Consider the following 57,671-nt stretch of genomic DNA (forward strand, 5'->3'; position numbering starts at 1 on the left):
TCTTATTCTTGCCGTAGGGCGCGGCTCCATTCTTGCGGCTGCGCAGGCTCTCCATCATCAGGTTCTGGGCCATCACAATATATCCATCCAGCCGCTGGCTAAGCTCCAGCACTGCATGGTCGCTCAGACTCCGTTCCTGGGCTACCTCCAGCAGCTCGCTTCTTAAATTCTCTATAGTAAGGAACAGCTCATCTTCTCTGTAATCCCGGCCATTGGCATCAGGAGAATTCTGGTAAAGGTTCACAGTTACTCACCTTCTCTCTATCAACTTCTCCCCTATCATAAATCATGATGCCAAAAAACAAAATTTGCAAAAAAAGAAAAAAATGTCGGCGGAAGTATAAATAAGCTCTGCTATTTATATACCCTCCGGAGGCTCCGGCGGCGAATAACGTTCCCCAAGTACATTCATCGCAAAGGTAATCCACTCCCTGGCGGCAAAGGACAGATAGCGGTCCTTGCGCCAGATCATGCCCAGCTGCCAGGGAATCACCGGCTCGGTCAGGGGAATAACTGCAATCCGCGAACGGTCGATATCCCGGCAGATGGTCTCCGGCAGCAGCGCAATGCCCATCCCGGCGGCGACCATGCGGCTGATCAAATCCCACTGGGAGCTTTCGTAGACCACCTTGGGCTGAAAGCCAGCTTTGACACATTCTGAGATGATCCGGTCATGCAGGGCGAAGTCCTCCCGGAACAGGACGAACTCCTCTTCCGCCAGCTCTTTCAGCGGCACCTGCTGCGCTCCGTCCAGACGATGGCCTGCGGGAACCAGCAATTCCAGCCGCTCCTCCACAAAGGTGAAGCTATGGAACCGTGCCTGGTCCACCGGCAGCACAATCGCTCCTATGTCGAGCAGGCCGGACTCTACGTCATCCTCCACTTTTTTCGCCCCGTCCTCATGCAGCCGGATCGTCACCTCGGGATACTTGCGGTGAAACTCCCCTATGACCGCCGGGAAGAAGCTCGCCCCCACCATGGGCGGCAGTCCGATTCGGATATGCCCATGCTTCAGATTGCGCAGGCTGTCCAGCTCGGAGGAGAGGCTGGCAAAGGACTCTACAATGTTCTGCGCCTTGATGAGCAGCAGCTCTCCGGCATCCGTCAGGCGGATGCTTTTGCCCTCGCGGTAGAACAGATCTGCCCCCAGCTCCGTCTCCAGATTACGGATCATCTTGCTGATGGTCGGCTGGGTGATATACAGCGATTCTGCGGCTCTGGAGAAGCTGTTCAGCCTTGCGGCCTGCACGAAATACTCCAGTTGTCTGATATCCATTAGGCACCCTCCATGTATAGACAATTAGAATGTGAGATATTCAATCTATTCATTGTACCTATGAAAGAATTAGATGTAAAATTTCAGTAAGAGATGAAAGGAAGTAATCATGATGAAAAAGATTGCCTTAGGCTTACTGCAGGTGGCCGGACTAACCGTGTTCTCCCTGCTGGTTAACGGATTAACCTCACTGCTGCATATTCCGCTTCCCGGAAGCATTATCGGGATGATTCTATTATTCCTGCTGCTCGAATCCGGCGTGATCCGTCTGAACTGGGTGGAGGCAGGAGCTTCGTGGCTGCTGGCTGAGCTGCTGCTGTTCTTCATTCCATCGGCTATCGGGGTGATGAACTATTCGAAGCTGCTCGAATCCTTCGGCCTGCAGGTACTGGCTGTTGTGCTCGTGGGCACCTTTGCTGTCATGGCCAGCTCAGGTCTGCTGACAGGTATGATCTATAAAGTAAAGGAGCGTAGAAGCTCATGATGACTGGACTCTTATTCCTTGGACTTACCATCACGGTATATGTTATAACCAAACGGATCTATGCGGCCAGCGGCAAAATGTATACCTCTCCGCTGATCATCACCCCGCTGGTAATCATCGGCTTCCTGTTAATCACAGGCAGCTCTTATGATTCCTACAATGCAGGCGGCAAATGGCTGTCTGACCTGCTTCAGCCGGCGACCATCGCCTTCGCGATTCCGCTGCACAAGAACTTCAAGCTGCTCAAAAAGCACGCCGCCGAAATTGCGGCAGGCGTGCTGTCAGGAACGGTAATGGCTGTGCTGTCTTCCATGCTGCTGGCCAAATTAATGCACCTGAGCGGAGATCTCGCCACCAGCCTGGTCCCGCGTTCGGTAACTACGCCGATTGCCATGAGCATCTCTCAGAGCATAGGCGGAGTTCCCAGCATCACCGCAGTCTTCGTCATTCTCACAGGTGTGCTTGGAACGATGATGGGGCCTTCGGTACTGCGCCTCTTCCACATTGAGAATGAAGTGGCGCGCGGGGTCTCGCTTGGCACCGCAGCGCATGGCACCGGCACCTCCAAGGCCTTCGAGCTCAGCTCGCTGACCGGCACCATCTCCAGTATCTCAATGATTCTGGCAGCGCTGTTCTCCATCGGGCTGGCACCTGCAATGATCGCCGTGTTCATTCATTAAGCAGCCCCCTGGTCCTAAGACAGAGTCCTACAGCTTCACAGGCAATCCGCTCTGGGCAGATTCATACGCGGCGCAGGTTACCTTCAGCGTCTTGTACCCGTCCTCATAATCGCTGAGAATACGGGAGCGGTCTCCAGTGCGGACAGCGTACAGGAAGGCCTCGCTCTCTACCGCGTAGGGGTTGCCCGTATTCCTGTATTCCTTGCTGTCCCCGCTGCGGACCTCTAGAAGACGCTCCGGGTTCCAGTCCAGCATGCCGTTGTCATTATAGAAGCTGATTCCGGCCTTGTTCACCTCACCGGGCAGCACACAGGTATTGGAGATGCTGGCGATAATGCCGCTTGCAAGCTTCAGCGACACGGTGCCCACATCGGCTACAGTCACCCCTTCATGCTTCTCATGCATAATCCGGTTGCCGAACATGCCGTAGACCTCCGTCACCTCACCGGCCAGATAACGCAGCAGGTCAACAATATGCGTCGTCTGCTCCGTGAATTGCCCGCCGGACTGCTCCTGATTGCGCCACCACGCCACGCCGGGCATTCCGCCCATCCATTCTCCGGTAATCATCCCTACCTTGTCTCCGGCAAGCGTCTGCTTCAGCCGCTGGATATTCTCCTGGTAGCGGAAGTGATAACCTACCGAGGTCAGCAGCTGATGCTGTTTGATATCCTCAAGCAGACTTGCCGGAATGGCCGTACTTGAACCTAACGGCTTCTCGATAAAAAAGGGGATATCTCTACGGATCAGCGCCCGTTCAATCGCCCCGTGCGATTGTGGCGGCACACAGATGTAGACGGCATCCAGCTTGTGGCTGTCCAGCATCTCGGTAATCTCCCCGTAGCCTTCGGCCCCGTAAGGGCGGGCCATCTCTTCTCCCTTAAGCTTGCTGCTGCCGCAAACGGCCTTCAGCGACACATCCTCCATGCCCGCCAGCAAATCCGCATGTACCTTGGAGAACCAGCCTGTTCCAACAAGTCCGATATTAAGCGTCATGTCATTACCTCCTGAGTTGTCTGGTGAATGCCTTGTCAAAGATTATACCTGCTTAGGTCATCACAGAGTAGTCCTGCCACTCCTCTGGAAGCAGTTGCCTGTAGGATTGCTGCATGAAGCGGTCGTCAGCGAGCACAATGACCCCGCTGTCGCTCTCACTGCGGATCAGCCGTCCTCCGGCCTGTTGCACCTTGCACATCCCCGGGTAGATATAAGCATAATCGAAGCCGTTCTTGCCCTGTGACTGGAAATAGCTCCGCAGCAGATTGCGTTCCAGCCCCACCTGCGGGAGTCCGACACCTACGACCATCACCCCGTTCAACCGGTCGCCGGGCAGATCCACCCCTTCCGAGAAAATACCGCCCAGCACGGCAAAGCCAAGCAGCGGCTCCGGGTTATCCGGGCGGAAGGCCGCCAGGAAGCTCTCCCGCTCCGGCTCGCTCATCCCGCTGCCCTGCAGCAGCGTGGGGACTTCAGGGTACTTCTCAGTGAACACCTCATAGACATGCTTCAAGTAGAGATAGGAGGGGAAGAAGACCAGGTAGTTGCCCTTCTTAGAGACCAGGCCTTTGAGCGCATCACTAAGCGGCTGTATAGAAGCCTCACGGTCATGAAACCGGGTGGATACCGGCAGCACAGATACCTGCCACTGCTCTTTGTGAAAAGGTGAGGCCAGGCTCAGACTGTAGTCCTCCTCGCCCGCACCGATCATATCCCTGTAATACGAGAGCGGCGAGAGAGTCGCAGAGAACAGAATCTGGCTGCGGAAGCTCTTGCCCATTTGCTGCAGCAGATGCGACGGATCGAGATTGAACAGCTTCAGATACACATCTCCGCTGCGCACCTCGGCATAGGTGATGTAGCGTTCATCGTAGGTTTTGAAGGTGCGGAGCATCGCCTGTACCGCGTAATAGGTATCCAGCAGGCTGTTCTCCCCTTCCTCCTCTGCCTGCGCAGAGCCTACAGGAGAAGAGGGATTCAGCAGCTCCAGCTCGGCTTCGGCTGCGAAGTTCTCCAGCAGCTCCGGCAGCTCCTCGGGATAGGCCGCCCACTCTCCCGCCCCCTTGTCACTACAGCTCTTGCGCAGCGCAATGAAGAATGCGTTCACTGCTTTGGCGGCAGTGCCGAGCCGGGGATTCGCGGTTTTGTAGGCACGGCTAAGCGCCAGGAAGGGGGCCTTGGTAAGCGAGGCAGAATACATCTCCCGGCCCCGGTCTACCAGATTGTGCGCTTCATCCACCAGCAGCACTGTGTTCTTCTTACGTTCCTCGGACATACGTTTCAGACTGATGCGCGGGTCGTAGATATAATTGTAGTCGCAGATCACAACATCGCAGGCATAGGCGGCATCCAGCGAGAATTCAAACGGGCAGACCTGATGCTTATGGGCATAGCCGGCAATCGTCTCCCGGGTCATCAGCGTCTCATGCTCCAGCATGTCAATCAGCGCGCCGTTGATCCGGTCATAGTACCCCTCTGCATAAGCGCAGGAATCCGTGCCGCAGATCCCCTCCTCCCGGAAGCAGGCCTTCTCCTTCGCCGTCAGCGCAATGACATGCAGATGCAGCCCGCGGCGGTTCAGCATCGCGGCCGCCTCCTGCGCCGCGATCCGCGTAACCGTCTTGGCGGTCAGATAGAAGATACCGGCCGCCTTGCCTTCGCCCAGTGCTTTGACCGCCGGGAACAGGGTGGACATGGTTTTGCCGATGCCTGTCGGTGCCTGGGCAAAGAGGTTCGCCCCCTCAGCAATGGAGGTGTAGACTGCGGCAGCGAAATGGCGCTGGCCGGGCCGGTAGGCCGAGAACGGAAAGGACAGGGCCGCGATGCTCTCCCCTCTCTTCGCCTTGTAATGGACCATCATCTCGGCATACGGCGCATACCTGCTTACGGTCTCTAGTGCAAAAGCCGTCAGCGCTTCGCGGGACATCTCCCGGTAGAGACTGTACTGCGCCTCGCTCCCCCGCTGCACATAGGTGAGCTTCACCTGGATATAGGGAAGCTCAAGATCCGTTGCCAGCATGTAAGCGTACATGTAAGCCTGGGCCCAGTGTACCTCCTTCCCTTCAAATGCAGGGTCCGGAATTCCGGCCATGGACTTAATCTCCTCTACCGTCAGGCTCCCATCCTCTGCCGTAAGCAGGCCGTCGCAGCGTCCGTCAATCTGGAACAGCAGATCCCCGTAAGGAATTCCGGTCTTCAAATAGACCTCCTTGCGGTCCCCTTCCTTGTATTGCTTCTGGATCAGCTGATGGCTGCGCGTCCCCTCCGCCATGGCAGCCCCGCTGCGGAAGCCCGGCTCCAGACTGCCGCTGCTGTAGGCAAATTCCACAAGCGCCCTCACGGACAGTGTGATTTCTGTATGCTCCATCCGTCCCCACCTCCAATAATTTCCGCCAGCTTCCGCTGCGTATGGCTCATATTCTTCGTTTAACGCCGATATTAACCCGCCTGAGGGAATGGTCAGCGCCGGGTTCGTTCTAGCCGTAGTTTACGCGCGCTTCAGGGAGTATACGGCAGCTTCTGATTTTTGACATTCCTTCCCTGGCACTTCATAATAAGTTTTATTGATAATGGTATTCTTCTGTCCTCATGCTGCTGTTTCCTTTTCAGCCGGGAAACATGTTCATTTTATAGAAAGAAGGCGAAGCTGTGTCATCCCAAACTGTAAAACGATGGCTCCTTAAGCCATTTGTGTTCTTTTCCATTCTTTTTCTGTTCAAAAGCCTGCTGGCCTGGGGTGTAATCTTTGATGATTTAAAGTTCTGGCAATCCGTATTGACGGAGCTGCCCTTTGTCTGGGCCCTGTTTTTCCTGATTGAGCGCTTTGCTTCCAGACGGAAGCTCGGGTATTACATGACGGTCAATCTGCTGGTTACCGCGATCTTTTTTGCCGCCATTATGTACTTCAAATATTACGGGGTCATTGTCACTTACCATGCCGCCGAGCAAGTGAACCAGGTCACTGCCGTCAAGAACAGCGTATTCTCCTTAATGGACCCTTATTATCTGCTGATCTTCACGGACATCATTGTGCTGGGCTTCTACTTCTTCATTAACAAGAACGGCCGCAATTATAAAAAAGATCAAATCAACCGGCGCAGTGGCCGGACGGTGCATGTCGTACTGTTCGCGGTCTCGCTCGGACTCTGCCTGTTCAATATTCTTCCGAATAAGGCGAGCATGAATGAGATCAAAAAGGCCCAGGAGATGGGCATCCTTAATTATGAAGCATACACGATCTTTGCCAAAGATAAAACCGAGCTGGTCCAGGCCAGTGAAATCACACAGAGCACGATTAACCAGCTCAAGGGCATCGACCCTTCAGCAGTCTCGGCTTATGCCGGTGCCGCCAAGGGCAAGAATCTGATTGTGATCCAATTGGAGTCCTTTCAGAACTTCCTGATGGGTCTTAAGGTAGACGGCCAGGAGATTACCCCTAACCTGAACCGTCTGATGGAACAGAGCCTGTACTTCACGAACTTCTATCAGATGGTCGGCCAGGGCAACACCTCCGATGCGGAATTCGTGGTCAATTCGTCCTTCTATATTCCTCCGCAGGGTGCGGCTACCATGTCTTATATTGACAAGCAGCTTCCGAGCCTGCCCCGTCTGCTGGGAGACAACGGCTATCAGACAGCCACGTTCCACACCAATGTAGTGGAATTCTGGAACCGGGGCGAGCTATACAAGGCCCTCGGCTGGCAAAAGTATTACGATCACCAGTTCTTCGGTGACGAGGATGCCTTCTTCTTCGGCGCTTCCGATGAGGTGCTCTACCGCAAATCCTCGGAGAAGCTGAAGGAAATGAGCGATGCGGGCCAGCCATTCTATGCTCAGGTCATCTCCATGTCGGCGCATCACCCGTTCACTATTCCTGAAGAGAAGCACAAGATGAAGCTTCCTGAGCGGTATGAAGGAACCTTTGTCGGCGATTATGTGCGGTCGCAGAACTATGCGGACTATGCCTTCGGACAGTTTGTAGATGAACTGAAGGCGAGCGGATTATGGGAGAACAGTCTGGTTATGGTCTACGGCGACCATATGGGACTGCCGATCTATTCGCTGGATCATGACGACAAGCAGCTAATGAAGGAAATCTACGGATATGATTACAGCTACGCCAATATGCTCAATATTCCGCTGCTCATCCATGGTGAGGGAATTGCTCCGCAGAAGCTTGCGCAGGTAGGCGGAGAAGTCGATATTATGCCTACGGCCGCCAGCCTGCTGGGGGTATCGATGGATAACAACATCCATTTCGGCCAGGATCTGCTCAGCCAGTCCTACAATCTGCTGCCGCAGCGGTATTACCTGCCTACCGGCTCCTTCATTTCCAGCTCTGCCCTGCTGATTCCGGGCAACAGCTTCGAGGATAATACCCAATATCCGCTGGCGACCGGAGGTACTGCCCCGGCCGGCAACGAGGATGAATACAACCGCGCTCTGCGGCTGCGCCAGCTGTCTGACAGCTATGTTACACAATTGCCGGACAAAGAGCCTGCCGCAGAATAGCCAGACTAGACAAGACAAGAAGCAGCGCCTCTCCTTGAAGGGAGAAGCGCTGCTTCTTTGTGATCCTTATGTTAACGCTCCTGATTCTCCAGCATGAGATAATAATCCGCGAAGTTCTCCAGCTCTGCCGGCTCCAGAATGGCCAGATGCTCTTCCAGCAGCAGCAATGACCGGCGCTGTGCTTCTTCCAGCACTTCTTGTCCCTTGCCCGTGATCGTGACGATTACCGCTCTGCGGTCATTCTCGTCCGTCACGCGGGCGATCAGCTCCAGCAGCTCCAGCCGGTCCAGCATGACGGTGACTGCACTGGATTTCACTTCCATCTTGTCCGCCAGCTGAATCACCCGTGCCTGCTGCTCCTGAAAGATCATATGCAACAGCCCGAATTGCGGCACAGTCAGCCCCAATTCCTTATGCATTGACATCTGCGACATGATTCTGCGCTGAACCTTCCACATGGATAATCCCACACGTTCGATCAAAGGATTGACTTCTTGTGACATCCCTTCAGCTCCCAGTCCGTTTGTTCTGCTTCAAGCGTACCATTATACCGGTCCGACATACAATATTTTTTGAATACGCGCCTACTTTTCAATGATTTTTTATACATAATCCATCATTTTCCGACACAAAAATTCTTTTTTTTTGACTTATGCTCAAACCGCAGCGTATGCGCTATAATCGTAGCAGTGAACCCCATAATTCACTTAATCTTTTAGAGTCAGGGCTGGTGATATTTGTTATGAAATTGGCAACAAAATTAACATGGATGATGCTGATTGTATTGCTGTTGGTTGGTTCATCCATAGGCTTCTTCGGTTATCATGCGGCTTACAAGCAGATCGATGAAGCTGCAGGCATTGAATTGGTAGGCTGCGCCAATATAACTACCGGCTTAATTGATCCTGCAGACATAACCGCTCTGGCTGCCGGGGATACCAGCAAGCTGACTGCGATTGAAGACCGCATCGGATGGATCAGTGATCACAAGCCTATTTTCAAAGAAGCCTTCATTCTTTCGCTGGACGGCAAGGTACTGGCCGCTGACAAAAACTTCAAACAACGGGGATACAAAGCAGGAGACCCCTTCTACTTCTCTGATGAAGATAAAGAAATGATTACCACCATGAAGCATTCCGCCTACTCGAAGGTGTATACATATCAGGGCACCTCCCTCAAAACCGGCTTCGGCCCCATCTATCAGGACCATGACCCTACCAAACCCATCATTGCATTAATGGCGATTAACTTCGACGGCCCCTTAATTCAATCCCGGACCATGGATATCATCACCCAGCCCTTCCTGATCGGCAGCTCCATTCTGATTATTGCGATTCTCGCCGCCTATCTGCTGATCCGCCGGATGGTCAGCCCGCTTACCAAGCTGTCCGCATCCGTTAACACAGTAGCCAAAGGAGATCTGACCCGGGAACCGCTGCTCTTCAAGGCCAAGGACGAGATCGGCGAGCTTGCCCGCGACTTCAATGCGATGACCCTGAGTCTGCGTGACCTGATTACACAGGTCAACGATACGTCCATGCTGGTTGCCTCCTCCTCCCAGGAGCTGTCCGCCAGCGCCCAGGAGACTAACCGGGCCGGAGAGCACAGCGTTAATGTCACGCTGGAACTGGCCGACGGGGCACATACCCAGCTGCAGAATCTGGAGGGCAGCTTCAAGGCCGTGCAGGATATGTCGCATTTCATTACCGAAATTGCAGGCAATGCCGACAGCGCAATGAACCAGGCAGCCATCAACTCCCAGAAGGCCCGGACAGGCCGGGAATCTATGGACTCGACTACTTCACAGATGGCTATTGTGGGTGCAAGCATCTCGGATCTTTCCGGCATTATCGAGACGCTCGGCAGCCATTCCAAAGAGATTGAGAATATTGTCGGCACCATAGCCAGTATTGCCGAGGAGACGAACCTGTTATCCCTCAATGCGGCGATTGAAGCTGCACGGGCCGGAGAAGAGGGCCGTGGCTTCGCCGTTGTCGCAGGCTCTGTACGCAAGCTGGCTGAACGTTCAGCCGGATCTGCCCGCCAGATCGGCGAGCTGGTCAGTCTGATTGTCCAGCAGATGGACAAGGCCGGAGAGACCATGAAGCACTCCACGGAAGAGATGCATCACGGCAAAGAAATGATTATAGCGGCCGGGCATTCCTTCTCCGAGATTGAGTCGTCCGTCTCCGATATGTCTTCCCACAGCCAGCAGATTTCAGCCACTGTCCGTGAGCTGGCCCTGCTCTCTGAGGGACTTGTCACTTCGATCCAGAAGATCGTGGCGGTCTCCAATCAGACAGCTGAGGGCGCGGAGACCTTGTCCGCCTCGTCCCAGGAACAGCTTGCGGCCATGCAGGAGGTTGAATCCTCCGCTACATTCCTCTCCTCCCTGGCAGAGAAGCTGCAGGTATTGGTCGAGAATTTCAAAATTTAGGCCGGAGTATCATACATTCTTCAAGACAAAATCACCCTGCGGGTGAAGGATGCTCGCGCCTTCTCTCACCGACCGCTTGTAAGGGGCAGCATTGTTGCACATTTTGCAGGATTTCTCTATAAATGTTACCGGCTATGGAGGATTGTTGCATCATTTGCAGGATTTTTGGTATTTAGAGTAAGTTAGCGCTGGATTTGTTGCAATTCGTGCAGGATTTCAGCATAGACCGCTCCTATGGGGCAACAATCTTGCACTTCTTGCAAGATTTCTCTATAAATGTTACTGGCTTTAGAGCATGGGGCCCTTCCCCCGGCATAGCAGCACCCATTGTATTCGCTTTTTCGCATACAATTCTTAAGTAACTAAAAAGGCTGCCCTGATGCGGAACAACCCTCCACATCCAGGACAGCCTTTCGTATTATTAGGTCAACCAGAGATTACTGGTTGGCCTTTTTTAATAACCGTTTTACGATGGAGGCAGCCGGGAGAACGTGACAGCCTCTGGGGATAAACCCCGTACTAAAAACAGTTCTCCCACCGCCCCCTTCTACCATGTTTGAGCTGGTTGAGGCCCTGACCTCGTATCACAAGCGAAGCTGTGGAGTAGGAACCATTGTGGGAATACCGGCGAATTCGAATGAGGAGGAGAAGATGAAACCTGTTATTGGCATGGATGTAGCCAAAGGAAAATCTGTTGCCCAAGCATTTGTTAAGCGGAACTATCCTTTTGGACGAGTCCAAGAAATTCTTCATACCCCTAAAGGGTTTGAAAAGCTAAAACAACTCTTGGAGGAATTAGAGCAGAAGACGACCCACAAGCCAGCCGTTATTTTAGAACCCACCGGACATTATCATCGTATCCTGGTGTTCTATTTGCAACAGGCTGGATATGAAGTCATTCTCGTCAATCCGTTGCAGGCACAGAGAGCAAGAAGAACTGGTTTGCGTAAAGTCAAAACGGACGCATCAGATGCCTGGCATTTAGGGGAGCTGTACTATCAGGAAGAAAACTGGTCTACCTATCCTGGACGGAAAGAAGCGTTGGTGGACTTACAGTTCTTAACCCGAGAGCATGAGTTTATCACAAGCTTGTACGTTCAAGCCAAACTGAACATGCGTACACTTGTAGATCAGATCTTTCCGAGTTACGAGGGTGTGTTTAAAGACTTATATTCCAAAACCTCCTTGAACTTGCTAGAAGCTTGTCTCACTTCAGAAGGGGTGAAGGCTCAGACTCCAGAAGCTTGGATGGGCATGGTGAAAGCGGCTACCCAGGCTTCACGCTCTGAAACTTGGATGAACCGCAAGGTAGAAGCACTACAGAACGCAATCGCGGATAATCCCGTGCAGCGCGTTCCTTATGGTCTGGAGATGGCGCTGCGAAGCCTGCTGGCTCTTGTTCGTGAATTTCAAAAGCAACTTACAGAACTCGAAAAAGTGATCCTTGAACTGTCACAAACTCTGAACGAAGTTCAGCTTCTGGAATCCATCCCTGGGGTCGGAACAAAGTTAGCCACGGCCATTGTTTCGGAAATCGGGGATGCTTCACAGTTTCGCCATCCCAAACAACTGGTGGCCTACGCCGGAATCGATCCAAGCGTCTTCAGTTCAGGGAAGTTTGTGGCTACGCAGAACAAGATCACGAAACGGGGTTCCAAGCGACTACGACGAGCGATGTATTTGGCGGTAACATGCGGATTACGACGAGGAATAAACCCTGGTCTCAGGGAGTATTACGACAGAAAAAAGAGTGAAGGAAAGCCCCACAAAGTAGCCGTGATCGCTTGCGCCAACAAGTTACTCCATCACGTGTACGCTATGCTTAAGAAAGGGCAACCCTACACTCTTTAATTGATTTCATCCATAAACTTCCATTTCGTGGAGGTTTATTTGATATGCTTTTTTACAGTATATCAAATGTACACGTTCTTCAAAAGCTCGACTTGACATACCATTAGCTGGTTTTTGTGCAACAGCACCCAGGAACATTATGCCGTATTCTCAATAAACCATTGTCCTAATTCATTAACCGGCATCGGACGCCCGTAGTAGAAGCCCTGCATTACCCGGCAGCCCAGTGATTGCAGCAGCTCAATCTGCTCCGTAGTCTCCACGCCCTCGGCCACAACCTCCATGTTCAGATTGCTGGCAATGGCAATGATGTTGCTGATGATCGCTTTCTTGGAATGCATCTTGCTCTTCCGGATGAAGACCTGATCGATCTTCAGGGTGTTCACTGGAATCTCATCCAGATTGCCGAGGGAAGAGAAACCGGTTCCGAAATCATCCAGGGATACCCGCACACCGAGATCCCGCAGCTTGGAGAGCTGGGCAACCGTCTCTTCCATATTGTTCATTGCAATCGACTCAGTAATCTCAAGTTCAAGGAAATGCGGCGCAAGGCCTGAACGCGACAAAGCCTCTTCCACTACCTCATACAGGCATCCGCCTTCAAACATCCGCGCCGACATATTAATCGAGACTGCTACACTGGCGACCTTCGCCTGATGCCAGAGCATATTCTGTCCGCACACCTCATGCAGCATCCAGTATGTAATAGGAACAATCAGGCCGGTCTCCTCGGCGATCGGAATGAACTCTCCCGGAGAGATGACGCCATGCTCCGGATGTCTCCAGCGCAGCAGCGCTTCAAGCCCCACGGTGACATTCAGCAGCGAATCCCATTTGGGCTGGTAGACCACCATGAATTCCGAGCGGGCCAGCGCCTTGCGCAGATCCTTCTCAAGTAGCATCCGCCGGACCTGATGACGGTTCATCTCCAGATCGAACACACTGAATTTATTCTTGCCCGAATCCTTGGAGGTATAGAGCGCCGTATCAGCTGCCTTCATTAACGCCGAACGGTCGGTGCCGTGCGCCGGAGTCATGCTGATTCCCACACTCGCAGTTACGTACAATTCGTTACCTTCAATACTGTAAGCCTTCTTGAGCTCCTGGAGGATATGCTGTGCCACTTCCTCCGCTGCCGCGGCGGTGCAATCCGGCATAGCAATCAGGAATTCATCCCCGCCAAGCCGGAACACCTTCCCCTTCCCGCCCACACAGCAGGTCAGCCTGGCAGATACCTCACACAGCAGCAAGTCTCCAATATCGTGCCCAAGCGTATCATTAATCGATTTGAAGCGGTCCAGATCAACAAAAAACACGGCGCCGGAGACCCCGCCGAAGAAATCATCCTTGAAGTAGCGCTCCAGACCATGCCGGTTCGGCAGCTCGGTGAGCGGGTCATGATAGGCCATGCGCTCCAGTACATCTCTGTCCAGAAACACAGTCCCGCCGGAGATCGCCAGCACGAACAGGGTAACCAGTGAAATCCCTGTCAGCAGAACCACATCGGTCTCCATCAGTATCGGGGCAGATGCCTGCCAGCTGTAATTATGCAGGTCGCTTGCTCTCAGACTCGTATAATGCATACCGGTAACCGCCAGAGCGATGAATAATGCCGAATACAGCTTCCAGCGGCTGAAGCCCGTATGATCCTTGAATCTGCGGAACATTAGAATGCCGATGTAGGAAGCGGCAAGGGCGATCAGTACCGATACAGCCTGGTCCATTGCCCTGTAATGAATCTTGTCCTCCATCTCCATGGAGGACATTCCGGCATAATGCATGAACGATATGCCGCTGCCGAGTATGCCGCCGCCCGCAAGAAGCCGCCAGCTTCTCTGGCGGGGAGCCGTAACCATCTGCAGAGTTGCATAACAGGAGGACATAATAATGAGGAGAGATACTGCAGCCATCACCGGATGGTAGCTGACCTTGAACGGCAGCCGGCTGGCCATAATGCCGATAAAATGCATGGCCCAGATCCCGCCGCCAAGCACACCGGCACCCGAGAGCAGCCAGAGACGTCTGACCCGGCCCGCGGAATGGGAAACCTGCGAAATCAGATTAAGCGCGGAATACGCTGCAACGGCAGCAAGCGCATAGGATAGTAAAACAATCCAGATATTATAGTGGATTCCCATTTGATCCATAGTTGACCTCTTCACTGGTTATAGTATCAGCGTCGTTTCAGCGTCTATCTTAAGTTAAAAATCAATATACGAATAGCGGATAAATGGAAGAGTATATAATGATTACAGGTATTCTCTGAAAACTAACTTTAGCTGTATTTTACCTTGTATTTACCGGGCTGTCTAAGTAAATAATGGAACTTGGAGCCTTTTTCGAACGCCGGCAAAAATTGTCCATATTTGTCCTCAGCCGCCTGCGCGGAGGGTTGGAAATCCGTTGTCCCGGGAGGTGTCTGGCAGGAAGGCCCTGCGCCAAATCCAGGCATTTGCAGCTACCAGAATTACCATGTAGATGTAGATTCCTGCAGGAATCAGGGTGAAGACATAGTGCACTCCGGCAAGCCCCCCCAGAATGAACAACTGCACAAAGGCACTGCCGGTGAATTCCTTCCGCTGCGCCGCCTCATACTTCTCTGAGAACGGAAGCGCCTTCGGGAACGTAAGGAAACAAATCACGGCATACAGCAATAGAGCCAGCAGGACAACTGCCATATCTGCAATAATCCAGGAGCCTAAGAGAGCAATGAACACCGCCGCCTCCAGCAAAAAGAGCGGCACCAGCAGCTTCACGACCGCTGCCTTCAGCATTCCCCGGTAGACCAGCCCCTTGCCCGGCAAAGGAATTACCTGATAGATCCATGCCCCCTTATAGCTGGCCGAGTAACGGACCATCTGCACGACTGTCATCAGCAGCAGCGCGCTGTAATAGATAAACAGAAAGGACTTGGAGCTTCTGATCCCGGCCAGATCGCCGCTCCACACCTGATTGAAGATGAAGATAAAGGGAAAGATCAGCGAGAAGCCGATGGTCGGATATACCCGGAGCTTGAACTCGCGTTCATTCTTCATCATCGACCAGGTGAAACGGAAGAACATGGCCTCCGCTTTGTTCCGGCACACGCTCTCCGACAGCACCCGGGCAAGCCGCCCGCTATCCCGGCCCTCTGCGCCATGCTCAGCCAGCTTCTGAAGGCTGCGTTCAAATACCGGCATTAGCCGGATGTAAGCCGCGAACATTACGGCAGGCACCACCACAGAGAGCGCTGTCAGAATAATCACTGGGCGGCTGCCTGTTCCGCCGCCCAGCAGTTCGAACGGCGCTCCGAACCAGACTGGCGCCAGCAGGAAATGCCACCAAGCGGGAATGAAATCTAGGCCCAGCTCCGATAGATTGAATATCCGGCTTACCAGCTGGGCACCGACAGTTACCGCCACAGACAGGACAATCTGTACGTAGTTGATAATGTCCTTGAGCTTTTCCCCGTCAAAGAACCTCAGAATCAGCAGATAGATTAGCGCAGTGAATACCAGAATGAATCCGTCCATCAGCAGAATCTCAGCCGCGTACACAAAGAAGAAGCCCGGCCCGTGCCGGAATAGAGAGAACAGCAGTGAAGGACCAGTGAAGGTCAGCGTTAAGGTCAGCAGATAGATCAGAATATGTAAGCTCTTGGCCATGTTCAAGGTGCGGCGGTCCACCGGCTTGGAGAAGAGGATGTTCTTGTCACGTAAATCCAGCATTACCGTCGAGAAATCCGAGATCAGCGTCGTGGTGATTAGGAACATCACTATACTGAACAGCAAACTCATCATCAGCATATGATGATCTCTGGGTGCGACCATAGCGATCAGCATCAGCCCCAGCAGCAGATAGAGCCACTGAACTCTGAAGGGCGAGCCCTCCATCTCGAGCTTGGAATTCTGCGACCCGGAGAACAGGGTAGGCGTCCGTCTGCCATCCATCATCAGCTTGACCTGAAGAATGCGGCGCATGAGCGCATAATCGACTCTCAGTCCCTTAAAGATCCACTGTAGCCGGTCAAGCAGCTTCAGAATCCGGAATTCATTCATGCGCCGCACCCTCGCCTATCACGGCTACGAACTCACTTGCAATATCCCTGTATTGATCGAACCCGGTCAGCTGATTGAAAATCTCCTCCAGCGACCCCTCCCGGCTCTGCTCACGCAGCTGTGTGAAGGTTCCGTCTGCGACAATATCTCCTCCGTCCAGCAGGATGATCCGGCTGCTGATCCGCTCGACCACATCCATAATATGCGAGGAATAAAAGATCGTCTTACCCCTGGCGGCAAGCGTGGCGAATATCTCCTTAACCACCATGACACTGTTGGCATCCAGTCCGCTGAGCGGCTCATCCAGGAACAGAATATCCGGGTCGTGCAGCATGCTGGCAATCAGCAGCACCTTCTGCTTCATTCCCTTGGAGTACGAGGCAATCCGCATATCGTAAGCCTTCTCCATACCCAGCAGCCCCATCAGCTTCCGCGCCTTATCATCGGCATCTGCCTGCTTCAGTCCATACAGTTCACCAGTGAAGGTCAGATACTCCCGCGCTGTCAGGCTGTCATACAGCTCTGCCACCTCAGGTACGTAGCCGATCCTTCTTTTGTAAGCTGTATCCCCGTCCGAGATATCCCTGCCAAAAATCCGTATCGTTCCGTTATATCCCTCCACCAGCCCGAGCATAATCTTGACTGTCGTGCTTTTACCGGCCCCATTGGGTCCGATATATCCGATAATCTGCCCGCGGTATACCTTCAAATCAATCCCCCGCAGCACCATCCGGTCACTGTAATTCATCCACAAGCCCTCAATTGAGATCACCGGCTCTTCCGTTAAGCCCATTGACGTCTCTCCCCCTTCGGTAAGCACATTTTCCCTTCAAGCAGTAGAAAGCACCATTAACCCTATTCTAGCAAATTTTAGCACTTGATTCCTGTGATTTATCGCAGCGGGAATTCTGCATCGACCCGAAAAACAGCAAAAGGGGTGTCCCATAAGCCATGCAATGGCTGGGACACTCCCTTGTTTTGGAGTTGGATGGACGTTTGCGCTCGGTGAGGACGCTCCGCGAACGAAACGTTGTTACAATCGCTGTGCTCGTAAGAATTTTTTTCCATTCCCCTTAACGGTGAAAATCCGGAGGCCAAGGCGACCGCTGCCGCTTTTCCACAATCATTTCGTTCTCTCCGCTGTTTAAGCGGGATATACACCATGGACCCACTTTGCTTGCCAATGGATCTCGAAGAAGATATTCAAGAGCATCACCTCGTTCGTGTCGTAAATGCTTCTGTCCATCGGCTGGACGACGCCATCTTTGACGACCGGGGCTTCTGGCGTTTTCTGCTTCGCGGTATCAAAAAAGTGACGCTTGAGGTCGATTTGCTTTCCGCTTTTGAAGATAGAGGCCTGTCTCCGCTAGTATGGGATAGCCCCTTGATGAACTTGCTATGCTGCTGAGGAAGCGCTGCTATTGCACCAGCAAATTATAAATGACCTGCGCCGCCTGTGCTCTCGTAGACAGCTTTGCGTTTGTAATCTGCCGGTCCGGCTTGAACCACCAGTGCTGGGGCTGCGCTGGCCTTAGTCTGCACGGCGGCAGCTACAGCCGGGGTTGCTGATATATAAAGACACCAAAAAGCAGCAATTCCTCCGTGGTTGGAAGAATCGCTGCTTTTTGGCGCTGTTTATGAAAATGAACTCAAATAATTACCCCAAGCGGATCCGCTCACGCCTCCGGGCAGATTCCAGACAGCTCTCGATCAGCCTCATATTCAGCAGCGGGTCCTCCTCCGCAATCCATGGCTTGCCGCTGAAGACTGCCCTGGCGAAATGGTCGGCCTGCTGGACGTAAGGGTTGGCTCCGACGGCTGCGACACGCCGGGGCTCACCGCCGCCGTATACGAAGAACTCTGCATCATCGAATCTCGCATTGAACGGCATCGGAATCTCGATCCGCCCCTGCGTACCGAGCACCTCCAGCAGCTGGCGGTTGTAGGCCCACATCCCGCAGTCGAAGATCAGGCTCTTCCCGCCGGGGAACTCCACCAGCCCGGAGGCCACCATATCTACATTGTCATGCTCCGGCGAGAACAGCGCGTGCACGGTTACGGCCTCCGGCTCTGTACCGAACAGCATCCGCGCGGCCGTAAGCGGATAGCAGCCGACATCGTAGAGCGATCCGCCTCCCCAGGCAGCATTGAAGCGGATGTTGGAGGTATCCGTAGCATCGTTGTAAGTGAACGTGCCGCGGATGGTACGCACTGCACCGATCTCGCCGCTGGCGATAATCACCTGCAGCTCATTGATGCGCGGATGATGGCGGTACATATAAGCCTCCGCCAAGTGAACGCCCGCCTTCCGGCAGGCCTCTACCATCTCGCCCGCCTCACGGCTGTTCAGCGCAATCGGCTTCTCGCATAGGATATGCTTACCGGCTTCAGCCGCGCGGATCACCCATTCACAGTGCAGATGATTCGGAAGCGGAATGTAGACGGCATCCACCTCCGGGTCCGCAAGCAGCTCTTCATAGCTGCCGTAAGCCTGCTCAATGCCGAATTCGGCGGCTACGCTGCTGCTCTTCGTGAGTCCCCGGCTGGCCACCGCCCGGATCACCCCGGTCTCGGACTCCTGGATAGCCGGCATTACCGAGCCTGTAGCGATCTGCGCGCAGCCCATTATTCCCCAGCGAAGCTTCTCTGCCAAAGTTATCACCTTCCTTATCTTAGTGTAACCCATATAACAGCTATACCCAGCACAAGGATTCTTGCCGCACTCATCAGCACGAAATTCTTCACCGCCAGAATGAAGGTCGTGCCTTTATGCTGCTCCTGATAGAAGCGTGCAATATTGCGGCACAGCGGAATCAGGGTCAGCAGGAGCAGCAGGACCAGGACCGGATGGACCCCGAGCAGCACCAGCACAATCAGATCGGCAAAAGACACATAATAGAGCAGCCTCCACAGCAGCAGTGCATTCTCCCGACCGATGTACACCGGCAGCGTGTATCTGCGGTTCTCGATATCATCCTCAATATCGCAAATATTGTTCGCCAGCATAATTCCGGCAATGCCCAGAATCGCCGGGACGGAGAACCAGAACAGATACAGTACCTCAAGGAAATTGATATGCAGGCTGATCCATTCGCCCTTCAGCAGCAGCGTGACCACTGCCTGATCCGAATGAATATAGGCCGAGATGAAAATAATGACGAACCCCATGAACAGCCCGGAGAACAGCTCACCGAGCGGCATCCGCGAGATGGGGATCGGTCCGAAGGAGTACAGAATACCGATCAGGAAGGACAGTCCCCCGAGCAGGAACACCAGCAGTCCGGTCTGGAATACCAGGGCAATGCCCCCGCCTGCCGCCAGCACCAGGAGAATGACGATCAGCGCCACCACCGTAGACTCCTTCAGCTTGAAGCGGACAATCGGATTATGGGTCTCATACCCGTAGCCATGGGTTTTGGCGGCCTTTTTGAAATCATAATAGTTGTTGATCGCTGTTGTTGCCATATCAAAGCTTAAGAGAGACACCAGCATCAGCACGAAGCGCAGGATATAGAAGTCCTCGAACCGGTACAGGGCATACAACGTCCCCAGCAGCAGCGGGAGCATACTTGCCACCTTGGTCGGCAACTCGACAAACTTGAAGAAAGTTCTTATATTCACGGCCATTCATCCTTATCAGTCATATGGGCACGTTACTGTGCGGTGGTTGTAATGGTAACCGGCGACCATTCAGCGATCACTGTCTGTCCGTGCGCCGACACGCTGCCTTCCGGGGTCAGGTCCTTCTCCGTCATGATGCCCAGGGCAATGGTGAAGCTGTTGAACTTCACAGGCACATTCCGCTCGCGCCGCACCTCATTCCCATTCACATAGAAGACAGCCTCATTATTGCCCCGGTGGTAGGTGATGGCGTACGTGTTGAATTCACGCGGCTTGAAGTCCGTATCCTCCTTGAAAATACAGAAGTATTTGGTTCCCCCCGTCTCGGGTACGGTTACCCCGGGGAACGGAAGGATGCCGTACACACTCGCATATTTATCGTTACCCGCGAAGAAATCAAGCGCCGCGCCTGTGGTGAAATCCAGCAGATTCAGCGACACATAGCCGTCATACAGATCCCCCGGAGCCGTGCCCTGCGTGCGGGCGCGGATCTGGAGCTCGAAGCGGACTTCGCCTTCCTCCGGAACCTCTACCGGCTGGGCCGAATAGTACATATGCTTGGCATTATCCAGAATCTGCACCTGATCATGACGGCGGCTCAGCTGAGCCCGCACGTATAGATGATCATTACGCACGATCACCACCGCTTCCGGCTCACGATACGCCCAGAACGAGCCGTCCGGCAGCTTGAAGCCGCCCGTCTGCCAGACCTTTCCTTCCTCCAGAATCGTATGGAAATCCCCGATCACCGTTTGCTTGCCCTGTACAGCAGGCATACCTTCGTTCTCTGGCTGTTGCTTGTCCATGAATTCTCCCGCTTTCTGTACTGTAGTAGCCTATCCATTTCTTATATTTTAAAATAGCCCCTGGATCAGCAGCGCCACCGTCATGACCGCCCCGCAGCGTACCGATGCGCGTTGTGAAGCGCCCATAAGCGGCAGATAGGCTTCAGAAGGATTCTCCGGCTGGAGGCTGCGGTAGATCCGAATCGGGGCAATAGCTGTCAGCAGAGCGAGCAGCGCATATACCGGCAAGATATGAAGCAGCACACACGCAATCAGTGAGGCATAAGAGATATAGAGCAGCACCTGAGAGAACACCAGCGCTCTGCGCTCCCCCCATACCACGACCAGTGTAAGCTTGCCGGCCTGCTTGTCAGCTCTCCAGTGCAGAAAGTGATGATTGAACAGCAGCAGGGTAGTGAGCAGCCCGCTTGGCAGCGACAGCAGCACCGGCTTCAGGCTGAACGCTCCGGTCTGAACGAAATAAGCGCCCAGCACCGGCATGAGTCCAAAGGCCAGGAAGATGGCAAGCTCGCTGTAGCCCTTGCCCCGGTATCCGAACCGCAGCGGCGGCGCCACATAGAAATAAGCGATCAGCGCCCCTCCGGCCACAAACCAGAGAATCTCCCAGCCGCTGTACAGGCTGAGCAGCAGGCCGCAGCCAGCCGCAACGGCCAGCAGCCCCCAGGTCAAGAGGGCAAACAACGACTCACGCATGATGCCCCCGGACAGGAACCCGGAGTTCGTGGAGATAGCTCCAGGAGTATGCTGGGCCTCTGTATCGGTTCCGTTGCGGAAATCCCACAAGTCATTTACCATATTGGAGAATAAATGCGCAGCCGCCGCTCCAATGAACGTTATTACAAATAAAAACGGATGGAATACTCCCTGCCATACATAGGCCCCGGCCGTTCCCAGGATAACCGGTATGAGCATAACAGGAATCACTCCAAACCGTGAGGCTTTCTTAAATAGGGTCCACTTCTCCATCATGCCAAGAATGATCTCCTTTTATTATTATTTGATAATTATTATCATTAAATTATTATACATCAAAATTCGACACTTCGGGCAGATTTACGCTGCAAAATATTCCCTAATCGTGGTACACTATAATCGATGGTACTTATTTCCTATTAAATCTTAAATAATGAAGGGGATCAGATGAAACTCCGCAAAAAAATAATCATCTTCATTAGTTTTATCGCTATCCTCGGCATTGGTGCCACCTATCTGATGCTTCACCTGATTCTGCTGAACCGCTTCGAGAAGCTGGATGAGGCAGAGCTGGAGCGCAACCTGAGCAAGGCTACCGCTGCTTATCATCAAGAGCTGGAGAAGCTGAGAACAGGACTCCTTGATATTGCTGTCCGTGATGAAACCTACCGGTTCATGGAGAGCGCAGCGGCTACCGGCTCTGCTGACTCCGGCAGTACGACTGCCGCCTTCATCCGCAGCAGTCTTGAACCGGCTGCTGATCCAATGAATCATTTCGATATGATTGCCCTGCTTGATCTGGACGGACAACCACTGTATGGCGGCACTTATGATCTGCCGGCAGGAATAGTCACCCCGTTAACCCAGGAGCAGCTAACGCTAATGAAGCTGATCCGAAGCCGTCTGCCTGTGCCGCAAGCTACCGGCGAGAGCCGGAGCGGCTTCATTAATCTGGACAAGGGCACTATGCTAATTACCCTTGCCCCTATTCTTAACAGCGGCAGAGACAAGCCGGTCATCGGAACAGCCATTGCCGGACGGATGCTGCACCAGGACGAGATCGCGCAGATCTGGGAGGATACCCTATCCACGATGGAGATGTCGCGCCTCACCACCCCCCTGCTTGCGGACAGCGGAGGCCAGCGCGTATGGACCAGCCCTGTCTCAGACGGGCAGATGTGCATTCATACAGTACTAGACGATCTGTTCGGCGATCCCGGAATGGTTCTCACCCTGAAGGAACCCCGCCAGTTCTACAACAGCGGGCTCAAATCGCTCTCCACCTTCCGTATATTCTATTCTATCTCCATTATGGTAATGCTGGGCGCAAGCCTCCTCTTCGTGAACCGGTTCATCCTGAGAAGAATGTCTTCTCTGGTCCGCAACATCCGTAGAATCGGCAGCAGCAAGGATCTGTCGATCCGGATTCCCAGCTCCGGGCAGGATGAATTCAGCGAGGTTGAGGTCGAATTCAACCGGATGATTGATTCGCTGGAGCAGACCCAGGACGAGCTGCGGCAGCAATCGATGCTGGACCCGCTGACCCGGCTGCCCAACCGCTCCCTGTTTTTCGACAAATTAAATGAAGCGATTGCCGCCGTCAAGGGCAGTGAACGCCAGATCGTGCTGGTCTTCATTGATCTGGATCATTTCAAGACGGTGAACGATACCCTCGGCCATGACTTCGGCGATGCTATCCTGAAGGAGACTGCGTTCCGCATCACACAGGTTGTCGGCAAGCATGATGTGGTCTCCCGGCTCGGCGGTGATGAATTTACCATTCTGCTCTACGATGTGCCTGATGAAGGCAGCATTGCCCGGCAGCTCTCCCGGATCCAGGAAGCCCTGTCCATGCCGCACCGGATCAAGGGACATCTTCTATATAATACCGCCAGCATCGGCATCAGTATTTATCCGCAGAACGGGGAAGACGCCGATTATCTGGTCAAGCAGGCGGACCTGGCCATGTTTCATGTCAAGGAGACCGGCCGCAATAATATTTTTCAGTATTCAGAGGATCTGGAAGCAGGCATCCGGCGCAAAAAGGTGCTGGCCCAGCAGCTTCTCTCGGCTGCCGCCGGGAACGAGTTCGAAGTGCACTACCAGCCGATCCTCCGCACGGGACAGCTGCAGGTATCCAAGGTGGAGGCCCTGCTGCGTTGGACCAGTCCTGCTTACGGCAATATCTCACCGGCCGAATTCATTCCGCTGGCGGAGAGCAGCGGCTCTATCGTCGGCATCGGCAGCTGGGTGCTGCGCCAGGTGTGCTCTGATATGCGCGATTTCCGCAGCCGGGGGCTTGAGCTCACCGCAGCAGTGAACATCTCCGCGCTGCAGCTCATGCAGCCGGGTCTGCTGGAGCTGCTCTTAGAGCTGCTGGATGAATATGAGCTGCCGGCCTCCAGCCTGGAGCTGGAAATCACGGAGAGCGTGCTTGTCTCCGGCGACGGCATCTTCCTGTCGCTGCAGCAGCTTCGGGCCCACGGGTTCCGGATCTCACTGGATGATTTCGGTACAGGCTTCTCCTCCCTCAGCTATCTGCGGCGCTTCCCGGTCGATGTGATCAAGATTGACCGCTCCTTCATCTCCGAGATGTCACGGGAGGCCCAAGGGGATGTGCTGGTCAAGGCGATTATCGAGCTGAGCCATAATCTGGGGCTGCGTGTAGTCTCGGAAGGCATCGAGCATAGAGAGCAATTCGATATGCTGCGGGAGCTGGGCAGCGACGAGCTTCAGGGTTACTATATCAGCCGGCCGCTTCAGGCCCAGGCGCTGTATTCTTTTCTGGAGCAAGGTAATTATTACACCGGACGATAAGAGACTTCTTTTATAGGCAAGCTACTAGCGATATGATATGATAGGCAGGCTGATAACAGCACCCGATCCAGGGTGCTGTTATCCTATGCGAACACTTATGAAAATTGGAGGCTTTCATTGTTATGTCAGCGCAACCGCACACCGCACAGTCCGTCAAAATCGTTACCGCCGACCCCAGCGCCATCGGCCTATTCGGACTGGCCATCGTCACCCTGGTCGCTTCTTCACAAAAGCTCGAAATTACAACAGGTCTCAGCTATGCTATTCCATGGGCCATCTTCCTCGGAGCCTTCGCCCAGCTATTCGCATCCATCCAGGATGCCAAGCACAACAATACCTTCGGCATGACTGCCTTCGGCGCCTATGCGTTCTTCTGGTTCGGCATGGGAGCAAGCTGGCTGATCAAGCTCGGTGTATTCGGTGCAGTGCTGGCAGAGGGCGTTGACCCCAAGCAGCTGGGATTTGTTTTTGCAGGATATCTTGTGTTCACACTCTTCATGACGCTCGGCGCCGTTGAGGCGAACCGCGTACTGCTCATTATCTTCATCCTGATTGACTTCCTGTTCCTCGGACTCTCGATGGATGCCTTCGGCGTCGCTGCGGAATTCTTCCACAAGCTGGCTGCCGTATCGGAAATGGCGATCGGTATCGTATCCCTATACGGCTGCGGCGCATCTGTGCTCAACGCCCACTTCGGACGTACCTTCCTGCCGATTGGTGCCCCGCTGGGCATCTTCAAAAAATAGCTCCGGCTTCCAGCCGGGCAGGGCCATGCCCTCTGTCAAAAAACTCGGATAAATGCTTACTGCCCTTTTATGCAGACGGTGTTTATCCGTTTTTAGATTCAGCCTGGTTTTGTTAGGAATTCCCTTGCGCAAACACGATAATAATGACATGCTATAGATACCCAAGCGACATTTATCGACATTTCCCTGCGGTCTAGGAACCGCTTATTATACGCTTTGACATCTACGGCTTTTATTTTTCCGGTATCGGGGGCAATCCATGGCTTTCCTTAGTAAAAAGCCTTTAAGCATCATCATCGGCTTCATCATCGTCCTGCAGCTCTGCCTGTTCTATTACTATTCCGTTTCCCTGGCCCGGGAATATAGAGCCGAGAAGGCGGATCTGGCCTCACAGGCGGTTACGCTGGCCTCGAACATCGAAGAACGGGTGGCCATTGTGAAAGGGGTCAGCTCCTTTATCCAAACTGTCGGCTTCGATGCCGATCCTGCACTCATCCAAAGCTACCTGGTCACCGCACACGCCAAGAACACCAGCAACGTCACGAATATCATGATCGCTCCGGATGGTCTGATCCGCTACCTCTACCCGCTTGAAGGCAATTCGTCACTGCTAGGCAGAAGCCTGCTGCTGGATTCCTCCCTGGCCTCTCCCGGCATGATCCAAGAAACGCTCCGTTCCCGCAGCATTACAGTAGACGGTCCGCGCACACTTGCCCAGGGCGGCTATGGCATGGTGATCCGGCAGGCTATCTATAAGGATAACTCTCTGGAGGGCATCGTCTCCGTCACCGTAAAGATTGATAATATCATTAACCAGCTTGTGTATAAGGATAGTAATATCTATGTCACTACCAAGGATCATACCTTCCTGTTTGGCAATGAATCCAGTGCGTCGGACCCCCGGCTCACTGTTCCCGTCAACACCTACAATCAGCACTGGCTGATGGGGATTTCCCTGCCCTCCCACAAGAAATGGCAGGTGCTGCTCAGCGTGCTGTGGATTGATATTGCTTTTCTGCTGGTGATTGCCTTCATTCTATATATCTTCTGGTATCAGAGCCGCTTCAACCGTGAACTGGAGCGGTTGGTCAGCATCCGGACCCGCGACCTGCGTATTTCCAAGCGTCTCTATGAGAAGCTTGCCCATTACGACAGCCTGACAGAGATCCCCAACCGGCGCTTCTTCATGGATGAATTTGAGCGTCTGCTGCAGAGCTCGGAGCCGACGCAGACCTATACCTTATTCTTTTTCGACCTGAACCGGTTCAAGGAGATTAATGATACTCTCGGACATTCTATAGGGGACCAGGTGATCAAAACCCTGGCCGGACGGCTCAAATCCGGGAGCCTGCCCTTCAAGCTGTTCGCCCGTACCGGCGGAGATGAATTCGTGATGATCTTCGCGGGGCTGCCGCACACGGATATTCCTGTGATCGCTGGTCGGATCAGCATGCTGATCTCACAGACCCTCCTGATCTCGGGAGCACATCTGAGCCTGTCGACCAGTATCGGCATCTCCCTGTACCCCGAACACTCGCAGAATACAGACGATCTGCTGAAATTCGCTGATATGTCAATGTACCAGGCTAAGTCACAAGAGGACGTCAATTACTTCATCTTCGACTGGGGGCTGCGCGAGAAGCTGGAGCAGAAGACGATGATCGCCAAATACCTGCACTCCGCGCTGGAGCGGGAAGAGTTCGTGCTCTACTATCAGCCTCAGATCAACGCTATCACAGGAGAAATGATCGGGATAGAGGCGCTGATCCGCTGGAATCACCCCGAGAAGGGGCTAATTGGACCAGGGACGTTCATCACCGCAGTCGAAGAAGCCGGGCTGATGATCCAGCTGACCGACTGGGTGCTGCGTGAGGTGTGCCGCCAGCTGTGCGAGTGGCGCAGCCTGGGGATGCCGCTGCTGCGGACTTCAATCAATATCTCCAACAGCTGGTTCTACAACCGTAACCTGATTGAGAATCTGTTCGCCGTGCTTGACGAGTACGGACTGGATACCGGTGTGCTGGAATTCGAGATTACAGAGAGCACCGCGCTGCTGGAGGAGCATTATCCATTGCTGCAGCAGATGCGCGATCACGGGATCATCGTCTCCATCGATGATTTCGGCACGAAATATTCTTCGCTGAATTACCTGAAGCATTTTCCAGTGAACAAAATCAAGATTGACCGCACCTTCATCACAGGCATCGGCGTCAGCTCCATTGATGAGACTATCATCAAATCCATCGTCTTCGTCGCCTCCCAGCTTGGCTATGACCTGATTGCCGAAGGGGTCGAGACGCCGGAGCAGCTGGCCTTCCTGGTGCAGCATAATTGCCCGCATATCCAGGGATTCCTGTTCTTCCCTCCGCTGCCTGCCGATGAGATCCGTAAGCTGGCCTCCTGAAGCTGTCAGGATGCTTTGCACGCGGGTATGGCGATCGTTATAATTAGCTTAATTCCGATGTTAACCCGAAAGGATTCTGAGACCATGAATAGATTAACTACCGGCGAAATGGCCGGCACCGCCCTGTTTGCGCTGATCCTCGCCCTCCTGGCGTACCGGATTATCCGCGGCATGCCGAAGATGGCCGGAGACATTACCGCCTTCCGCAAACGCACCCTCGTCTGGACCCAGGTCGCCCTGGTGCTTACCGTTCTTCAGCTCAACTTCAAGGCCGGGGACTGGCGCTTCGGCATTATCCTCGGCCTGATCGTCCTGTTCACCGGCAGCATCTGGCTGTCCGCCCGCCGCTATGACAACGCCCGCCAGGCTGAGTCTGAGCATCGGGATGAGCATTAAGGCATACGGTACGCCTGCATGCCAGCACAATATGTACATTTCAGGCTCCCGTCAGGGGGCCTTTTCTGTGTCTTCCGGCCGGGCGGCAGGCATACTTTCCCTCTCCCTAACCATACTAATGACATTCTATGGATACCGATGGAGGGCTGATGAATGGGCAAAAAACTGAATCTGCTGATGTTCAGCGGGGAGTATGACAAGGCGATGGCCGGGCTGATTCTGGCGAATGCGGCCAGGGATATTGAGGTGGAGGTTACGATGTTCTTCTCGTTCTGGGGGCTGTTTCTGGTCCGGGACCCGGAGACTATGACGCTGGAGGATAAGAGTATCTACGAGAAGCTGATGGATGTCATTACACCCAAGGGACCGGAGCAGCTGCCGCTCTCGCGGATGAACTTCAGCGGGCTTGGCAAGCTGATGCTGGAGGAGATGATGGAGGATCAGGGAGCACCGAAGCTGATCCATTTCCTGAAGGGGGCGCGCAAAAAGAACATCAAGTTCTACGCCTGCAAGCTCTCGGTGGAGATCATGGGCTTCAAGCCGGAGGAGCTGCTTCCCGAGGTGGAGATTATCGATGCTGCCGCGTATCTGAAGGATGCGCTGGAGAGCGATATCCAGCTCTTCATCTGATGGCCCTGGGCTTTAACCTAATTACATCACCGGGCATATACTGAGGCAGACGAAGACGGACCGGTTACGTCCGGCGGGCACGCGCAGGCTACACGACTCACACGATACTTGCCTTGCGGAGCACCAGCGCCTGCCGGAATCCGTCTCAAATGATAGAGCATTCATTGCCTGGAGGGATTGTCCGTGCTGAGTATCCACCGCGCCGCTGCGGCAGAGGCGCCGTCTTCACTGCAAGAGCATTTCGCGGCATTCCGTGAGCACACTGTCGGCAGCCGCCATCTGATCTCCACCCCCTACGGACGGCAGCCGCTGCTGTACGCCGACTGGACGGCCAGCGGCCGGCTGTATGAGCCGATTGAGCGCAAAATACAAGAGAGCTTCGGCCCCTATGTCAGCAATCCGCATACCGACTCCAACACCACGGGGCTGACCATGACCCTGGCTTACCATGAAGCGCGGAGCATCATCCGGCAGCATGTGAATGCCGCCCCCGCAGATGCCTTGCTCTTCTGCGGCAACGGCACCACCGGCGCGGTGAACAAGCTGCTGCGGATCATGGGCCTGAAGCTGCCGGAATGGCTGAAGCAGGAAACCCTCTGCGCACCGGAGGAGCGCCCGGTCATCTTCGTCAGCCATATGGAGCATCATTCCAATCTGCTGCCCTGGCAGGAGAGCTTCGGCGATGTGGTTACTGTCCCCTCCGGGCCGGGTGGAGAGGTAGACCTGCAGCGGCTCGGGGAGCTGCTGACGATCTACCGGAACCGCCGCTTCAAGATCGGTTCCTTCACCGCCTGCTCCAATGTCACCGGCATCGAGACCCCGTATCATCAGCTTGCTTCGCTCATGCACCGGCATGGAGGGGTATGCTTCGTGGATTTCGCAGCCAGCGCCCCTTATCAGGAGATCAATATGCATCCGGCAGCCCCGCAGGAGAAGCTGGATGCCATCTTCTTCTCGCCGCATAAATTCCTCGGCGGCCCGGGAACCGGCGGTGTGCTGCTGTTCGACACCGCGCTCAGCAACGGCCGGCTGCCGGATGAGCCCGGCGGCGGCACCGTGGTATGGGTGAACCGCTGGGGCGGACGCCGCTACATCGATGATGTTGAGGTGCGCGAAGACGGGGGCACCCCCGGCTTCCTGCAGGCGATCCGCACCGCCCTCTGCGTGAAGCTGAAGGAGCAGATGAACGGAACCGGACAATATATGATCGTCCGCGAACAGGAGCTGTGCCGGAAGCTGCTCTCGGGGCTGGCACAGATTCCCGGATGCTCCGTGCTGGAGGGCACACACCGCAAGCGGCATGGCATTGTCTCCTTCACGCTGAAGGAGATTCATTACAATCTCGCGGTACGGCTGCTGAATGACCGCTTCGGCATTCAGGCACGCGGCGGCTGCTCCTGCGCCGGTCCGTACGGCCATCAGCTGCTCGGGCTGAACCCGGCGCAATCCCAGGCGTTCATCCAGGCGATCCATGCCGGGGACCAGTCGCTGAAGCCAGGGTGGGTCCGCCTGTCCCTGCACCCGATCATGACGGACCGGGAGGTGGAGCATATGGTCTTCGCCGTACATTCTGTCGTCAGCAATATTGCTGAATGGAGCCTGGATTACCGTTACAATGCGGTCACCAACAGCTGGCTTCATACCGGCGAGAGAGGCGTTACAGAGGAGGAGGAGGTCCGTGAATTATTTGTGCTGTAGCGGCGCTTGGCCGCGCAGCTCCCGCTCCCGCGCCAGCCGGGCGAACCTGGCTTCAATCGCTTTAACCCCCCAGAGTGAGGCTCCGATAAACAGCAGCACATAGAGGATCTCCGCCGGATGGCGGATGAACCGCTGCACATCATTGCCGATGTAGGAAACCGCAAATACCATAATGGCTTTGCCCGCACACAGCGCAATCAGGTAGGAACGCAGCCGCATTCCGGCCAGCCCCGCCGCCATATTAATCACCACGAACGGACCCACCGGAAACAGACTAAGCAGGAACACATAGCTGAACCCGCTCTGGCGGACCCAGGTCATCGCTTTGGCTACCTTGGGCTGCTTGGCCCATTTGGTGAGGTAGGGATGTCCGGCAATTTTGCGGATAATCAGGAAGGTGACCGTGCAGCCTGCGACCAGACCAATCCATGAATACAGGAACCCCAGCCATAACCCGTACACCGCTCCGTTAAGCCCCACAATCGCTATAGTCGGCAGCGGGGGCACGAACGATTTCATGAAGGTAAGGCCCACACCCGGCAGCGGCCCGAACGAACGGTATTGCTCCAGCAGCTGCATCAGGCGCTCCTCGGTCAGCCATGACATAATATTTAGAAAGAACATTTCTTCAGCGCTCCTCAGGGTACGATATGAAATTCAATTATACAACACTTCCGGCGGGAAGTAGAAGGAAGCTGGACAAGCGCAAGCTGCCGGAGATATGATGAAATCATGAGAACATTTGATTATAATCTGCTGGCCAAAAGAATGCTCGCCCTGTTATGCATCGGCCTGCTCACCGCAGTGGCGCTGATCCCCCTGCTCGGCTCCTCGTCTGCCTGCTACAGCCCACGGTCAGGCTGGGCCGATGTGTCCTCCTGCACCTTCGATAATTCTGCCGTCTACCCGCTTGAAGGGGAATGGGAATTCTATTGGCAGGAGCTGCTGAAACCGCAGGATACCTTATCCGGAACAGCAGAGGCACCGGCCTTTATGCCCGTGCCCGGCGCTTGGGGCCGGGGATCGGAGGCTACCGGCTTCTCCCGCTACGGATATGCGACCTACCGTCTGCTGGTTCAGCTGCCGCCGGGGGTTCCCGCCTTCGCCCTCAAGGTGAGCAATATCCGCAATGCCAGCGAGGTATATGTGAATGGCGAGCGGCTGGGCGGAAGCGGAACACCGGGGAAATCCCGGGAGACCGCCAAGCCGCGCAACCAGCCGTATTCCCTGACTTTTCACAGCAAGGATAACCTGGCGGAGATTCTGATACATACATCCAATTTCACCTATTCCAACGGAGGCATTGCCGAATCTATCCGGATTGGCACTCCCGCTGCTATAGCTGCCCTCGATCAGCGGAACCGGACCTATGATATTTTGCTGGTGGCAGGCTTTGCTTCTATCGGCTGCTATTTCATCGGCCAGGGCTTACAGCGCAAAGAGGACAAGTCTTCGCTCCAGCTGGCCGTCTACTGTTTCGTGATCTCTCTCTACATGCTGACTCACAGTGAGAAGCTGCTCTTCGAGTACCTTCCATCCCTCTCCTATGAAGGATTCAGCAAGCTGCAGGCGGTGTCGGGTGTAATCGGATTCTATTGCGTGTCCAGCTATACTCATTCCTTGTTTCCCGCACTGTATTCCCGGCTCTTCAAACGGATCTGCTTCGTATATGCCTTGAGCTTCTGCACCATTGTACTGTTCACCACACTACCTGTATATTCGCGGATTACAGGAGTGCTGCTGGCCTTCAGCTTCATCTCTGTCTGCTATACCTTCTATGTCATGGTAAAAGCCGCCTGGCGGAGGGAGACCGGCTCTAACTATCTGCTGATCGGTGTAATTGCCGCAGTCATGTTCACCTTATCCTTAATCAGCAATCTGTTCTTCGGCACTGAACTCTACGCCGTTCCGCCGGTAGCCGGTCCGATCTTCATTCTGGCCGAGGGGCTGTTCCTGTCTGCACGCCATGCCCATGCCTATGAGACCATTAAGCAACTGTCCCGGCAGCTGGAGCGCAAGGACAGGGACAAGGACGAGTTCCTCCTGAAGACCTCCGCCGAGCTGCGTACGCCGCTGAATGCCATCATTAATGTGGCGTTATCCATGCATGAAGGGGCCGGAGGACCGCTAAGCCCGTCCCAACGGGAGGATATACGGCTGATTCTCGGTACTGGCAGAAGGCTGGCCTTCCTGGTACGGGATATTCTCGATTACGAACAGATCAAGCGCCAGCGCATCAGCCTGCAATGGGGGATCGTAGATATCCAGGGAGTGGCGGCCATTGTCATTGAGGTCTTCCAGTTCCTGAACAAAAAGGGCAGTATCCGCATCAAAAATCACATCCCGCCGGGCCGCTTCCTGGTCCAGGCCGATGAACAGCGGCTGATGCAGATCCTCTATAGCCTGCTGGATAATGCACTGAAATTCACGGACCGCGGCAGCGTGGTCATTGAGGCCGTCTGGCAGGAGGAGTTCCTCTCCATTGCCGTCACCGATACCGGGAAGGGCATTCCCGAGGATCAGCTGGAGTACATCTTCCGCGACTATGAGCAGATCAGCGAGGCCGATTCACTAGAGACCGGAGGCCTCGGGCTAAGCCTTGCGATCAGCCGTAAGCTGGTAGAGCTGCATGGCGGGAGCATCTCCGTCTCTTCCCGGGTTGGCCGGGGCAGCACATTTACCTTCACGCTTCCGGGCACCCAGGCGGAAGCTGCCGCTGCCGCCCAAGCCGGAGAACAGGCGCTCTTAAGACCCGAGTATACCCAACCGGAAATGCTGGATGACCTCTGGAAATACCGGTCGGCTGATCCGCCGCAGTCCAGCGGACAAGCCGCTCCCTATGCGCCGCGTGTCCTGATCGTAGATGACGATTATGCCAACCTGAAGGCGCTGACCAACCTGCTGTCACTGGAGAATTACAGTATCGCAAGCCGCAGCAGCGGCAAGGACGCGCTGGCGCTGCTGGCTGTAGACCGTAATTTCGATCTCTGCATAATCGATGTCATGATGCCTGAGATGTCCGGCCTGGAGCTGTGCAGGATCATCCGCCAGACCTACACCCCGCTGGACCTGCCGATCCTGATGGCTACGGCCGGGCAGCAGCTTCACTTCAATGAGGCGGCCTTCCGCGCCGGAGCCAATGATTTTATCCATAAGCCTTATATCTGGAGCGATCTGAAGGGACGGGTCAACACGCTGGTTCAACTACGGCGCTCTGTCTCCGAGCGGCTCAGCTCGGAGATCGCCATGCTGCGTGCACAGATCAAGCCGCATTTTCTGTACAACGCCATTAATACAATCATCTGGATGAGTACGCGTGACACCGAGAAGACGCAGCAGCTGCTATACGATCTGAGCCATTTCCTGCGCGGCAGCTTCGACTTCAGCAACCAGGAGACCGCCATTCCGTTCGAGAAGGAGCTGGAGCTGATCGAAGCCTATCTGTCGCTGGAGCAGGCCCGGTTCGGGAAGCGGCTGAATGCCGAGTATCATATTGAGGTCAGTGAATTCCCGCTGCCGCCGCTGATTGTGCAGCCCATCGTGGAGAACGCCGTCCGTCACGGACTGATGGAGAAGATCGACGGAGGAACGGTGATCATCTCCACCCGGCAGGAGGGCGGTGATATCCTGATCACCGTCTCGGATAATGGGAAGGGAATGAGCGATGAACAGCTAGCCTCATGGATGAAGGATGATTACCGTTCTTCGCATGGCGAAGGCACCGGAATCGGCCTGCGGAACATTAACCGCCGGCTGCTCACACAGTTCGGGCGTCCGCTGATTCTTACACGGGGAGCCAGCGGGGGTATAGATGTATTGATTACAATCCCATGGAAGGAAGAGGTCTTCTGAGTATGAGCATCTCTGTAATGGTAATTGATGACGAATGGCCGGCCCTGGATCACATGAAGGAGCTACTGCTCCAGTGTGAAGGAATATCCTCTGTCCTGACTTATGATAACCCGCGTGAAGCCCTCGCTGCTGCTTCCGAACTGAAGCCGGATGTTCTGTTCCTGGACATCCAGATGCCGGAGCTGTCCGGTCTGGCTTTTGCCGAGAAGCTGCTGCCCTTCTCTCCGGATACAGACATCGTATTCGTAACCGCCTACCGCAATTATGCTGTCGAAGCCTTCGACCTGTCTGCGATGGATTATTTGCTGAAGCCTGTTGAGCCTTCCCGGCTGCTGAAGACCTGGAACAAGCTGCTCAGTAAGCGATTGGCGCAAGCCCCTGCAGGAGCAGCCGAAACAGCGGGAGCAGCCGGGAAGACAACCGCGTTCCGGCTCCTGGGGGATTATGAGCTGACCAGCCCTCAGGGTTTGGTGAAGTGGAGAACACATAAGGCACAGGAATTATTTGCGTATCTGTGGATTCACAGACAGGGCAGCGTCAGCGTGATCCTGAATGATGTGTTTCCGCAGTGGAATTACGAGAAGGGCAAGCAATATCTGCATACTACGGTCTACCAGATCCGCACCACCTTGAAGAAAGCCGCGCTGGAGGACAAGATTGAGCTGACTTTCGGCAGGGAGAATTACAGGCTCGAATCGCGGGGGATCGAGAGCGACATTGAGAAATTCCAGGACGCTGCCGCCCTTGCGATGCAGAATGGCAGCCTTGAGGATATGCAACAGGCCGCCGCATTGTACACCGGTGACCTGCTTCAGTCACTGGACAGCCTCTGGGTGTATTCCGCCCGTGATAAATACCGGCGGCTGTATCTCAAGCTGCTGGAGCAGCTTACCTTGGGATTGGTGCAGGCTGCACGGCCTTACGAGGCCGAAGATTACGCCGTGCGCCTGACGGAGCTGGAGCCGCTGGAGGAGAGCTACGCCCTGCGGCTCATCGCGATCTATTACGAAACCGCCAAGCCCCTGCGCGCCCAGCGCAAATTCACCCAATTCAGTGAATCCTACATCGCAGAGACCGGCGACGCCTTGCCGGACTGGTTCGTGGATGAATACCGGCGGCTGGGGAGCTAGCCTGGGGCATTTTCAGGGGAAAATTGGAGTGTGGTGTGGAGACTGCTTATTGCCGATGGATTATTACTAGCTGAGGGTTAGCAGTGACCCGGGGATAGAGGAATGACTGACTTAATTGTACGTTGTACAACTAAATCGTCGGATTCATAACCCTTACTCCGTTTAGCTGTACTTCGTACATTTAAACAGCGGCCTTCCCTGAGTTTTCACATCATTTGGCAGATTTAGTTGTACAGAATACAGTTAGAAGATATATTTATGCCTATTCGCTGTTTTTAAGTGTACATTCTGCAACTATCCCTGCACCTTAGTAATCTTAGTGATGTACCTGCATTTTTTCGATATTTTACGCCACATTTCGACGTTTATCAGTGTTTTATCAGTGACAATTGTTACCATTGTTCATATACAAAGATCATTCGTGCATAGGGATGCATCATTATGATGGCAATGGGGGATGTAACATGAATAAGAGGAATAGATTCAAGCAGGCAGTCAGAGGGATGAAGGTACTGCCACTTATGATGTCCATGATTCGTGAGGCTGCAGTGGATAACACCGCACCTGCGATGTCTGTTGAGGTCTCTACTGACAAAGAGGTTTATACTCCCGGGGAAGAAGTTACCGTGCTGGTGCATTTAAAAGACTTCGCACCAAATGACCCCGGCTACAGCTCTCTTAACTTCATTATCCAATATGACAGCCAGGTATTCGACAACCTTGAATATACGCAGCACTCGGTTTATGCGGAAGGGAATTATACGGCTGGGAGCGAGGTCGATAACCTGTTCCAGTTTAATTTTCAGAGTCCTGTCGATGGCAGTATTTACCTCGGAAAAAACACAAGTATGCGCGGCATCGATATTCAGGTTGAAGCAAGCAGCGGACAGCATACGATTCCTGCGGTAGAGCAGACGCTGGTCACCTTCAAGCTGCGGGTCAAGGAACTTACACTTGCCTCCTCCTCAACGATCAGTCTGGCCAATGAATTCACCAGAATCCGCACCTCCGAAGCCGCGAACAGCTTCTATCTCTACTCGCCCGATGTCACAGCGAACTCCCCGGCAAGGGTCGAAATTGCCCAATCCCCGTCCGTCTCCGTCTTCTCTTCACAGGAGCCGGTCAACCGCCTGGCGTAGCAGCGTATTCTGCAACTGCGGCAGCTCCATCCACATACATATCCCTTACATAATTGGCTGCCGTCTATAATTCTTGTGCTTATGAAGCGTCCGGTTTCAAAAAGGAAGGCACCCTCCGCGAATGTATACACGGAGGGTGGATTTGAATCGCTGACCATCATGTCGATCCTTCGTCAGGAATATAAGGGGGATTAATAACTGTAATGCGGGTTCACCTATGAATCTCAGCCGCAGTCTGTCGGGTTCGGCCAACAAGCAGGGTCGTCACATGCTTGCGCGCGTCCGCTGTGAGCAGCAGCAGCTCCACCGGTCCGCCGGCCGGTTCACTGCGGATGAAGGTAACCCTGGCACCGTCCAGATCCTCATAGATCCCGGCAATGGTATAGCCCAGCCCGATGAGATTGTCGATTTCCTGCCGTTCCCGGTCGAACTCTGCAAATGCTGACATCTCAGACCACTCCTCCGCTGATTTCAGTCTGGGCCGGATGGGGAGCCTCGGCCTCGAAGCGCTTGCGGTGCAGGTATTTACCCTGTCCTGCGGCACCGACGAATACCTTGTCCTTGATGACAAACTCGCCCCTGCTCAGCACAGAGACCGGCTCGCCCTTGACCGTAAGCCCCTCGAACGCATTGTAGTCCACATTCATATGATGGGTCTCTGCCGACAGTGTCCGCTCCGCTGCCGGGTCGAAGATCACAATATCAGCATCGCTGCCCACAGCAATCGTGCCCTTCTGCGGGAAGAGGCCGAACAGCTTGGCGCTTGAGGTGGCGATGATATCTACGAATTTGTTCAGCGTGATGCGGCCCTTCTGCACCCCTTCGGAGTAGAGGACACTGAACCGGTCTTCGATGGTGGGTCCACCATTCGGGATCTTTGAGAAGTCCCCCCGCCCCAGCTCCTTCTGCCCTTTGAAGTTGAACGAGCACTGGTCAGAGCCAATGGTCTGCAGCGTCCCGCTCCAGAGGGCATCCCAGAGTACATCCTGATTCCACTGCTCGCGCAGCGGAGGAGACCAGACATACTTAGCGCCTTCGAAGTCCGGCTTCGCCAGCGCCGACTGATCGAGCACCAGATACTGCGGACAGGTCTCGCCGTAGACACGCAGCCCTTTCTTGCGGGCCTCTGCAATCTTCCAGGCCGCCTCGGCGCAGGTGACATGCACCACATAGAGCTGTGAATCCGTCAGCCCGGTCAAATACGCCGCCCGGCCAGTCGCCTCGCCCTCCAGCTCAGGGGGACGGGTCAGCGCATGATAGATCGGATCGGTATTGCCTGCGGCCAGCGCCTGGTCCACCAGATATTCGATGACATCACCGTTCTCGGCATGCACCATGACCAGCGCCCCTTCGCGCTTCGCCGCCTGAAGCGTCTTATACAGAACTCCGTCGTCGGCCTGGAAGGTGTTCTTGTAAGCCATGAACACCTTCAGCGAGGTGATGCCCTCCTGCTCGATAATCTGCGGCAGCTCGCTGAGCACCTTGTCATTCAGCTCTGACACCATCAGGTGGAAGCTGTAGTCGATGACCGCTTTATCCTGTGATTTGCGATGCCAGGTATCTACGGCCTGCTGGAGCGGCTGCCCCTTCGTGGTCAGGCAGAAATCAATCACCGTAGTGGTTCCGCCGTAAGCAGCGGCAATCGTGCCGGTCTCGAAGTCATCGGCGGTAACCGTACCGCCGAAGGGCATATCCAGATGGGTATGGGGATCAATCCCTCCCGGAAAGAGATAACAGCCGGAAGCATCAATGATCTCCGCTCCCGGCGCTTCCAGATTCAGGCCGATGCCGCTGATGATTCCGTCCTCAATCAGGACATCCCCCGTATACGTATCTGCTGCTGTAACGATAATTCCGTGCTTGATGATCTTCTTCATCTTAACCCACCTCCGCTTCCGAATAAGCACCGTTGACCCCGCTGATGATCCGGCTGCGCTGATTCCAGCTCATCGGGGCCGCTCCGCCCTCCAGTGCTATCATATCAATGGCTCCGTCTGCCGGGCAGACAATCGAACACAGATTGCAGCCTACACAATCCTCCTCGCGCACTTGCAGAATCGCCTTGCCCTCCGCATTCGTCAGCATATCGATGCATTGGTGAGAGGCGTCTTCACAGGCAATATGGCATTTATTGCAGTTGATGCAGTTCTCCTCGTTGATCCGCGCAACGACTTGATAATTAAGATCAAGATCGCCCCAGTTGGAATATTTGGGCACCGACTTGCCAATCAGCTCGGTTACCGAAGCCAGCCCCTTCTCGTCCAGGTAATGGTTCAGACCGTCGATCATCTCCTCCACAATCCTGAAGCCATGATGCATAACCGCTGTGCAGACCTGAATCCCGGTTGAGCCCATCAGCATGAATTCGACGACATCCTGCCAGGTGGAGATGCCGCCGATGCCGGAGATCGGCACGCCGACTTCACGGTCCCGGGCACATTCCGCCACCATGCTAAGGGCAATCGGCTTAACGGCAGGGCCGCAATAACCGCCGTGCGCCCCCTGGCCGCCGACATTCGGAATCGTATTCCAGCTGTGGATGTCCACCCCGGCCAGACTGTTGATTGTATTGATCAGGCTGATTGCATCCGCTCCGCCCTTGACGGCATGCCGGGCCACCACGGTAATGTCGGTGATGTTCGGCGTCAGCTTCACAATGACTGGTGTAGTCGCCACCTCCTTGACCCAGGCGGTCTGCGCCTGCACCAGATCAGGCTGCTGGCCCGAAGCCGCGCCCATTCCGCGTTCAGCCATGCCGTGCGGACAGCCGAAGTTCAGCTCCAGCCCGTCTACGCCGATGGCCTCCACGCGCTTCACAATCTCATGCCACTTCTCCCGCTTCGGCTCCACCATCAGGGAAGCAATGATCGTATGGTGCGGGAATCTCCGCTTCGTTTCATAGATTTCCTTCAGGTTAACCTCCAGCGGACGGTCGGTAATCAGCTCAATGTTATTGAAGCCCGCTACACGCTGTCCGCCAAAATGAACGGCGGCAAACCGGGCCGAGGTGTTGATGACCGGCTCCCCGAGCGTCTTCCACACCGCGCCTCCCCAGCCTGCCTCGAACGCGCGCTGCACCTGATAGCCTGTATTGGTAGGCGGCGCAGAGGCCAGCCAGAACGGATTCGGTGACTTGATGCCTGCAAAATCAATGCTGAGATCTGCCATTGCCATTCCCTCCCCCTTCTATGAAATCCGTGTTATACGGCAGAGCCGATTACGCCATCCTGACGGCCTGACCACTGCTTCACAATCGCATAGGCAGCATCCTTGCCCTGCTGCGCGGCAGAGACCACCATGGCCTCCCCCGTCCCTGCGCCAAAAACAATATCGCCGGCCGCATAAATCTGCGGATCAGAGGTACGGCCGGTCGCGGGATCAATCTCCACTACGCCCCGCTTATGCTTAAGCCCCAGCGCCTCAATGAGGCCAATCCGCCGTTTCTGGCCGATAGCCACCACTACGGCATCCACCGGGAGCAGGAATTCCGAGCCCGCCACCGGTACGGGAGAGGGGCGTCCATCCGGCCCGGCCTCACCGGTCAGCTCCATCCGCACACATTCCAGTGCCGCAACATTCCCCTCTCCATCACCGACAATCCGCTTCGGCAGGGTCAGCCAGTTGAACTCCACACCCTCCTGCTTGGCGAATTCATATTCAAAATCATAAGCCGTCATCTCCCCGCGCGTCCGGCGGTAGATCATCTTCACGTTCGCCGCGCCGAGCCGCACCGAGCAGGTGGCCGCATCAATGGCCGTATTGCCTGCACCAATGACAGCAACACGCCGTCCCATCAGCTCCAGGGCAGGAATCCCGGTCTTTGTGGTCTCCACCAGCTCGATCGCATCATAGACACCGGACAGCTTCTCGCCTTCAATCCCCAGCGGAGGCACATAACCCATTCCGGCCGCCAGCACAATCGCATCATATCCGGCCTTAAGCTCTTCTATGGAAATATCCACTCCCACCTTCATTCCTGTGCGGATCTCTACGCCCAGCCTCTCCACCTGCTCCACTTCCCAGAGCGAGATGTCCTGCGGCAGCCGGAAGGAGACAATCCCGTGGGTATCCAGGCCACCGGCCAGCGGCTTCGCCTCATAGATCACTACCTGGAAGCCTTCGCGTGCCAGCTCTCTGGCCGCCGACAGACCTGCCGGTCCGCCGCCGATCACCGCTACTTTCTTGCCGTTAGGCTCACCCGCCCGGAAAAGCTGGAGCCCGCTGCGGATCGCCCAATCCGTAGCGTACCGCTGCAGCAGGCCAATCTCAATCGGCGCAGAAGTACCGTTTAACACACAGGCTCCCTCGCACAACTCCTCCGTAGGACATACCCGTGCGCAGCTTGCGCCGACCGGATTGGCATCCATGATGGTCTGCGCCGATCCTCTGAGATTGTCCGTCGCGATTCTTTTAATGAAGGAAGGGATATTGATGCTGGTCGGACAGGCCTTGATACACGGCGCATCATAACAGTACAGACAGCGGTTGGATTCCTCGATCGCCCCCTTGCGGGTAAGCCCCGGCTCTGCCTCGGCAAAATTACGCATGAACAGCTCAGGTGTCAATGTGGTAAACGGTGAAGATTGCTCCATCGGGTACCCCTCCTTCTGGCCAGAGTAGCTTCCACTCTTGCTTCGATTTATGTTATATAATATAACATTATTACGATGATTGCCTTAATGTTTTGCATACTTGTAAGAATTATTGTAGTAAAATAAACTTCAAGCCAATAAATTCGCTAATCACACTCTGATTTAAGTTAAGTTTCCTGACATATTATATTTAAACTATAGTCAATCCGTTTTTTCGTTACATTAGACAGATTGTCTAATTTCAAATGTCTATTTTTTACGTGTGAGAATAGCCTGAGAACGAAGTGAATGAGGGGGAAGCTTATGGACTGGGAACTTGTATTTACGATCCGCGACGCGCTGAAGCGGCCGCTGTTCGCTGAAGCTGAGCTGATCGGGGGAAGAAACGGCCTGAACCGGGCTATCCGCTGGGTGCATGTGCTGGAGAGTGCGAGCCTGGAGAGTCTGATTCATGGGGAAGAGATGATTCTGACCACCGGAATGAGCGCAAGCACGGATCTGGACGCCGCCCTGTCTTTCATGCAGAATCTGATTGATAAGAACGCCGCCTGCCTATGCATCGAGCTGGGAGCCTACTTCAGTGCCATTCCGCAGGAGATGATCGCTCTTTCGAACCTGCATGATTTTCCGCTGATCCAATTCACCCGCACTGTACGGTTCGTCGACATTACACTCGATCTGCATTCCCTCATCATCAACCGCCACCACCGGATGCTGCAAGAGCTGGAGAGTATCTCCCGCGAATTCCACCGGCTGACCCTAACCTCCCAGGGAACCCTTAAGGTCCTGCAATTGTTATGTAAAAGCACCCGCACACAGATTCTCTATATGCAGCTGCAAGGCAAACCGCTCTTCTTCCCGGCCCTTGCGCCCGAGGAGCAGCGTCCGCTGCTTGGCTTCTTCGAGACCTTCAGCGAAGAGATGGAGGGAGCAGCGCCGGAGGCCGCCCCCTATATCCGGGAATACGGCCACAAGACCATCGCCGTGAAGCCCGTAGGAGCCTTGGACCAGACCTGGGCCTATATCCTGATGGTCTGTAATCACAAGCCGCAGGAATTCGACTGCCTGCTGCTCGATTCAGCCTCCTTATCCATCGCACAGGAGCTGCTGCGCACGCGGTACATGGAGGAACGGAAGCTGTTCTCGGAGAATCTGTGGGTGGATGAGCTGGTAGGGGGACGCACTCAGGACGACAATCGGCTCAAGGGGCTGGTCGGCCCGGACTTCAACCTGGTCAATGAGCTGCCCTACCGGGTCTGCCTGATTGAGATCGAGAATCCCCGGGATGTCAAATGGAACAGCTCGGAGAATGACTGGGAATCCATCACCTTCCATCTCTCGCTCATCCTGCGCTCCATCTTCGAGAAGCACTCCCTCCGGCCGCTGATCACCCTGAAGAACAACCGGCTGACCGTCATTGCGCTGGATATCCAGTCCAAGCTGCCCGGCAAGCTGCGCCTGCAGCAGGCGCTTGATTCCCTGCAGCATATCCGCGCGGATGAGAAGCTGAAGGACCTGCAGCTCGTCATCGGAGTCAGCAAGTCCCACCGGGGCCTGAAGCATGCTCATGCCGGTTACCAGGAAGCCGTACAAGCGCTGTCCCTCTATTCCTGTTACCAGAAGCCGGTCCTCATGTATGAGGAGTTAGGCGTCTTCCAGCTGCTGCTGAGCCTGAACGACGGCAAGACGCTGGAGAATTTCATCCGCAGCTATATCGGCCCGCTGATTGACCACGATGAGGCAAAAGGCAGCGAGCTGCTGCTGACGCTGCGCGTCTACCTGGATCATGACGGGTCGAAGCAGATCGCCGCCCGCAGCCTCTTCATCGTCCGGCAATCCCTCTACTACCGGCTGGACAAAATCACCGAGCTGCTCGGCGAGGACTTCATGCTCCCGGAGAACCGGATCTCCATTCAGGTCGCTCTGCGCGCCTACCAGTTCCTGTACCCGGAGAAATTCACACTGCCCAGCTCCCGTTCAGCACAGCTGTGAAGGTATCGATGATGAACTGCACATCTTCATCCGTCGAGGATAACGGCGGAGCGAAGGTGAGTACATTATTGAAGCCAGCCACCGTATCGCCGTTCTTGCCGATGATCAGCCCTTTGGCTTTGCAGTCGGCTATAATCCCCTTGACGATGCTTAGCTCGGCGGGCTGTTTGGTGGATTTATCCGCCACCAGCTCAATCCCAACGACCAGCCCGAAGCTGCGGATATCGCCAACCAGCTTATGCCCAAGCAGCCCGGCGAACCCGTCCGCCAGCATACGTCCCAGAATTCCGGCGCGCTCCACAAGCTGCTCCTGCTCCAGAATCTCCAGGTTGCGCAGGGCCAGTGCACAGGCAGCCGGATTACCGCCGAAGGTGTTCACATGACGGAAGTGCCCGTAGTCATCACTGTTATCCTTGAAAGCCTCATAGATCTCCTTGCGCACAGCGGTAGCGGATAACGGCAGATAGCCGCTCGTCAGCCCCTTCGCCATCGTGACAATATCGGGCTTGATTCCGAAATTGTGGTGACCGAACTTGCGGCCGGACCGCCCGAAGCCGCAGATCACCTCGTCGATAATCAGCAATACGCCATGGGTACGGCAGATCTCCTGCACCCGGTCCATATAGACCTGATGCGGGACGATCACGCCCCCGCCGGTAATGACCGGCTCCATAATCACCGCCGCTACAGAGGCTACACCTTCCCAGACGATCATATCCTCAATCGCCTGCGCACACTGGAGGTTGAACGCCTCTTCGGTCATGCCGGCCGGACGGCGGTAGCTGTCCGGCGGCGCCACATGCAGGAACCCCCCACTCAGCGGCTCGTACTTGTACTTGCGCTGCGCCTGCCCGGTCGCCGCCAGGGCGCCAAGCGAGCTTCCGTGATAGCCCCGGTAGCGGGCAATGAATTTATGGCGGTCAGGCTGGCCGGTCTGCTGCTGGTACTGGCGGGCGATTTTGAAGGCTGCTTCGTTCGCTTCCGACCCGCTGTTGGAGAAGAAGATGACATACTCATCCTCCAGCCATTCATTCAGCTTCTCAGCCAGCGCGATGGCCGGCATATGGCTCTGCGTCAGCGGGAAATACGGCAGGCTCAGCAGTTGGTTATACGCCGCCTCCGCCAGCTCCTTGCGCCCGTACCCCACATTCACACACCACAGGCCGGACATGCCGTCCAGGAATTTGTTGCCGTCAGTATCGGTAACCCATGATCCGCTTGCGGATGCTGCAATCATTGGCGGATGCTGCTCACTGTAAGGGGTCATATTATGCCACAAATACCGCTGGTCCTTCTTAACCGCCAGCTCGCTTTCTTTACCCAGACTCTGCACGGCACACTCTCCTCCCTCGGGTTTCCTTCTTTTAGTAACGCGCGGTAATCATTTTCTTGCGGGTGTAGAACTCCACACCGTCACGCCCGTTCGCATGCAGATCTCCATAGAATGATTTCTTGTATCCTGAGAAAGGGAAGAATGCCATCGGTGCCGGCACGCCCAGATTGACGCCCAGCATCCCCGCATCAATCTCCTCGCGGAATTCGCGGACCGCCCTGGCGCTGTCCGTATAGATACACGCTCCGTTGGCAAAGGGAGACTCATTAGTGACCGCTATCGCCTCCGCCAGATCCTTCACACGCACCACTGACAGCAGCGGCGCAAAAATCTCATCACGCCAGATCTTCATGCCCGGCCGCACATGATCGAAGATCGTCGGGCCCAGGAAATACCCGCTGCCCGCGGCCGCAGCATCCTTACGGCCATCCCTCACCAGCACCGCCTCCTCGGCAAGCCCAGCTTCAATGTAATCGATCATCCGGTCTTTGTTCGCCTGCCGGATGACCGGGCCCAGGAACACCCCCTCCTCCTTGCCGTTCCCAATCTTCAGCCCGTCCGCGGCCGCAACGATCCGGCTCACCAGCTCATCGGCAATATCCTCCTGCACCACCACTACAGCGCAGGCCATGCACCGTTCGCCTGCAGAGCCGAAGGCTGCGGATAGAATATTCTTCACCGCATGGTCCAGATCGGCATCCTTCAGCACGATCGAATGATTCTTCGCGCCGGCAAGCGCCTGCACCCGCTTGCCGCGTGCGGTCCCCTGCTTATAGACATATTCCGCCACCGGCTGCGAGCCGACGAAGGAGACCGCCTTCACCTCCTCATTTGCAAGCAGGCCGTCCACCACCTCATGCGCCCCGTGTACCACATTCAGCACCCCCGGCGGGAAGCCCGCTTCTGCGAACAGCTCCGCCAGCCGGTTCACCAGCAGCGGGGTCCGCTCGGAGGGCTTCAGCACAAAGGTATTACCGCAGGCTACCGCCAGCGGGAACATCCAGCAGGGCACCATCATCGGGAAGTTGAACGGGGCGATGCCGCCCACAACTCCCAGGGGATAACGGAACATGCCGGACTCTACGCCTGTCGCGATATCCGGCAGCTGGCTGCCCATCATCAGCGTGGGAGCGCCGGCGGCGAATTCCACGCATTCGATGCCGCGCTGCACCTCGCCCAGCGCTTCCTCCAGGCTTTTGCCGTTCTCCAGCGTAATTAGCTCGGCCAGCTCCTTGCTGTGCTGCACCAGCAGCTGCTGGTACTGGAAGAAATAGCGGGCACGGCGCGGCACAGCGACTCTTTTCCACTCGGAATAGGCTCTGGAAGCTGCCCGCACGGCTGCATCCAGCTCCTCCCGGCTGGAGATCGGCACATAGGCAATCACCTCACCTGTCGCCGGGTTGAACACTTCCTCCTGCCGCCCGGATGAAGACTCCACCCAAGCTCCGTTCACATAGTTCATCACTTTACCGGCCTGCCCCGTGAGCAGTGTCATCGACTGCACCTCTTTCCCTGTGTTCGTCCGCTACCCTAGAAGAGATGACCGCCTTACCAGGCGGCCATCTGCTTCAGCTATGAAGGAATTCTGTTACCTGTTATTTCGCAGCCATCTCTACAATCTCGTTCGTGTAGGCCTCCTCCACCTTGGAAGCCGTCTTAATGACTCCGAATTTCAGCGCGATATCGGCGGTCTGCTGGAAGGCAGCAGCATCCGTATAGCCCAGCTTGGAAGCATCGAAGCCCTCCGGCTGGATTAGCTTGGCAACCTCCGTCATCATCGTCAGCTGATGCTCCCGGGTCGTGCTGCCCGCTTCGGCAAGCTTCATCACACTGTCCACAGCCGCTTCGGGATCAGCAATCGCATCCGCCCAGCCCTTCAGAGAAGCGCGGACGAACTTGGCCGCCGTCTCCTTGTTGCCCTCCAGCCATTCCTTATTGGCGAACAGATTGTCTTCGAGCATCGCCACCCCTTCGTCATTCATGTCGATAACACTGAGGTCCTCTGCCTTGATGCCTGACTCCAGCACCACCTGATATTCGTTGTAGGTCATGGCCGAGGCCGCATCCAGCTCACCGCCGAGGAACTGGTCCATCGTGAAGCCCTGCTTGGTGAAGTTCAGATCCTTGCCTGAATCCAGCTTGTATTTATCAAACAGCGCCAGAAGCTCAAACTCATTGCCGCCCATCCAGTTACCCACCTTCTTGCCCTTCAGCTCAGCCGGTGTAGTGATGCCCGCTTCCTTCTTGGATACCAGCACCAGCCCGCTCTTCTGGAAAATCTGGGCGATCTGCACCAGCGGCATCTCCTGCTCCTGGCTGGTCAGCAGACTCGCCACCCAGTCCACCCCGATATCGGCCGAACCGCCGGCCACCTGCTGCTCAGGCACGATATCCGGCCCGCCCGGCAGAATCTCGACCTTCAGGCCCTCTGCCGCATAATACCCTTTGTCCTGCGCCAGGAAGTACCCGGCGAACTGGGCCTGCGGCACCCATTTGAGCTGCAGCTTCACAGTGACCGGCTCAGCCGCCGGTTCTGTGGTCGCCGCAGCTTCCGGCGAAGCTGACGCCGCATTCCCCGCAGTCGCTTCTGCACCGGAGGGACCGGCGTTGTTGTTACCGCCACAGCCTGCAAGCAGCGAGATCAGCATTAGAACCGCCGCAAGCCATAACCCGCCACGAGTTTTGCCCTGTTTACCCTTCATCATAGCAACTCCCCCTACCACTCAAGTTTTTTTGTAAGACAGCCTGACACAGCATGATTGCGCTCTTATTGCTATATGCATACAGCTTGTGCCTGGCAGCTTCTTTATCTCCTGCCAGCGTACAAACCGGATGTAACAGTTCCAGGGTTGCGGATGTTGCGATTACAGGCATTGCGATTACAGGCGCAGCGGATACTGCGGGAATTCACGCTACGCCCGCCGGGAAGGGTGCCACTTGATAAATACCTTTTCCAGCCGCTCCACGACCAGGTAAAAGATTACTCCGGCAACCGCAGCAAGCACGATGCAGGCCCAGCCCAGCGGCATCTTCGCCACCTTGATGGAATTCGAGAGCAGATACCCGAGCCCCCGCGAGGAGAAGAAGAACTCCCCGACAATTGCCCCGATCATGCTCGCTGTTGCGTTGATCTTCAAGGCAGTGAATACATGAGGCAGACTGTTCTGAATCCGCAGATGGCGGAATACCGCCCGCTTGCCTGCCGCATAGGAATGCATCAGGTCCAGCGCCAGCGGGTCCACAGCCGCCATGCCCTTGTAGGCATTGATCGCCATAGCCGCCATCGTGACCGCGGTCACAATCGCCGCCCGCGAGCCGATGCCGTCTCCGAACCAGAGGTTCATGATAGGGGCGAGCGCCACTATGGGAACTGCATTGAGTGCAGCTACCATCGTGAGGCTGCCGCCGCCCCAGCGGGGCCAGGCCGTAGCAGCCAAGGCAATCAGGAAGCCGCAGCCGGAGCCGATCAGCATACCAAGAACAGCTTCAGTGAGGGTATACCCGGTGTAAGAGAGCAGCAGACTGAGATTATCCCGCATCGCTTCAGCGATGGCGGAGGGGAGCGGCAGCTGATATTTCTTCAGATCGAAGATGCGGTGAAAGATCTGGAGCTCCCACAGCAGCAGGAACAAAGCTCCGGCAAGCAGGGGCAGCACGAACCCGGGGTTCAGCCATTTCAGGAATTTCCATGGATCTCTGCCTTGCTCTATATCCGTCTTAATAACGTTGTTAGAGGATGCGAATTCGTGAACCGTATTGCTGTCCATTAGCGGCTGCCTCCTTGGGGACGGAATTCCGGCTGCCAGGGGGCCACCAGACGTTCCACCAGACTCATCAGCCAATAGCTGGCCATACCCAGCAGAGCACCAACCAGTACCGTGGACCAGAACATGTAAGTATGGGAGGGCCCATAATAGAGATTGCGGAGCATAATAACCCCGATCCCGCGCTGTGCACCCATCAGCTCGACCAGAATTGCGCCGGTTACAGCCAGCGGCGCTGCAATCTCCAGCCCGCTGAACAGTCCCGGCAGCGCTGCCGGGAAGCGCAGCTTCCAATATACAGCCCACGGCTTAGCGGCATAAGAGTGCATCAGCTCCAGGGCAGAGGGGTCCACACTCCGCAGACCGCGCAGCATATTCAGCGCCACCGGGAAGAAGGTGATATAGCCCGAGATGATGATCCTCGACATCTGCTCATCCCGCACAATACCGTATATGATCGGCGCCAGCCCCAGAATGGGAATCATCTGCGAAGCAACGGCATACGGGAAGGCAAGCTGCTCTACCGTCCGGGAGAGGCTCATCAGCACGGCCAGCAGCACTCCGGAGAGCGCTCCGATCAGGAAGCCCACCCCGGCATTGCCGAAGGTGGCTCCCCCTTCCCGGAGAAGGGTGCCGCTGTACTGCCACAGGGTGAGCGCCACTTCATGAACATAAGGCAGCTTGGACTGGGCCAGCGGAGTCTTCGCCACATGCAGCAGCCACCAGGAGACTGCCTCCCACAGCACCAGCAGACCGCAGATCCAGACAAGCAGCGGCAGTGTACGCCCCCGCATTAACGCACGGTTCAGCTTCATAGCTACACCCCTTCGAAGCTGTCGCGGATACGGGCAATCAGCTCGAAGAACTCCGGACTGTTCCTCATATCTGCTGTACGCGGACGGGGCAGCGGAATATCGACAACCGCCGAGAGTCTGCCCGGATGCGGAGACAGGACGAACACCCGGTCCGACAGGAAGATCGATTCAGGAATGCTATGGGTAACGAACACAATCGTGCTCTGCACCTTGCTCCAGACAGAGAGCAGCTCTTCATTCAGCCGCTCGCGCGTGAATTCATCCAGCGCCGAGAACGGTTCATCCATGAGCAGAATTTCCGGCTCCATGGAGAGCGCCCGGGCAATGGCTACGCGCTGCTGCATCCCCCCGCTGAGCTGCCAGGGATACTTGTCGGCGAACCCCTGCAAGCCTACGAGATCAAGCAGCTCCAGCGCTTTGTCCTCACGAACGGATTTCTTGACGCCGAGCAGTTCCAGCGGCAGCGTAATATTATGCTTGACCTTCCGCCAGTCATAGAGCACCGGACTCTGGAACACAATACCGTATTTCTGGGCCAACCGGGCCTCCTTGGCGCTTTTGCCTGCCACCATAATATTTCCTGCCGTTGGTGTGATAAGATCTGCCATCAGCCTCAGCAGCGTAGTCTTTCCGCACCCGGAGGGACCCAGCAGGGAGACGAACTCCCCCTTGGCAATATCAAGACTTACCTGATGCAGGGCCAGCACGTCTGCCGTCTCCGTCTGGTAACGCATTTCGACATGCTCCAGCTGTATTTCAGGAATTTTTGCTGCTACTAGTGACATCTCCAGTCCCCCTCCATCCCTGAATCTATTTAATGTTAATTAACATAACATATAATTCGCAATTTCAGTATTTTTTCTGTACTCATGTACGATTAATTAACATGTTACACGCTGCCCGTGAATCCCACATTAGACAAAGCGTAACATTGAGACAGTGAAATTCCGTCACTTTGTCTAAGGGGCCGCTTACAGTGTAAATAATAGAACAGATTGCCGATAAAAATAGTAATCACATTTACTTACATTTCATTTTGTGTCCAGGAGACTATTCCCAATGTCCTATGCTCATCACAACCCATGGAGGCGCTCCCCATGGCATCTATGATTTCCAACTACATTATTATCGTTTCGATCTCCGGTGTGCTGAATGCCTTGCTCGCCCTGTTTGCTTTTTACAGGAAGACTGACTTCTCGGGTCTGCGCGCATTCATCGTCAGCTCCGCCGCCTCGGCGGTATACACATTCGCCTTCGCGCTTGAACTCTCAGGGAACTCGATGGAACAGATTAAGTTCTGGATCAAGCTGGAGTATCTCGGGATGCCGTACATCGCACCCTCCAGTCTGCTGATGATCATGCATTTCGTGGGCTTAGAGAAGCTGGTCTCCAAAAAACTGCTGGTCCTCCTCTACTCCGTCCCCGTGATCTCCACGGTGCTTGTGTGGACCAACGACTCCCATCACCTGTTCTATAAGTCTATCTACTTCCGGGGAGACGCGCCTACACCGCTGGTGGATATCGTGATGGGACCCTGGTATATCGTGCAGGGCAGTCTGACCTTCGGCTGTATGCTGGCCGGGATGTGCCTGATCCTCTGGCGCTGGGGGCGGATGCGGCGGGCTTATCTGCGGCAGATGCTGATTATTTTTGTCGGACAATTCCTGCCTGCGCTGGGGGCCTTCCTCTATCTGATGGACCTGACTCCGTATGGAACAGACCCTGTTCCTGTAGTGATGAGCGTAACCTCGTCCCTGTATATATGGGCCATTCTGTCCAGAGGGATGCTGACCGCCGCACCGATTGCCCGCGAGAATCTGTTCGAGAGCATGCGCGACGGCGTACTGGTCACGGACCTCTCCGACAAGCTGGTGGACTATAACCGGGCCGCTGCCGAGATGCTTGAGGATCTGGATGCCGCAGCCATCGGCCGCCCGCTGGCCCAGCTCTTCCTGCCTGCCGGCAAGGAGGCGTTCGATTATGTAATGAATTCCAATCCTCAGATCAGCGAAGAGCAGGAGCTGGTATGGCATTCCGGCGGAGAAGTCCGCTATTATCAGGTCCGTTCCTCCCCCGTGCAGAAGCATGACGGCCATCTTGCCGGGCGGATGATCATGCTGATCGATGTTACCGAACGCACCCTGCTCCAGGAAAAGCTGCTGCAGCTCGCCACCATCGACAGCCTGACCGGTATCTACAACCGGACCCACTTCATGGAGCTGAGCCGGCAACGGCTGAAGGAAGCTGCCGGCTCCGCCGCCCCCTTTTCGGTCATCCTGCTGGATATCGATTTCTTCAAGAGCATTAACGACCGCTACGGGCACCATCACGGGGATATGGCCTTGCAGCATGTAGTAAGCGTATGCCGTCAGCATGTCCGGGAGGGCGATGTCTTCGGACGGTATGGAGGTGAGGAATTCGTCTTAAGCCTGCCGGGAGCCCCCTTGAAGGAAGCGGCCCTGATCTCTGAGCGCATCCGCAGGGACATCGAGCACAGCACCTTCTCCACCTTCACAGGAACAATTAAAATCACAGCCAGCTTCGGCGTGACCGAAGCCCTCGGCCGTTCGATCTCACTGGAGGAGCTGCTCTCAGAAGCAGACCATGCCCTCTACTCCTCCAAGCGGAACGGCCGCAATAGCGTTCATCTGTATGGCGTCTCCTCCATCACCCGCTTCAAGCCCATGTGATGGAGGCAACCCCTCTTTTCCTGCCCCGCGCGGCACCTCACGCTTCCCCTGCGCATATCAAGTAGAAAGAATAAATGGCACCCGCCGGGTATAACCGCCTGCTCTTTTGGTGATACCAGCTTCCATAGCCCCTTTTCCTCCAGTTCCTTCCTGTCTCTACACTGATTTCCGTCATTCCTGTTCTCCTGTTGTTTGCATAGGCGGGTTTTCAGTTTAATAAGAGTTAGCCGATCCGTTCGGTCTTCATTCCATAGTTGCGAGGGGGAAGGGACTATGATCAAGATTGGGCTGACCGGCTTCGGGGACCATGAGGAGCTGTACGGCAAAATCAAACCCGCCGACCGCCTGCCCGCTTACAGCGCCCATTTTCCCATTGTGGAGATTGACAGCTCCTTCTATGCGGTTCAGCCGGTCCGAAATTACGAGAAGTGGGTGCATCAGACGCCGGAGGCATTCCAATTCATTGTGAAGGCTTATCAGGGAATGACCGGACATCTGCGGGGGAAAAAGAATTACTACGATAGCCGGAGGAGATGTACCGGGCCTTCCATACCTCTATCGCCCCTGTCCGTTCAGCGGGGAAGCTGGCGATGGCCCTGTTTCAATTCCCGCCCTGGTTCGACTGCACCAAAGACAACGTGGATTTCCTGCGTGAGGCGAAAGAGCGGATGCTGGATGTGCCCGCTGCCATCGAATTCCGTAATGATTCCTGGTACAGCCCTGAGATGCGTGAGCGGACCCTCCGGTTCCTGGAGCAGGAAGGCTGGATTCACACGATAGCCGACGAGCCGCAGGCAGGTTCCGGCTCCATCCCGATTGTCCCTGTCGCCACCCGGCCGGATCTCACCTACGTGCGGCTGCACGGGCGCAACACTGCAGGCTGGAATCAGAGCAGCCACCCGGACTGGCGCAAGCTTCGCTATCTGTACTGCTACAGCACCGAGGAACTGACGCAGTGGAGGGACCGGCTGCTGGAGCTTGAACAGACCTGTAAGAATATTTACGTGGTATTTAATAATAATTCTGCCGGGGATGCCACTCCTAATGCCCTAGAGCTGCAATCGCTGCTCGGGATCGACGGCGGACTGGCCCCGCGCCAGCTGGACTTGTTCACCTGATGTACAGAGGTCTACATATATCTCTTCTACTCCTTGCTGAAGTGCCAGCATTACCAGAAGCTCCAGATCAGACAACCGTCTGAGTCGTCTTACACATGTAAAGGAGGCCTACCTATATGAAGAGAAATCATACTATGATGCAGTTTTTTGAATGGCATGTCGCGGCGGATGGACAACACTGGAAGCGTCTTGCCCAGATGGCCCCGGAACTAAAGGCGGCGGGAATGGATGCGGTGTGGGTCCCCCCTGTTACCAAAGCCGTCTCCCCCGAAGATACCGGCTATGGGGTCTACGATCTCTACGACCTTGGTGAATTCGATCAAAAGGGCGGTGTGCGCACGAAGTACGGAACCAAGCAGGAGTTAATCGACGCAATTGCCGAGTGCCTGAAGAACGGCATTGCAGTCTACGTGGATCTGGTCATGAACCATAAAGCCGGAGCGGATGAGACGGAGGTCTTTGAGGTCATTGAGGTGGACCCGAACGACCGCACCAAGGATATCTCCGAGCCGTTCGAGATTGAAGGCTGGACCAAATTCGATTTCCCGGGGCGCGGGGATGAATACTCCAGCTTCAAGTGGAATCATACCCACTTCAACGGAACCGATTTCGATGCCAAGGAAGGCCGCAGCGGCGTCTTCCGGATTGACGGCACGAATAAAGGCTGGAATGAGAATGTGGATACCGAATTCGGCAACTACGACTACCTGATGTTCGCCAACATCGATTACCTCAATGCAGATGTGAAGCAGGAAATGCTGAACTGGGGCAAATGGCTGGTCGATACGCTGCAATGCAGCGGATACCGGCTGGATGCGATCAAGCATATCAACCACGAGTTCATCAAGGAATTCGCCATGGAGATGAAAAAGAAACGCGGCGAGGACTTCTACATCGTCGGTGAATTCTGGAACTCCAATCTGGAGGCCTGCCGCGAATTCCTGAACACTGTCGATTACCAGATCGATCTGTTCGATGTCTCTCTTCATTACAAGCTGTACTCCGCCGCACTGGCAGGCCGGGACTTCGACCTGACGCATATCTTCGATGATACGCTGGTCCAGACACATCCCGCGAATGCAGTCACCTTCGTCGACAATCATGATTCCCAGCCTCATGAAGCGCTGGAATCCTGGGTAGGTGACTGGTTCAAGCAAAGTGCCTATGCCCTGATTCTGCTGCGCCGCGACGGATATCCCGTGGTCTTCTACGGGGATTATTACGGCATCGGCGGCCCTGCCCCGATGGAAGGCAAGAAGGACGCCATCGATCCTCTGCTCTGCGCCCGCTACACCAAGGCGTACGGGGAGCAGGACGATTACTTCGACCATCCGAACACCATCGGCTGGGTCCGGCGCGGCGTTCAGGAGATCGAAGGCTCCGGCTGCGCTGTAGTCATCTCCAACGGAGACAACGGAGAGAAGCGGATGTTCGTGGGTGAAGCGCGCAGCGGAGAGGTATGGGAGGACTTCACCCATAACCGCGGGGAGTCCGTCACCATCGGCGAAGACGGCTGGGCCGTATTCCCGGTGAACGGCGGCAGCGTCTCCGTCTGGGCACTGCCCGAGCCGAAGCCGGCCGACGCCTGCGCGGAGGAGTGAGCTTATAAAGATGAAAAATGCCGTCCCTGTTGTTAGGGGGACGGCATTTTTTCCACAAATTATCCACAAAAGAAATATATTACTCTCCACAAACCATAACAAGTTACTCATTTGCTAATCTGGTACTCATTCGGCCCACTTCCAGCACCATTAAGGGGATTTATCCCCGATGTTATCCACATTTTATCCACAGAATGCACAACATCCGATGAACCCCACAGAATTCCTATTGTGAATAACGCAAAGTAGACGAATCCACGCCGCAGGGGCTATGAATTCGCCTATTTATGCTGGGCAAGACATAGCTTGCAGTTAGCATTTGTATTTATTAGTGAACAGCTTGTGGTTAGCGGCTTGTGGTTGTGTTGTCCCCGTCAGCCCAGACGCCTGTGTCATGGTTCAGAATACGTTCGATCGGATATACCTTCCATACCGCTGTTACTACAGCCGAACACAGGACTGCTTTGAGCAGGTCGCCCGGAAGAAACGGCCACATACCAGCCGTCAGTGCCTTGCCGAGTGAATCCATGCCTGTAGAATAGGCAAGCCATCCCACACCGCCCGGATAAACTAACAGTGCCCCGAAGATAAAGTTAGCTGCCAACAGCTTCACAAAGGTGTATTTGTCCTGCTTAATGCGTTCGGCGAAGAAGCCGATCAGCCAGGCCACGAACGGCCAGGAGAAGATATATCCGGCGGTAGGTCCAACCAGGACCGCTAATCCTCCGCTTCCGCCCATCACCTGGAATCCGGCAGCAGCGAGTCCGATTACGATTAGTACAGCAAGTGCCCCGTATCGGGCCCCAAGGATAGAACCAGCCAGCATTACCGCAAGGGTCTGCATAGTAATCGGTACCGTGGAGAAGGGCAGCGAGATTTTCAAATAACTCAGAGCTATCATGACAGCGGCGAATAAGGCACTGAATATCAGGCCGCGGGTTGTCCATTTCTTCATGACCGGGAGGCTCCCCCTTTTTTAAAAATATAATTTATATGTTTCACGCTACAAATTATCCTTCTATTTCCCGCCGAAACGATACCGTCCTTTAAAAGGCCGGCAAAGCCGTTTCCACTTGGGATCACTATAACATCCCCCCTCCAGATACATCAATCCTAAAATCTTTGTTATAATGGGGAGCAATTGTTGACTAGAGCTGGACGGAAAGCAGGCATGAAGATGATCAGGGCACATAATGTAAGCTTGTCCGTGCGGGAGGGGCAGCATCGCCGTATGGTACTGCAAGGGATTAACATTCATATAGAGCCTGGGGAATGGGTAGCGCTCACAGGGGCAAACGGCTGCGGCAAAACCTCGCTGATCCGCACCTTCAACGGACTGAACACCCCCTCCAGCGGCAGTCTGTCCGTGGCCGGACTCGATCTGCGTCTGCCGGAGAACCGGACGGCTGTAAAGCAACGTGTGCAGCTCGTATTTCAGAATCCCGAAGCACAGACGGTCGGCTCCACTCCGTTCGAGGATATCGCCTTCGGGCTGGAGAACCGGGGACTGGAACGGGAGCGGATGATTGCACGAATCCATGAGATCCTGCAGCAGGTAGGGCTAAGCCATAAAGCAGAAGCAGAGGTATCCACGCTGTCCGGCGGAGAGCGCCAGCGCCTGGCGGTAGGCTGCTGCCTGGCACTGGAAGCTGAAATGATTATCTTCGATGAGGCCACCTCGATGCTGGACCCTGAGGGGAGATCGGATATTATGGAGCTGGCTCAGGGGCTATGGCAGACGGGCACTACCATCCTCTGGGTCACCCAGCGGATGGAGGAACTGGCCGCAAGCCCGCGCATTGCGGTGCTCGGCGAGGGGAAATTGCTCTATGACGGCGGCCCGCGCAGCCTGTTCTACACCTCGGAGCTGCCGGAGACCCTCGGCTGGCTTCCTTCTCCGGCTGTCCGGGTCGGGAAGCTGCTGCTGAAGCAGGGCTGGCCGCTTCATCTGCTGCCGCTGACCGGGCAGGATCTGGAGGAGCTGCTATGAGAATTCATGCGGATCAGCTCACCTTCTGCTATGTTGGTGGCAGGCCAGCCGTTCAAAAGATATCTCTGGATATCCCTACAGGTTCGCTGACTGTCCTCTGCGGAGTGAACGGGAGCGGTAAGTCTACCCTGCTCCGTCTGCTCGCGGGTCTTGCCCAGCCCTCCTCCGGGCAGATACATTACGGTGACGGTGACGGGAAGAAGACGGACAACACGACCGCCGAACTGGTATCCATGGTATTCCAGCAGCCAGAGACCCAGCTCTTCGCGGGTACGGTACATAAGGATATCGAATACGGCCTGATAGAGCGCGGGGTGTCTAAGGAGAAGCGGACGGAGATCATTTCCAGCGCCCTGGCGAAGACCGGGCTGGCTTACGATGAATTCGCCGGGCGATCCCCCTTTCTGCTCAGCGGAGGCGAGAAACGGCGCGTAAGTATTGCGGGAGCCCTGGCCGTACAGCCCGGGCTCCTGATTCTGGATGAGCCGACCGCAGGGCTGGACCCGCAGGCGGCACAGGCACTGCTCGAAATGGTGGAGGAGCTGCGTAGCAGCGGACTGACCTTGATCATCGGCACCCACGATCTGGACAGCTTCCTTCCAGTTGCTGACAAGGTCATCGTGATGAAGCAGGGTGCTATCCATTATGACGGTCCTGCTCCGGCATTGACTGCCGATCCCGGCCTGCTGGCAGACGCCGGACTCATCCCCCCCGTCTATGCTTCTATGGGACGCAGAGCGGTGCAGCATGGTCTGCTGGAAGCAGTCCCGGATAGTCTGGAGGAGCTGCTGACCGCACTGGAAAAGCACCCGCTGCCTATGCCGCAGACGGACAACTGGGCGGCAGGCTCTGGCATCGTTGCCCGCAGCGGCGCCACAATACCCGGCAGTCAGAACACCAATGCCAGCGAACAGAGCGTGCAATACAGCTTAGAAGGCATCCGCCACCGGGATAATTCCCATCAGTTCACCGGGAGGAAGACCGCCCAGGCGATAATCAGGCCCGGCAGGCCAAAGCTCGAACAGGACCCTCCACGCAGATCTGGTTGGCAAGGCCTTGACCCCCGGGCCAAATGGCTGGGGATGATTCTCGGCTCGCTGGTCCTGTTAGGGATGAACACTCTGCTTCCGCTGCTGCTCACCACCGGGCTACTGGCCGGGCTCGCGGCTTCAGCTCACATCTCCTGGCGCCGGGCGTTCCGCTTCTTCCGCCCGTTCCTGCTGATGTTCCTGTTCCTCTGGCTGCTGTCCGGGCTTAGCTGGAGCTCTCCCGACTTCGCACTCGGGCCGCTCAGCTTCAGCTACGCAGGACTAATGCGCGGAGGAATCAGCGTGCTGCGCTTCCTGCTGCTGATTGCCCTGGGCTTCCTGTTCACCGAGACGACCACCGGCGCCCCCTTGCGCGAGGGGCTGGAATGGGGCATCGCTCCGCTGCGGACCCTGGGCATCCGCACCCGTAACTGGTCGCTTGCCGTATCTGTGACCCTGCAGTTCGTGCCGTGGATTCTCGGCAAGCTGGCCCAGCTGCAGCTGGCGCTGGGCTCACGCGGAAGACGCGCACGCGGGGTGGCC

Annotated in this window: 43 protein-coding genes and 1 pseudogene (2 of these 44 running past the window's edge); 20 read left to right on the forward strand and 24 right to left on the reverse strand. The window is 55.4% G+C overall.

Features of this window, described 5'->3' with window-relative positions; translation table 11 throughout:
- Both NSS83_RS17410 and NSS83_RS17415 read right to left on the reverse strand, forming a co-directional pair.
- Positions 1 to 244, reverse strand: the 5' portion of a protein-coding gene (locus NSS83_RS17410) for an aspartyl-phosphate phosphatase Spo0E family protein (RefSeq protein WP_341016056.1). Its footprint begins 41 nt before the window's first position; the window shows 244 of its 285 coding nt (coding positions 1-244); the start codon lies at positions 242 to 244; its stop codon lies beyond the left edge, outside the window.
- Positions 245 to 358: 114 nt separating this feature from the next.
- The gene (locus NSS83_RS17415) at positions 359 to 1,276 is read right to left on the reverse strand and encodes a LysR family transcriptional regulator (RefSeq protein WP_341183544.1); all 918 of its coding nucleotides are present in this window, start codon (positions 1,274 to 1,276) and stop codon (positions 359 to 361) included.
- 112 nt (positions 1,277 to 1,388) lie between these two features.
- Between NSS83_RS17415 and NSS83_RS17420 the strand changes: the two genes are divergently transcribed.
- Positions 1,389 to 1,760, forward strand: coding sequence for a CidA/LrgA family holin-like protein (locus NSS83_RS17420; protein WP_036728241.1), 372 nt, complete (start codon positions 1,389 to 1,391; stop codon positions 1,758 to 1,760).
- Complete coding sequence (locus tag NSS83_RS17425; RefSeq protein ID WP_341185186.1) at positions 1,760 to 2,440, forward strand: CidB/LrgB family autolysis modulator; 681 nt, start codon at positions 1,760 to 1,762, stop codon at positions 2,438 to 2,440. Before NSS83_RS17420 ends, NSS83_RS17425 begins: the two co-directional genes overlap by 1 nt.
- Positions 2,441 to 2,467: 27 nt before the next feature.
- Here the strand turns inward: NSS83_RS17425 and NSS83_RS17430 are convergent, their stop codons facing one another.
- Both NSS83_RS17430 and NSS83_RS17435 read right to left on the reverse strand, forming a co-directional pair.
- A complete protein-coding gene (locus NSS83_RS17430; RefSeq protein ID WP_341183543.1) occupies positions 2,468 to 3,436 on the reverse strand; it encodes a Gfo/Idh/MocA family oxidoreductase in 969 nt (322 codons plus the stop codon).
- A 52-nt stretch (positions 3,437 to 3,488) separates the two neighbouring features.
- Positions 3,489 to 5,804: an ATP-dependent DNA helicase gene (locus NSS83_RS17435; protein ID WP_341183542.1), complete on the reverse strand. Its 2,316-nt coding sequence runs from the start codon at positions 5,802 to 5,804 to the stop codon at positions 3,489 to 3,491.
- 281 nt (positions 5,805 to 6,085) lie between these two features.
- Between NSS83_RS17435 and NSS83_RS17440 the strand changes: the two genes are divergently transcribed.
- Positions 6,086 to 7,948: an LTA synthase family protein gene (locus tag NSS83_RS17440; RefSeq protein ID WP_341346134.1), complete on the forward strand. Its 1,863-nt coding sequence runs from the start codon at positions 6,086 to 6,088 to the stop codon at positions 7,946 to 7,948.
- 71 nt (positions 7,949 to 8,019) lie between these two features.
- On the opposite strand, the gene NSS83_RS17445 is transcribed toward NSS83_RS17440, so the two are convergent.
- Positions 8,020 to 8,451 carry a MarR family transcriptional regulator gene (locus NSS83_RS17445; protein ID WP_341183540.1) on the reverse strand — a complete coding sequence of 144 codons (432 nt, stop codon included), beginning with the start codon at positions 8,449 to 8,451 and terminating at the stop codon, positions 8,020 to 8,022.
- A 239-nt stretch (positions 8,452 to 8,690) separates the two neighbouring features.
- Between NSS83_RS17445 and NSS83_RS17450 the strand changes: the two genes are divergently transcribed.
- Positions 8,691 to 10,385 carry a methyl-accepting chemotaxis protein gene (locus NSS83_RS17450; protein ID WP_341346135.1) on the forward strand — a complete coding sequence of 565 codons (1,695 nt, stop codon included), beginning with the start codon at positions 8,691 to 8,693 and terminating at the stop codon, positions 10,383 to 10,385.
- A gap of 651 nt (positions 10,386 to 11,036) precedes the next feature.
- The gene (locus NSS83_RS17455) at positions 11,037 to 12,236 is read left to right on the forward strand and encodes an IS110 family transposase (RefSeq protein ID WP_076155703.1); all 1,200 of its coding nucleotides are present in this window, start codon (positions 11,037 to 11,039) and stop codon (positions 12,234 to 12,236) included.
- 137 nt (positions 12,237 to 12,373) lie between these two features.
- On the opposite strand, the gene NSS83_RS17460 is transcribed toward NSS83_RS17455, so the two are convergent.
- The 7 genes from NSS83_RS17460 to NSS83_RS17490 all read right to left on the reverse strand — a co-directional run bounded on the left by NSS83_RS17460 (position 12,374) and on the right by NSS83_RS17490 (position 21,669).
- Positions 12,374 to 14,383, reverse strand: a complete 2,010-nt coding sequence (locus NSS83_RS17460) for an EAL domain-containing protein (protein ID WP_341183537.1) — start codon at positions 14,381 to 14,383, stop codon at positions 12,374 to 12,376.
- Positions 14,384 to 14,608: 225 nt separating this feature from the next.
- The gene (locus tag NSS83_RS17465; RefSeq protein WP_341346136.1) at positions 14,609 to 16,273 is read right to left on the reverse strand and encodes a hypothetical protein; all 1,665 of its coding nucleotides are present in this window, start codon (positions 16,271 to 16,273) and stop codon (positions 14,609 to 14,611) included.
- Entirely contained in the window at positions 16,266 to 17,066 is an 801-nt protein-coding gene (locus NSS83_RS17470) for an ABC transporter ATP-binding protein (RefSeq protein WP_341346137.1), read from the reverse strand. Before NSS83_RS17470 ends, NSS83_RS17465 begins: the two co-directional genes overlap by 8 nt.
- Positions 17,067 to 17,930: 864 nt before the next feature.
- The gene (locus NSS83_RS17475) at positions 17,931 to 18,926 is read right to left on the reverse strand and encodes a Gfo/Idh/MocA family oxidoreductase (protein ID WP_341183533.1); all 996 of its coding nucleotides are present in this window, start codon (positions 18,924 to 18,926) and stop codon (positions 17,931 to 17,933) included.
- 14 nt (positions 18,927 to 18,940) lie between these two features.
- Positions 18,941 to 19,894: a 1,4-dihydroxy-2-naphthoate polyprenyltransferase gene (locus NSS83_RS17480; RefSeq protein WP_341346138.1), complete on the reverse strand. Its 954-nt coding sequence runs from the start codon at positions 19,892 to 19,894 to the stop codon at positions 18,941 to 18,943.
- 32 nt (positions 19,895 to 19,926) lie between these two features.
- The gene (locus NSS83_RS17485) at positions 19,927 to 20,700 is read right to left on the reverse strand and encodes a DUF6081 family protein (protein ID WP_341346139.1); all 774 of its coding nucleotides are present in this window, start codon (positions 20,698 to 20,700) and stop codon (positions 19,927 to 19,929) included.
- Positions 20,701 to 20,748: 48 nt separating this feature from the next.
- Positions 20,749 to 21,669, reverse strand: a complete 921-nt coding sequence (locus NSS83_RS17490; protein ID WP_341183530.1) for a prenyltransferase — start codon at positions 21,667 to 21,669, stop codon at positions 20,749 to 20,751.
- A 171-nt stretch (positions 21,670 to 21,840) separates the two neighbouring features.
- Between NSS83_RS17490 and NSS83_RS17495 the strand changes: the two genes are divergently transcribed.
- The 6 genes from NSS83_RS17495 (at position 21,841) to NSS83_RS17520 (ending at position 30,084) form a co-directional block, all read left to right on the forward strand.
- Positions 21,841 to 24,210, forward strand: a complete 2,370-nt coding sequence (locus tag NSS83_RS17495) for an EAL domain-containing protein (RefSeq protein ID WP_341183529.1) — start codon at positions 21,841 to 21,843, stop codon at positions 24,208 to 24,210.
- Between the two features lie 122 nt (positions 24,211 to 24,332).
- Positions 24,333 to 24,956 (forward strand): acetate uptake transporter, encoded by a 624-nt coding sequence (locus NSS83_RS17500; protein ID WP_340994810.1) that lies wholly within the window; start codon positions 24,333 to 24,335, stop codon positions 24,954 to 24,956.
- A gap of 259 nt (positions 24,957 to 25,215) precedes the next feature.
- On the forward strand, positions 25,216 to 27,360 hold the full coding sequence (locus tag NSS83_RS17505) for an EAL domain-containing protein (protein WP_341183528.1): 2,145 nt from the start codon (positions 25,216 to 25,218) through the stop codon (positions 27,358 to 27,360).
- Positions 27,361 to 27,444: 84 nt separating this feature from the next.
- On the forward strand, positions 27,445 to 27,756 hold the full coding sequence (locus NSS83_RS17510) for a hypothetical protein (protein WP_341183527.1): 312 nt from the start codon (positions 27,445 to 27,447) through the stop codon (positions 27,754 to 27,756).
- 153 nt (positions 27,757 to 27,909) lie between these two features.
- Positions 27,910 to 28,386, forward strand: coding sequence for a DsrE/DsrF/DrsH-like family protein (locus tag NSS83_RS17515; protein WP_076080972.1), 477 nt, complete (start codon positions 27,910 to 27,912; stop codon positions 28,384 to 28,386).
- A 183-nt stretch (positions 28,387 to 28,569) separates the two neighbouring features.
- Positions 28,570 to 30,084, forward strand: coding sequence for an aminotransferase class V-fold PLP-dependent enzyme (locus NSS83_RS17520; protein WP_341346140.1), 1,515 nt, complete (start codon positions 28,570 to 28,572; stop codon positions 30,082 to 30,084).
- Here the strand turns inward: NSS83_RS17520 and NSS83_RS17525 are convergent.
- Entirely contained in the window at positions 30,070 to 30,708 is a 639-nt protein-coding gene (locus NSS83_RS17525; protein ID WP_341346141.1) for a TVP38/TMEM64 family protein, read from the reverse strand. The two genes, NSS83_RS17520 and NSS83_RS17525, sit on opposite strands and share 15 nt — an antisense overlap.
- A gap of 108 nt (positions 30,709 to 30,816) precedes the next feature.
- On the opposite strand from NSS83_RS17525, the gene NSS83_RS17530 reads away from it, so the two are divergent.
- The 3 genes from NSS83_RS17530 to NSS83_RS17540 all read left to right on the forward strand — a co-directional run bounded on the left by NSS83_RS17530 (position 30,817) and on the right by NSS83_RS17540 (position 36,205).
- Entirely contained in the window at positions 30,817 to 33,936 is a 3,120-nt protein-coding gene (locus tag NSS83_RS17530) for an ATP-binding protein (RefSeq protein WP_341346142.1), read from the forward strand.
- Positions 33,937 to 33,938: 2 nt separating this feature from the next.
- The gene (locus tag NSS83_RS17535) at positions 33,939 to 35,066 is read left to right on the forward strand and encodes a response regulator (RefSeq protein WP_341346143.1); all 1,128 of its coding nucleotides are present in this window, start codon (positions 33,939 to 33,941) and stop codon (positions 35,064 to 35,066) included.
- Positions 35,067 to 35,530: 464 nt separating this feature from the next.
- A complete protein-coding gene (locus NSS83_RS17540) occupies positions 35,531 to 36,205 on the forward strand; it encodes a cohesin domain-containing protein (protein ID WP_341346144.1) in 675 nt (224 codons plus the stop codon).
- A 211-nt stretch (positions 36,206 to 36,416) separates the two neighbouring features.
- Here the strand turns inward: NSS83_RS17540 and NSS83_RS17545 are convergent, their stop codons facing one another.
- The 4 genes from NSS83_RS17545 to NSS83_RS17560 are packed head-to-tail and all read right to left on the reverse strand — an operon-like array spanning position 36,417 to position 40,797.
- Positions 36,417 to 36,653 carry a hypothetical protein gene (locus NSS83_RS17545; RefSeq protein WP_340751121.1) on the reverse strand — a complete coding sequence of 79 codons (237 nt, stop codon included), beginning with the start codon at positions 36,651 to 36,653 and terminating at the stop codon, positions 36,417 to 36,419.
- 1 nt (position 36,654) lies between these two features.
- On the reverse strand, positions 36,655 to 38,082 hold the full coding sequence (gene hydA / locus NSS83_RS17550; RefSeq protein WP_341346145.1) for a dihydropyrimidinase: 1,428 nt from the start codon (positions 38,080 to 38,082) through the stop codon (positions 36,655 to 36,657).
- Between the two features lies 1 nt (position 38,083).
- Positions 38,084 to 39,373, reverse strand: a complete 1,290-nt coding sequence (gene preA, locus NSS83_RS17555) for an NAD-dependent dihydropyrimidine dehydrogenase subunit PreA (RefSeq protein WP_341346146.1) — start codon at positions 39,371 to 39,373, stop codon at positions 38,084 to 38,086.
- 32 nt (positions 39,374 to 39,405) lie between these two features.
- Entirely contained in the window at positions 39,406 to 40,797 is a 1,392-nt protein-coding gene (locus NSS83_RS17560; protein ID WP_341346147.1) for an NAD(P)-dependent oxidoreductase, read from the reverse strand.
- Positions 40,798 to 41,100: 303 nt separating this feature from the next.
- Between NSS83_RS17560 and NSS83_RS17565 the strand changes: the two genes are divergently transcribed.
- Entirely contained in the window at positions 41,101 to 42,789 is a 1,689-nt protein-coding gene (locus tag NSS83_RS17565) for a PucR family transcriptional regulator ligand-binding domain-containing protein (RefSeq protein WP_341346148.1), read from the forward strand.
- Here NSS83_RS17565 and NSS83_RS17570 read toward each other — a convergent pair.
- The 6 genes from NSS83_RS17570 to NSS83_RS17595 form a co-directional block, all read right to left on the reverse strand.
- Complete coding sequence (locus NSS83_RS17570; protein WP_341346149.1) at positions 42,755 to 44,122, reverse strand: aspartate aminotransferase family protein; 1,368 nt, start codon at positions 44,120 to 44,122, stop codon at positions 42,755 to 42,757. The two genes, NSS83_RS17565 and NSS83_RS17570, sit on opposite strands and share 35 nt — an antisense overlap.
- Positions 44,123 to 44,153: 31 nt before the next feature.
- The gene (locus tag NSS83_RS17575; protein WP_341183516.1) at positions 44,154 to 45,617 is read right to left on the reverse strand and encodes a CoA-acylating methylmalonate-semialdehyde dehydrogenase; all 1,464 of its coding nucleotides are present in this window, start codon (positions 45,615 to 45,617) and stop codon (positions 44,154 to 44,156) included.
- A gap of 100 nt (positions 45,618 to 45,717) precedes the next feature.
- The gene (locus tag NSS83_RS17580; protein ID WP_341183515.1) at positions 45,718 to 46,827 is read right to left on the reverse strand and encodes an ABC transporter substrate-binding protein; all 1,110 of its coding nucleotides are present in this window, start codon (positions 46,825 to 46,827) and stop codon (positions 45,718 to 45,720) included.
- 207 nt (positions 46,828 to 47,034) lie between these two features.
- Positions 47,035 to 47,889 carry an ABC transporter permease gene (locus NSS83_RS17585; RefSeq protein ID WP_341183514.1) on the reverse strand — a complete coding sequence of 285 codons (855 nt, stop codon included), beginning with the start codon at positions 47,887 to 47,889 and terminating at the stop codon, positions 47,035 to 47,037.
- Positions 47,889 to 48,701, reverse strand: coding sequence for an ABC transporter permease (locus tag NSS83_RS17590; RefSeq protein ID WP_341346150.1), 813 nt, complete (start codon positions 48,699 to 48,701; stop codon positions 47,889 to 47,891). The genes NSS83_RS17585 and NSS83_RS17590 overlap by 1 nt, the downstream gene beginning before the upstream one ends.
- 2 nt (positions 48,702 to 48,703) lie before the next feature.
- Entirely contained in the window at positions 48,704 to 49,486 is a 783-nt protein-coding gene (locus NSS83_RS17595; protein WP_341183512.1) for an ABC transporter ATP-binding protein, read from the reverse strand.
- Positions 49,487 to 49,798: 312 nt separating this feature from the next.
- Between NSS83_RS17595 and NSS83_RS17600 the strand changes: the two genes are divergently transcribed.
- The 3 genes and pseudogenes from NSS83_RS17600 (at position 49,799) to NSS83_RS17610 (ending at position 54,110) form a co-directional block, all read left to right on the forward strand.
- Complete coding sequence (locus tag NSS83_RS17600) at positions 49,799 to 51,391, forward strand: histidine kinase N-terminal 7TM domain-containing protein (protein ID WP_341346151.1); 1,593 nt, start codon at positions 49,799 to 49,801, stop codon at positions 51,389 to 51,391.
- A 273-nt stretch (positions 51,392 to 51,664) separates the two neighbouring features.
- Positions 51,665 to 52,509, forward strand: a pseudogene (locus tag NSS83_RS17605) (DUF72 domain-containing protein).
- A gap of 116 nt (positions 52,510 to 52,625) precedes the next feature.
- Positions 52,626 to 54,110 (forward strand): alpha-amylase, encoded by a 1,485-nt coding sequence (locus tag NSS83_RS17610; RefSeq protein ID WP_341183509.1) that lies wholly within the window; start codon positions 52,626 to 52,628, stop codon positions 54,108 to 54,110.
- A 346-nt stretch (positions 54,111 to 54,456) separates the two neighbouring features.
- On the opposite strand, the gene NSS83_RS17615 is transcribed toward NSS83_RS17610, so the two are convergent.
- On the reverse strand, positions 54,457 to 55,065 hold the full coding sequence (locus NSS83_RS17615; RefSeq protein WP_341183508.1) for a biotin transporter BioY: 609 nt from the start codon (positions 55,063 to 55,065) through the stop codon (positions 54,457 to 54,459).
- A 222-nt stretch (positions 55,066 to 55,287) separates the two neighbouring features.
- On the opposite strand from NSS83_RS17615, the gene NSS83_RS17620 reads away from it, so the two are divergent.
- Together NSS83_RS17620 and NSS83_RS17625 are read left to right on the forward strand one after the other, a co-directional pair.
- Positions 55,288 to 56,100, forward strand: coding sequence for an ATP-binding cassette domain-containing protein (locus NSS83_RS17620; protein WP_341346152.1), 813 nt, complete (start codon positions 55,288 to 55,290; stop codon positions 56,098 to 56,100).
- Positions 56,097 to 57,671: the 5' portion of an ATP-binding cassette domain-containing protein gene (locus NSS83_RS17625; protein WP_341346153.1), read on the forward strand. It continues 222 nt past the right edge of the window; only the first 1,575 of its 1,797 coding nucleotides appear in the window; it begins with the start codon at positions 56,097 to 56,099; its stop codon lies off the right edge, out of view. The genes NSS83_RS17620 and NSS83_RS17625 overlap by 4 nt, the downstream gene beginning before the upstream one ends.

It is taken from the genome of Paenibacillus sp. FSL H3-0469 (assembly GCF_038051945.1).
Taxonomy (GTDB): Bacteria; Bacillota; Bacilli; order Paenibacillales; family Paenibacillaceae; genus Paenibacillus_AQ.

What these genes read in the sequence shown, in the direction of transcription:
- NSS83_RS17415 (WP_341183544.1), bottom strand. Translation starts at nt 1,276, where the DNA reads ATGGATATCAGACAACTGGAGTATTTCGTGCAGGCCGCAAGGCTGAAC.
- NSS83_RS17420 (WP_036728241.1), top strand. Translation starts at nt 1,389, where the DNA reads ATGAAAAAGATTGCCTTAGGCTTACTGCAGGTGGCCGGACTAACCGTG.
- NSS83_RS17425 (WP_341185186.1), top strand. Translation starts at nt 1,760, where the DNA reads ATGACTGGACTCTTATTCCTTGGACTTACCATCACGGTATATGTTATA.
- NSS83_RS17430 (WP_341183543.1), bottom strand. Translation starts at nt 3,436, where the DNA reads ATGACGCTTAATATCGGACTTGTTGGAACAGGCTGGTTCTCCAAGGTA.
- NSS83_RS17435 (WP_341183542.1), bottom strand. Translation starts at nt 5,804, where the DNA reads ATGGAGCATACAGAAATCACACTGTCCGTGAGGGCGCTTGTGGAATTT.
- NSS83_RS17445 (WP_341183540.1), bottom strand. Translation starts at nt 8,451, where the DNA reads ATGTCACAAGAAGTCAATCCTTTGATCGAACGTGTGGGATTATCCATG.
- NSS83_RS17450 (WP_341346135.1), top strand. Translation starts at nt 8,691, where the DNA reads ATGAAATTGGCAACAAAATTAACATGGATGATGCTGATTGTATTGCTG.
- NSS83_RS17455 (WP_076155703.1), top strand. Translation starts at nt 11,037, where the DNA reads ATGAAACCTGTTATTGGCATGGATGTAGCCAAAGGAAAATCTGTTGCC.
- NSS83_RS17460 (WP_341183537.1), bottom strand. Translation starts at nt 14,383, where the DNA reads ATGGATCAAATGGGAATCCACTATAATATCTGGATTGTTTTACTATCC.
- NSS83_RS17465 (WP_341346136.1), bottom strand. Translation starts at nt 16,273, where the DNA reads ATGAATGAATTCCGGATTCTGAAGCTGCTTGACCGGCTACAGTGGATC.
- NSS83_RS17470 (WP_341346137.1), bottom strand. Translation starts at nt 17,066, where the DNA reads ATGGGCTTAACGGAAGAGCCGGTGATCTCAATTGAGGGCTTGTGGATG.
- NSS83_RS17485 (WP_341346139.1), bottom strand. Translation starts at nt 20,700, where the DNA reads ATGGACAAGCAACAGCCAGAGAACGAAGGTATGCCTGCTGTACAGGGC.
- NSS83_RS17490 (WP_341183530.1), bottom strand. Translation starts at nt 21,669, where the DNA reads ATGATGGAGAAGTGGACCCTATTTAAGAAAGCCTCACGGTTTGGAGTG.
- NSS83_RS17495 (WP_341183529.1), top strand. Translation starts at nt 21,841, where the DNA reads ATGAAACTCCGCAAAAAAATAATCATCTTCATTAGTTTTATCGCTATC.
- NSS83_RS17500 (WP_340994810.1), top strand. Translation starts at nt 24,333, where the DNA reads ATGTCAGCGCAACCGCACACCGCACAGTCCGTCAAAATCGTTACCGCC.
- NSS83_RS17505 (WP_341183528.1), top strand. Translation starts at nt 25,216, where the DNA reads ATGGCTTTCCTTAGTAAAAAGCCTTTAAGCATCATCATCGGCTTCATC.
- NSS83_RS17510 (WP_341183527.1), top strand. Translation starts at nt 27,445, where the DNA reads ATGAATAGATTAACTACCGGCGAAATGGCCGGCACCGCCCTGTTTGCG.
- NSS83_RS17515 (WP_076080972.1), top strand. Translation starts at nt 27,910, where the DNA reads ATGGGCAAAAAACTGAATCTGCTGATGTTCAGCGGGGAGTATGACAAG.
- NSS83_RS17525 (WP_341346141.1), bottom strand. Translation starts at nt 30,708, where the DNA reads ATGTTCTTTCTAAATATTATGTCATGGCTGACCGAGGAGCGCCTGATG.
- NSS83_RS17530 (WP_341346142.1), top strand. Translation starts at nt 30,817, where the DNA reads ATGAGAACATTTGATTATAATCTGCTGGCCAAAAGAATGCTCGCCCTG.
- NSS83_RS17535 (WP_341346143.1), top strand. Translation starts at nt 33,939, where the DNA reads ATGAGCATCTCTGTAATGGTAATTGATGACGAATGGCCGGCCCTGGAT.
- NSS83_RS17540 (WP_341346144.1), top strand. Translation starts at nt 35,531, where the DNA reads ATGAATAAGAGGAATAGATTCAAGCAGGCAGTCAGAGGGATGAAGGTA.
- NSS83_RS17545 (WP_340751121.1), bottom strand. Translation starts at nt 36,653, where the DNA reads ATGTCAGCATTTGCAGAGTTCGACCGGGAACGGCAGGAAATCGACAAT.
- hydA (WP_341346145.1), bottom strand. Translation starts at nt 38,082, where the DNA reads ATGAAGAAGATCATCAAGCACGGAATTATCGTTACAGCAGCAGATACG.
- preA (WP_341346146.1), bottom strand. Translation starts at nt 39,373, where the DNA reads ATGGCAGATCTCAGCATTGATTTTGCAGGCATCAAGTCACCGAATCCG.
- NSS83_RS17560 (WP_341346147.1), bottom strand. Translation starts at nt 40,797, where the DNA reads ATGGAGCAATCTTCACCGTTTACCACATTGACACCTGAGCTGTTCATG.
- NSS83_RS17565 (WP_341346148.1), top strand. Translation starts at nt 41,101, where the DNA reads ATGGACTGGGAACTTGTATTTACGATCCGCGACGCGCTGAAGCGGCCG.
- NSS83_RS17575 (WP_341183516.1), bottom strand. Translation starts at nt 45,617, where the DNA reads ATGACACTGCTCACGGGGCAGGCCGGTAAAGTGATGAACTATGTGAAC.
- NSS83_RS17580 (WP_341183515.1), bottom strand. Translation starts at nt 46,827, where the DNA reads ATGATGAAGGGTAAACAGGGCAAAACTCGTGGCGGGTTATGGCTTGCG.
- NSS83_RS17585 (WP_341183514.1), bottom strand. Translation starts at nt 47,889, where the DNA reads ATGGACAGCAATACGGTTCACGAATTCGCATCCTCTAACAACGTTATT.
- NSS83_RS17590 (WP_341346150.1), bottom strand. Translation starts at nt 48,701, where the DNA reads ATGAAGCTGAACCGTGCGTTAATGCGGGGGCGTACACTGCCGCTGCTT.
- NSS83_RS17595 (WP_341183512.1), bottom strand. Translation starts at nt 49,486, where the DNA reads ATGTCACTAGTAGCAGCAAAAATTCCTGAAATACAGCTGGAGCATGTC.
- NSS83_RS17600 (WP_341346151.1), top strand. Translation starts at nt 49,799, where the DNA reads ATGGCATCTATGATTTCCAACTACATTATTATCGTTTCGATCTCCGGT.
- NSS83_RS17610 (WP_341183509.1), top strand. Translation starts at nt 52,626, where the DNA reads ATGAAGAGAAATCATACTATGATGCAGTTTTTTGAATGGCATGTCGCG.
- NSS83_RS17615 (WP_341183508.1), bottom strand. Translation starts at nt 55,065, where the DNA reads ATGAAGAAATGGACAACCCGCGGCCTGATATTCAGTGCCTTATTCGCC.
- NSS83_RS17620 (WP_341346152.1), top strand. Translation starts at nt 55,288, where the DNA reads ATGATCAGGGCACATAATGTAAGCTTGTCCGTGCGGGAGGGGCAGCAT.